Source organism: Mesorhizobium sp. M0621 (assembly GCF_040320745.1).
Lineage (GTDB): Bacteria > Pseudomonadota > Alphaproteobacteria > Rhizobiales > Rhizobiaceae > Mesorhizobium.
This window is the reverse complement of the sequence record NZ_JAMYQF010000017.1, coordinates 1-54,533: the sequence shown is the minus strand read 5'-3', so window position 1 is coordinate 54,533 and position 54,533 is coordinate 1. Positions and strand designations below refer to the sequence as shown.

Sequence of the window (54,533 nt, the reverse complement as noted above, 5' to 3'; positions counted from 1 at the left end):
GCCGCGGCGACTTTCCGCGCCGGGATGGAGCGTTTTGCCGCGACGAAGCCCATCCATGGCGAGTGCGGCGGCTTCATGGTGCTTGGCGAAGCGCTGGAGGACGCCTCCGGCGAAACGCATGCGATGCTCGGCCTGCTCGGCCATTCCACCAGCTTCGCCAAGCGCAAGATGAACCTCGGCTACCGGGAGGCCCGGTTGCGTGCTGATTGTCCGCTGGGCTTAGCTGGCGCGCTGATCCGCGGCCACGAATTCCACTATGCGCAGATGACGGCAACAGGCAACGACGAGCCGCTGGCCGACCTAGCCGACGGCCAAGGCAATCCGATCGGCGCCTCAGGCTATCGGCGCGGCCATGTCAGCGGCACCTTCTTCCACGCCATTGCGAGGGGCTAGAGCATGAAGCTGAAGAACATCAGTCTGTCGCCCCGGCAAGTCGTCGACGACATCGCACTTTGCCTGGTCTTTTTCACCAGGCTGCCGCTGCCTGCCTTCGATTTTCGCGGCCGCAGCCTTGCCGCGGCGATCTGGGCCGCACCGGTCGCCGGCCTCGTCGTCGGCCTGATCGGCGCCATCGTCTTTGCCACGGCGGAACGGTTTGGCCTTGCCATGGGGCCGGCAGCCGCCCTTGCCCTGGTGGCTACCCTGCTCACCACCGGTTGCCTGCATGAAGATGGGCTGTCCGACGTCGCCGACGGCTTTGGCGGCGGCAAGTCGCGCGGCAAGAAACTCGAGATCATGCGCGACAGCCGCATCGGCGCCTATGGTGCCGCGGCGCTGGCTCTGTCGCTGCTGATCCGCTGGAGCACACTTTCGGAATTCGTCGATCCCACACAGGCCCTCTTCGCACTCGTGGCTGCACATGCGGCCTCACGCGGTATGCTCGGCGCCTTCATGCATCTCTTGCCCCCGGCGCGGATCGACGGCCTCTCGGCCGACGCAGGCACGGTTTCGCAGGAAACCGCCATGGCCGGCACCGTGGTCGGTGCGATCCCGCTGCTCCTGCTCGGGCTGGGAGGCGCCATTTTTGCGCTCATCCTGCTTGGCCTTTTGTTTGCCGCGTTCCGCGCCCTTTGCCTCAACCAGATCGGTGGCCAGACCGGCGACACGATCGGCGCCTTGCAGCAGGCGAGCGAAATCGCGGTGCTTCTCGTCGCTTCCGTAGCCCTTTCCTGATTCCCTTTGACCTGATTCTCTTTCGGAGACTTTGCCCCCATGCCATTCAAATCGCTCGATGAATTGCGCGCCGCCTGCCTCGACCTCCCGGCCGGCAGCGATGCCGCTGCCAATGCGGTCGCCCGTCGCCAGGACACGCTGACCAAGCCGCAAGGCAGCCTTGGCCGGCTGGAGACGATCGCCGCCTGGCTGGCGCGCTGGCAGGGCCGCGACATGCCAAAACTCGACCGCGTAAAAGTCTTCGTCTTCGCCGGCAACCATGGCGTCACCGCGCAAGGCGTGTCGGCCTATCCTTCTGAGGTCACCGTGCAGATGGTGGCGAATTTCGCCGGCGGCGGTGCCGCCATCAATCAGCTCGCCCGTATGGCTGGCGCCGAACTCGACGTCATTCCGCTCGATCTCGATCATCCGACCGGCGACTTCACACAAGTACCGGCGATGGACGACAAGGCATTTCTCGCGGCCGTCTCGGTCGGCTATGATGCCGTGACGAAAGACCTCGACCTGATCTGCTTCGGCGAGATGGGCATCGGCAACACCACGCCGGCCGCCGCCATTACGGCGGCGCTGTTCGGCGGTGGTGCTGAAAAATGGACCGGGCGCGGTACCGGCGTCGACGACGCCGGCTTGAAGCGCAAGGTGGTCGCCATCGAAGCCGGCCTGAAGCGCCATGCCTCCGCCCTTGCCGATCCGCTTGCTATCGCTGCCGCGCTCGGTGGCCGCGAACTCGCCGCCATCTTCGGCGCCACGCTGGCCGCCCGCCATCTGGGCATACCCGTGCTGCTCGACGGCTTCGTCTGCACCGCCGCCGTAGCTCCGCTGGCCAAGCTGCATCCTACCGGGCTCGCCCACACAATTGCCGCGCACGTTTCGGCAGAATCCGGCCACCGCGGCCTGCTCGAAGCCCTCGGCCTGCCGCCGTTGCTCGATCTCGGCATGCGGCTCGGTGAAGGTTCCGGCGCCTGCCTCGCCGTCAACATCGTCCGTTCGGCGCTGGAATGCCATGCCCGCATGGCGAGTTTTGCCGAGGCTGGTGTGTCGGAGAAGTAATCGTCAGTTTCCCTGCTCAAGACATACAAGCCATGGGAAAAGTAGCTCGCCGGTGTCTTCCAAAGGCCGGGTTTCTAAAATATATCTTGCAGATGAAGAAACTTCATCCTGCCGCAGCTGCAGTGTTTATCGCCGGGGCGGTCGCCGCTGTACTCCATCACAGCAGCTATTCAAGTCATGGCCCGATCGATACCGGCATTTTCGTTGTCTTCCTGGTCTTCTTCTGGTGGCTCATCAGCGATTTCTCAGGCGGGGAAAGTGGAGTTGATGTCAACGAAACTGCGAGCGCGAAAGAAAGTATTGCATTTCGATTCGGCAGGTTTCTGAGCCGCATTTCTCGACGCGGTTAGATCGCTCGAGGCCCACCATTGCTGGTTAAACATCGAGGCCAGACCATTGGCCCGAGACACGGTCAAACGCGTCTCGCTTTCAGGGTCTTCCACCAACTCTTCTAGGAATTTGGTGGGTGCGCACAGGATTGAACTGTGGACCCGCTGATTAAGAGTCAGCTGCTCTACCAACTGAGCTACGCACCCACTCGGCCGGCAAAAACCGGCGTTGGCGGGCATATAGCCGCCACCATCCGTCCTGTCCAGCCCTGCCGGAGTCATTTCCCGACAAATCGCTTTCAGCTCATCGCGATCAGACGAAAAGCCTGCCTTCCGCCACCTTGACGGCATTGCCGCCAATGCGCGCCGAGGCCAGTTTTCCGCCTTCCACGGTCAGTTCGAGGCGGATGCGCGATGGCCGGCCCATCTCCAGCCCCTGCTCGATCCACAGCTGCGAAACGCCGTCGGTCGGCGCGTCGAAATGCATGATGGCGCCGGCAAAGGCCGCCGCCGCCGAGCCGGTTGCCGGATCCTCATAGGACGGTGTGCCGGGCACGATCATGCGCACATGGAAGGCGCTCTCATGGTTCACCGTCTCGCGGCAATAGACATAGGGACTGGCGAAGGCCCAGTCGCTCTTGCGCGGCGCCAGTTCCGACCAGGCCTGGTTGTCCAGCCGGATTCGCCCCGCCGCCTCGAGATTGGCAACCGGAATGGTGACGTAGGGCACCCCAGCCGACCAGAACGCGACGCGGTGATTCTCGAAGCCGATCTCGTGCGGCGCCAGGCCAAGGGCAGCTCCAATCGCCTCCGGATCGGCCTCGAGCTTCAGCGGCTCCGGCAGCTTTGCCAGGTCGAACTCGGCAAAGGTCGCGCCATCGTGCTTGCTGACGGCGCAACGCACCGGGCCGATGTTTTCCTCCAGCACGAAGATGCCGGCGCCGCCCTCTTCCGCCAGTTCGGCCAGCGCGATCGCCGAACCGACTGTTGGGTGGCCAGCGAACGGCATTTCATAGTCGGGCGTGAAGATACGGATACGGTTTTTATGCTTGGGATTGTCCGGCGGCAGCACGAAAACCGATTCCGACAGGTTGAATTCGCGCGCGATGGCTTGCATCGCGGCCGTGTCCAACCCCTTGCTGTCCAGCACGACGGCCAAAGGATTGCCGGCCAGACGCTCGGTCGTAAACACATCGTAAAGCAAGTAATTCCGGGTTTTCATTCCTGCCTCAATCCCAACATGGGCGAAATTTAATTTGATATTTGAACCAGTAAGCCTGATCTGTGCACAGATAGGGACATTACGCATTATAGGGGTCCAGCGTGGACCAGATTGTCAATCTGCCAAAGACGGAATCGGATTCCGCCATCGAGACGGCGCTCGGGCTCGACAAGACGGGTCTGCGCAAGTCGCGCCGGCGCGGCTGGCTCTATGCGCTGCTGGCGCTGATCGTGCTCGCCGCCGGGCTTGGCGCCTATCAGTGGTATGCCGGCTCGCCGGCCAAGATTGATTACACCACAGTGCCTGCCGCCAAGGCCGACCTCACCGTCGCGGTGTCGGCGACCGGCACGCTGCAGCCGCTCACCCAGGTCGACATCTCCAGCCAGCTCTCCGGCATAATCCGTTCGGTGTCTGTCGAGGAGAACCAGCAGGTCAAGAAGGGCGACGTTCTGGCAGCCCTCGACACCGCCAAGCTGCAGGTCCAGATCGAACGCGCGGAGGCATCCGCAAAGGCAGCGGCCGCCAATGTCGAGGACGCCACGGTGACGCTCGCCGAAAACGAAAAGGCGCTTGTCCGCGCGGCGGCTTTGACCAAGCGCGGCATGGCGACCGACCAGTCGCTCGAAGCTACGACCGCGACCCGCGACCGTTCCAAGGCGGCACTCGACAGCGCCACCGCCAATCTCGCCATCGCCAATGCCGATCTGAAATCGCAGCAGACCGACCTTGCCAACAGCACCATCTATGCGCCGATCGACGGCATCGTGCTGACGCGCTCGGTCGATCCCGGCCAGACGGTCGCCTCTTCCCTGCAGGCGCCGGTACTGTTCATCATCGCCGCCGATCTCAGAAACATGGAACTGGTGGCGGCAGTCGACGAGGCCGACATCGGCGCGGTCAAGACAGGCCAGCATGCCCGCTTCACCGTCGATGCCTTCCCCGAGCGGCCGTTCGATGCCGAGATCCGCGACATCTCCTATGCCTCGGTCACCACCGACGGCGTCGTCACCTACAATGCGCGGCTTGAGGTCGACAATAACGAGCTGTTGCTGCGGCCCGGCATGACCGCCACCGTTTCGGTCGTCACAAAGCAGGCCAAGGGCGTGCTCACCGTGCCGGCCACAGCCTTCCGCTATCGGCCCACGGCGCCTGCCGCACGCGCGTGGAGCCTGAGCGACCTGTTCACCGGCCGCATGGGCCGCCCCGGCGGCAACCGCCAGCGCCAGGCCGCTACAGTGCCCACCGATGGCTCGCGCACGCTGTACGTGCTGGAGAACGGCCGTCCGCACCCGGTCAACGTCAAGATCGGTTCCACCGATGGCGAGCTGACCGAGATCATTTCGGGCCTGGATGAAGGCGCAGAGGTCATCACCGCGTCACAGCAGCGGAGCTGATACCGTGGCTGCGGGCGCGACCCTCATCACCTTCGACAAGGTCTGGAAAAGCTATGGCCAGGGCGAGGCCAAGGTGCATGCGCTGGCCGGCGTCGACCTTGCAATCCGCCGCGGTGAATTCGTCGCCATCATGGGGCCGTCCGGCTCCGGCAAGTCGACGGCGATGAACATCATCGGCTGCCTCGACACGCCGACGGCCGGAACCTATTCCTTCATGGGCATCGACGCCGGGCGGCTCGACCGCAACCGCCGCGCCATGCTGCGCAACCTCTATGTCGGCTTCGTCTTCCAGGGCTACAATCTGCTGGCCCGCACCACGGCGACCGAAAATGTCGAACTGCCGCTGATTTATCGTGGCGTCGCCGCCCGCGAACGCCGCGACCTTGCCATGCAGGCGTTGGCAGAGGTCGGCCTTGTCGGCCGCGAGCACCACACGCCGGCCGAACTGTCCGGCGGCCAGCAGCAGCGCGTGGCGATCGCGCGCGCCATCGTCACCCGCCCGACGCTACTCGTCGCCGACGAGCCGACCGGCAATCTCGACACCGCCCGCACGCACGAGATCATGGAGTTGCTGACCCGGCTGAACACCGAGCTTGGCCTGACCATCGCCATGGTGACGCATGAGGCAGACGTCGCCGGCTATGCCGAACGCACAATTCGCTTCCTCGACGGGCATGTCGCCTCCGACACCATGAAGATCGAGGTGGCACAACCATGATCTGGGAAACCGTCCGCCTCTCGCTCCGCTCGATCCGACGCAACGTGCTGCGCTCGTTCCTGACCTTGCTCGGCATCGTCATCGGCGTTGCCGCAGTCATTGCCATGCTCACCATCGGCTCCGGTACCACGCAAAAGGTCAAAGCCGACATCTCCAAGCTCGGCAGCAACCTTTTGGTGGTCCGCGCCGGCCGTCCGGCCGGCCCAGGCGCTCCGGGCGGGCTCGATCAGGCAGTGCGTCCGCTGGCTGAAAAAGACCTGGCGGCGCTCGTTGCGCACCTGACCGGCGCGCGCGCCATTTCGCCGGCCTCGCAGAAGCAGGTGCGCGTCATCTTCGGCACCGAGAGCCTGACTTCGGGTGTCACCGGCACCGACAGCGCCTATCTCGATGCGCGCGACTGGAAACTGGTGTCCGGCCGTCCGTTCAGCGATTCCGAAACCCGCTCGGGCACCGGCGTATGCCTGATCGGCGAGACGGTGCGCCAGCAATTCTTCGGCGCCGGCGATCCCGAAGGCGAGATCATCCGCGTCAACCGCACCTCCTGCAAGATCATCGGCCTGCTTGAACCCAAGGGCTATACCGGCTTCGGCCAGGACCAGGACAATGTCGTGCTGATGCCGCTGCATGCCTATCAGCGCCGCATCGCCGGCAACCGCGACATCGACAACATCTATATCGCCGCCGACGACCGCACACCGACCAGCGAATTGCAGCCGCGCGTCGAGGACATCTTGCGCGATGCGCGCCGCATCACGCCCGACCGCGAGAGCGATTTCGCCATCCGCGACATGACGCAGATCGCCGATGCCATGGCCAGCGCCACCACCACCATGACCGGCATGCTGGGTGCGGTCGCCGGCGTCAGCCTGCTGGTCGGCGGCATCGGCATCATGAACATCATGCTGGTCTCGGTCACCGAGCGCACCCGCGAGATCGGCATCAGGCTGGCCATCGGCGCGCATGAAAAGCACATCCTCATCCAGTTCCTTGTCGAGGCGACGGTGCTGTCGCTGCTCGGCGGCATCATCGGCATCTTGATCGGCCTGGCGCTGGCCGGCCTCGCCTCGGTGACGCTAACCATCCCCTTCGCGCCGAGCCCGGCGGTCATCCTGCTCGCTGTCGGCTTCTCGGCGCTGATCGGCATGGTGTTCGGCTTCTTCCCTGCCCTGCGCGGCGCCAGGCTCGATCCGATCGACGCGCTACGGCACGAATAGGGCAATCAAGTCGGAAACGCGTCCAGCGCTCCGATCCGGTTTTGCACAAGTCTTCGACGTTTCCACCTTGCCCCGCCACTGTCGCCGCACCGTTGGCGATGCTAGGGCAATTTACCTTGGGTGGAGGAATAGCCAATGAGCAAGAAGGCGCGACTGGGCCTGGCGATGGTCATCATCGAGGCAGCCCTTGCAGGCATCTGGTGGTATCTCGCCCGCTACGGCATGGCCAATCCCGACCGCGTCACATCGGATTTCCAGACAGTCGTCGGCCAGACGATGGGAATGGCGATGGGCGGCTTGCTGGGCATCGGCTTCATCCTGTTCCTCGTCGCCGCCCGCAACGATCGCAAGACAGCGCCGGACAAGACGCGCCGTTAGTCCTTGCCGGCAAAATGCCACTCGATCAGCGGCTTCATGTGCGGCGACAGCCCCTGCGGCAGGTCGGCGGCATGGCGGATGATCACCGGTCCCTCGATCTCCGGCTCGGTCTCGGTGGCGACGAAGGCTGAGATGCGCCGGGCGATCTCGTCGGCGGGCGCCGTCGCGTGGTAGCGGCGGAAGATCACCGTACCGCTGTTGGTCGACAGGGCGTGCCAGCGCTTGCCGCGTTCCGCACCTGACAGGTCGAGGCCGGTCTCCTCGCGCACCTCGCGGATCATGTTGAAATCGACATCGACCAGCCCGTCGCGAAAATCGAGCGGCTCGAACGAGCCGGCGGCGAAATAGACGCGCCCGGCATTGGCCGTGTGCGGTCCCATGCGGATCGCCACCAGCGCATTGTCGCCGGCGACCAGCATGGCATGCGCATAGGCGTGCTCGGCGCCCGAATTCTCGCGCCGTTTTCGCCACAGCATGAAAGTCGAGTAGTTGACCGCATGGCAGCGGCCGGCGAGACGGTTTTCGCGGTAGGCAAGTTGCGACAGCAACACCACCATGCCGTCGAACAGCGCCGGATTGGCAGCGATTTCGCGCTGCCAGTTCTCGGCGATGGCCTCTGCGTTGTTCAAGGCGAACGGATGCGGGTCAGGATCGAGCCGCACGTCGATAGCGTCGACCGGCAGGATGACATTGCGCGGCAGATCGAAACTCATATCGCTCAGGCCATGTCCAAGGTGATGGCCACCGGACAATGGTCCGATGCCTTCGGCCGGTCCCAGCCGGCGCGCGGAAAGCGTTCGACCTCCTGGCCTGGTGGGAAAACCGTGCGCCAGGGCTGGCCGTTGCGGATGATGTCGGGAACCGCCGTCGCGTTGCTGGCGGCGAGCCCCTTCGACAGCAGGATGTAGTCGAGCTGGCACAGATGCCGCTCTTCCGGTCCGCGTGTGTGATAAAAACTCCAGCGGTTCATCTCCGGCCGCCGCTCGACGACGTTTTCGCAGAAGCCGCCTTCCGTCAGCACATTGATGCAGGACTGGGCCTCGTCGACCACCTCGAAGCGGTAGCCGTCGATCGCGTCACCGGCCACCTTCACGCGCTGCCGGTAGTCGTTCATGTCGCCGCAGATCACCCAGCGTTTGTCCGCGGCATGGTCCTTGCCGAAGCGCTCCTCGATGATGCGCCGCACGGCCTGCGCCTCCGCGATGCGCACCGGCATCGTCGCCTCGCGCCCGTCGAGCCCGTTGCGGGGCGAGCCCATCGATTTGAAATGCACGAGGTAAAGCGTCAGCGGCACGCCGCCCACGGTGAGGTCTATTTCCAGGCAGTCGCGCCGGAAGATGCGCTCATTGGCCTGGTTGCCGAGTGCCGCCAGCTCCGGCGTGTGCAGCCCGAACTGTTCATAGGTCACGTAGGCGTGGCTGGTCATGCGCACGAATTCGATCGGCTGGCCTTGCGCGGTTTCGTTGCGCATCATCACGGCAACGTCGATGCCGCGCGAATCATTGCCTGATGTGGTGAATTTCTGTCGGTAGCCCTGCCCCACCATCTTGAACAGATAGCCGTATTCGAAGGCCTTCAGCGCCTCGATATTGTCGACCTCCTGCATGCAGATGATATCGGCGCGTGTGGCAGCGATCGCCAGCGCCGTCAGCTGGCGCGTGTCATCGGACTGCGCGATGGCGCGGGCCTGCTCCAGCATCTTGTATTCCGCCTCGCTCTGGATGTCGAACAGCGCCAGCGTTCGATCCTCGTTGAGCTGGTTGCGGTAGCCGGAAAAATCGAACCTGTTCATCAGGTTCTCGACATTGAAGGTGGCAAGGCGCAGCGACATGCCATGACCTTTGCCCGCAAGTGCTGCAGAAAACAAGGTCGCAGGACCACCAGCGGAGATCGGTTGGTCCTCAGGCATTCGCGCCATGGTTGACGGAACCTTTCCGTTCATCCGCCGTTCAGATGCAAACATCCATTATTGCCCCATTCCTCGGGTGGGCGTGGGGCCTGTACCTCTTGGAGAGTGCAATGAATTCGCTCTTTTCTTCCACGGTAAAATCCGGGCTTATAGCCCTCGGTATCCTCTCCGGCGTCACGGCACCGTCCGCCGCCGGACCGATCATGCAGCCGAACCTGTCGATTCCCACCAGCACGGCGGCGCCGGCAGTCACCCCGGTCCGCGAGGAATGGGCGGGCGGCAATGACCGGCGGTTCAGCGGCGACAATTGGAGATGGCGCCGCCATGACGGGCGTCGCAACTGGAACCGCGATAACTGGGGCGGCGGCCACTGGAACCGCGGCAACTGGAATGGTGGAGACAACTGGCGTTGGCGCCATGGTCGCCATCACTATCGCGGCGGCCGTTACTACGATGATGGAGCGGCCGCACTCCTGGGCCTTGGGCTGGGGCTTGGCATCGGCAGCATGTACAACAACTACAACTACTATGACAGGCCGGCGCCGCGCCGCTATTACCGCGCAGGACGGCTTTCGAGCGCCCATGTCCAGTGGTGCTACAACCGCTACCGGTCATATCGCGCCTGGGACAACACGTTCCAGCCTTATAACGGCCCGCGTCAGCAGTGCTACTCGCCCTATTGATGAGCTGGCCTGAGTTGATTGATAAATAATGAAACGGCGCCATGTGGCGCCGTTTTTGATGGTGTTCGAGGCCTTCGAACGTATGGATTTCGCTTAGTTCTTGGCCTTGTCGACCAGCTTGTTCTTCGAAATCCCCTCGCGCGCCCGCAGGGCGAAGCCCGAGGACGCGCAAAGAAAAAGAGCCTGGATTTCGCTCAGTTCTTGGCCTTGTCGACCAGCTTGTTCTTCGAAATCCACGGCATCATCGCGCGCAGCTTGGCGCCGACTTCCTCGATCTGGTGGCTGTCATTGTTGCGGCGGATGCCCTTGAAACGGGACATGCCGGCGCGGTATTCCTGCATCCACTCCGAGGTGAATTTTCCCGTCTGGATGTCCTTCAGCACGCGCTTCATCTCGGCCTTGGTCTCGGCGGTGATGATGCGAGGGCCCGAGACGTACTCGCCCCATTCGGCGGTGTTCGAGATCGAGTAGTTCATGTTGGCGATGCCGCCTTCATAGATCAGGTCGACGATCAGCTTGACCTCGTGCAGGCACTCGAAATAGGCCATCTCGGGCGCATAGCCGGCTTCCACCAGCGTCTCGAAGCCGGCGCGGATCAGTTCGACCAGGCCGCCGCACAGCACGACCTGCTCGCCGAACAGATCGGTCTCGCATTCCTCGCGGAAATTGGTCTCGATGATGCCCGAACGGCCGCCGCCGACGCCGCAGGCGTAGGACAAAGCCAGATCGAGCGCATTGCCTGAAGCGTCCTGGTTGACGGCGACCAGGCACGGCACGCCGCCGCCCTTCTGGTACTCGCCGCGCACTGTGTGGCCGGGGCCCTTCGGCGCGATCATCACCACGTCGACCGTCGACTTCGGCTCGATCAGGCCGAAATGCACGTTGAGCCCATGCGCGAAGGCGATTGCGGCACCATCGCGGATGTTCGGCGCGATCTCGTTCTTGTAGATGTCGGCCTGCAGTTCGTCCGGCGTCGCCATCATCATCAGGTCGGCCCATTTGGCGGCGTCCGCCACGCTCATCACCTTGAGCCCATCGGCCTCGACCTTCTTGGCGGTCGCCGAGCCGGCCTTCAGGCCGATGGCAATCTCCTTGGCGCCGGAATCCTTGAGGTTGAGCGCATGCGCCCTGCCCTGGCTGCCATAGCCGATGATGGCGACCTTCTTGCCCTTGATCAGATTGAGATCGGCATCACGATCGTAATAGACACGCATTTTTTCTTCCTTCCCGTTTTGAAGATCAGGGGCCTTGTAGCCCGGTTTTTGCTCCGAAAAGAGCGAGAAACTGCTGCGTCGCCCGCACGGCATCGCCGCCGATCGCCGCCTCAGTCAATTCCAGCCGGTCGCCGAGCAGCAGACGTATCTGCACATCGCGGGCGACCAGCCCGAAAAAAGTGCGGAACGCCGTCTCGGCATCCGCAAAGTCGAGCAGCCCGGCCTGCCGGCCGGCCTCAAGCATCGGCTTCAGCCGTTTGGCCAGTGCGAAGCGGCCATTCTCCAGCACCACGGCGCCGAGATCGTCCTTGCCCGATCCTGCATGGCCGACCGCAACCCGGTTGAGCGCGATCGAGGTGTCGCTTGAAATCACCTTCAGCCAGTCCGAGGCGAAGCGTTCGAGGCTTGCCGTCAGCGAGGCAAGGTCGAGCCCCTTGCCGTCGACCTGCGCCACCCGCACTTTCGAGGCTTGCCATTGCACTGTCGCCGTCAGCAGCCCATCACGATCGCCGAACCATTTGTAGAGCGTTTCCTTGGAGCAGCTCGCACGGCGCGCCACGGCGGTCATGGTCAGCTGATCGCCCTCCTCGACCAGCAGCCGCAACGCTGCGTCGAGCACGGCCTTCTGCCGCTCTGTCAGCGCTTCGCTGGTATCGATCTCGGACACGCTGTGCAACACGCTCTTCTCTCGGCAGGCAAGGCCGGCCGGTTATCCCCGACAAGCCGTACCGTACGTTACGGTTCGCCTGATCTATGGCGTATTGTTTTGAGCCTTGCAAGCCCTATTTCTTTCTGGACGGCATCAGCGCCGGACGACTTGCGCGGGAAAGAAGATGCTGATCGGATTGCTCGCCTTGATGATTGCTGCCGCATTCTCTGGCGCCGCGATCTATGTCAGCGTCGCCGAGCAACCGGCGCGGCTTCGTCTCGATGACAAGGCGCTGCTGCAGGAATGGCAGCCTTCCTACAAACGCGGCGCCGCCATGCAGGCGTCCATTGCTGTCGTCGCCTGCGTTCTCGGTCTGATTGCCTAGTGGCAGGCCGGCGGTCTCGCCTTTCTGGTTGGCGCGGTGTTGATCATCCTGCCCTGGCCGTGGACGCTGATCGCCATGATGTCGACCAACAGGGTGCTGGAGGCGATGGACGCAGGCGCCGCCAATCCGCAAGCCAGGTCCCTGATCGTCAAATGGGGCAATCTGCATCTGGTTCGCACCGCACTTGGCGTGCTGGCGACGCTGGCGTTTCTCTGGGGCAGCCATCTGGCCTGACCTCGCCAGGCCGGCTCGGTGCCATGGCGTCAGTCCACGACGGGCGGATGACGTAACTGTCCGAGCAGTGCCGAGACCATGATCAACTCATCTCCCGAGAGTTTGGCGCCGACCAGTTCGGCGATCGACCGTCCGTAGACAGCCCACATCTGGCGCCGCGTCTCGCGGCCCTTGGGAGTGATGCGGATGGTCTGGCCGCGGCCGTCATCGGCCACCGGCAGCTTCTCCACAAGCCCATCGGCCTCGAGCCGCGCCAGCAGCCGGGAGATATTGTATTGCGCAAACAGTGTGCGCTCGATCAGCTGAAACGGCCGCAGCCCGCCCTCGCCCGCCTCGGCGAGCTCATGCAGCACGTCGTACCAGGCAAGCGGCGGCAGGCCAGCGGCCTTCAACGCCTCTTCAGCGCTTTCCATCAGCTGGCGCGAAACGCGCATCAGGCGGGCCCAGGCCTTGATGGCTTCGGGCGAAGGCGCGGCTTTCTCGGTCATGGCCCAGCATAGGCAATAGATGCAATTGCATCAAGCTTGACGATCAATGCATATGCATCTACATAGATGCAATTGCATTAACTATGGAAAACCATTCCTATGAAACACGAAACCTGCAAACTCGCCGACATTGGAGCGAGTGAGATGCCCGACAAGCTCATTCTCGTTAGCCACCATCTCTGCCCCTATGTTCAGCGCGCCGCGATTTCACTGACCGAAAAGGGCGTGCCGTTCGAGCGCATCGATATCGACCTCGCCAACAAGCCGGACTGGTTCAAGGCAATCTCGCCGCTCGGCAAGGTGCCGCTGCTGCGCGTGCAGCGAAATGGCGAGGAAACGGTGATCTTCGAGTCGGCTGTCATCCTCGAATTCCTCGAAGAGACGCAGGCCAACCCCCTCCACCCAGCCGACCCCTATGCCCGCGCCCGACACCGTGCCTGGATCGAGTTCGGCTCGGCAACCCTCAACGCCATCGGCCGGTTCTATTCAGCCTCGAGCGAGGCCGGTTTCCTGGCCGAATCCAGCGCGCTGTCCGCCATGTTCGATCGTCTCGAAGCCGAGTTGGCGGACGAGCCTGGCGGACCCTGGTTCGCCGCCGAGCACTTTTCGCTGGTCGACGCCGTTTACGGTCCGGTCTTCCGCTATCTGGACGCCTTCGACAAGATCGGCGATTTCGGTATCCTGGAGGGCAAGCCGCTCGTCCGGGCCTGGCGCAAGGCATTGAGTGAACGGGCGTCGATCAAGCACGCCGTGGCACCGGACTACCCGCAAGGCCTGCATGCCTTCCTGCAAGCGAAGGGATCATACCTCTCGAGCCTCATCCGCAGAAGCGATCCGACCACTTCGCCTCTGCAAGCCCGATCCGCCTGAACGGATCGATTACGGTTCCGGCCACCATCGAGGCGAGGAACTGCGGCGCCGGTGGGATCTTTGCCACCGTCGCCACCAGCCTGTCGCGGATGAAGGGCAGTGCTATCGAATCCGACTGATAGAACGGTGTGAAAGCCAGCGACAGCGCCTGGAAGACGCGGACATGCCAGCGCCGCGCCTTCGCATAGGCTTCTAGTGCCGCTTCGACACTCGCCATTCGTGCCAACGCATGGCTGAGCGCCGCGGCGTCAAGCAGCGCCATATTCGCCCCTTGCCCCAGTTGCGGGCTGGTCGAATGCGCCGCGTCGCCGATGATGGCCAACCGCCGGCCAGCGGGCAGCTTCATCGTGTGGTGGCCGTAGCGCGCCAGTGAGAGCTGGTCGAAATCCCCGATCTGGCTTGTGTACGCCTCGCATTCGGGCCACAGCGCGACCAGTCGTTCCTTCCAGGCGTCGAGACCCACTGCCCGCACCCGCTCGACATCGGCAGGTTTGAGGCTCCAGAAGAATGCCGCCATCCTTTCAGCGCCCGGCTCCGGCCGGCCGATCGGCAGCACGCCGATCATCACGCTCGCTTTGTCGTAGCGTTGCAGCAGCGCGTGCTCGTCGAAATCTTCACCACGCCAGGTGAGCGAGGCCCAGAACGCGCCATAAATGAGTGGGCGCGGCTCGCTTGGGGTGCCGACGCTCCGTCGCAGTTTCGAGCGCGAGCCGCTGGCGTCGACGACCAGATCGAAAGGCCCCGTTCTTCGTCCGTTGCCACAGGTCAGCGTTGCCCGTTCGCCTGTCTCCAGAGCCTCGATCTCGACGCCGGTTTCGATGGCGATCTTCTCGCGCTGAGCGGCGCGATAAAGCACGCCGAATAGGGCCGCCCGGTGCACCGCCAGCCCGAAGCGGCCACCGCGTTGCGCATCATAGCGGACATCGAGCACGGTGCGCCCGGTGCTGGCATCGGCGCCGTGCAGGCGATCGATGCGGCTGCCCAGTGCAAGGATATCGTCGAGCAGTCCAAGATCGGCCAAAACCGTCAGCCCGGTCGGCTGCAGGATCAGCCCGGAGCCGACCGGCTTCGGCTCCTCGAAGCGCTCGAAGACGGTGACCCGATGCCCGGCACGCTTGAGGTACAGCGCCATGGCCAGCCCCGCCGGGCCGGCGCCGGCAATTGCGATATCGTAGGAAATGTCGATGCCCCAAGCCTGATTGGCGAGGACAATCCTTCAGCCGCCGGGCGAAATCAAGCCGCGGCGCCGTCCAGAGGCTTACGCCTGGGCGGTATCAAAATCGGCGCGCGCTGTCCGCACCGCATCGTGGTTGAGTTCGGCCCACAGAATCAATTGATGAAAGGCGCCGAACATCGAGCGCCCGAGATCGGTCAGGCTGTATTCAACACTCGGTGGTTTGGTCGGGAACACCTCACGATGGACATAGCCATCGCGCTGCAAATCGTGCAGCGTCTGGGTCAGCATGCGCTGCGAAATATCGGGCACCAGGCGCCTCAACTCGCCGAATCGATAAGGTCTTTCAGCCAGCGCCATCATCAGCAGCGATCTCCATTTGCCGCTGACGCCCTGGATGACATCGCGAACCGGACAATTGGCGAAATTGCCGTCCCCGCTCATCGCCTTATAGATCTCCATCTTCGATTTCAGATTGATGACCTTGCCGTCCATGGCTGGTTCCCTGCCTGTGCCTACCTCCCGAAAAACTGCCTCCTTTACGGCGGTGGGTCAATTCCTATTTTAGTGCTGGTCTCTTTTCGAGACTACCACTCGAACCGCCCTTGCGGCGCAACGTCAGGATCCCCCATGACCGAAACCCTTCTCGTCACCGGCGCCTCCGGCCAGCTTGGCCGCGGTGTCATCCACTATCTCTTGGACACGCACAAAGTTCCGCCGGCAAGGATCATCGCCACCACACGCAATCCAGAAAACGTGGCCGATTTGGCGGCGCGCGGCGTTGTCGTCAGGGCCGCCGATTTCAACGACGCGGCCTCGCTGGAAACCGCATTCAAGGGCACCGACAAGGTGCTGATCATTTCGACCGGCGATCTCGATCTCAAAAGCGGCAAGCGCCTGAAGCAGCACGAAAATGCAGTCGCAGCGGCCAAGAACGCTGGCATTTCGCATCTGCTCTACACCTCGATGCCCAATCCGGAGCCGGTGTCGCCGGTCCTGTTTGCCGGCGACCACTACAGCACCGAGCAGGCGATCAAGGCGAGCGGCATCCCCTACACGATCTTCCGCAACGGCTGGTACCAGGAGAACCTGTTCATGGCACTGCCGCACGCGATCGCCTCGGGACACTGGTATACGTCCGCCGGCGAAGGCCGCATTGCGCACGGCGCACGCGATGACATGGCCGCGGCGATCGCCGCCGGTCTCGCTGGCGCCTCAAACGAAAGCAAGACCTACACGTTGACCGGCCCCCATGCCTACACCACGGCCGAGATCGCCGCCCTGGTAAGCGAGGTCACCGGCAAGCCGCTCAATGTCGTGCAGGTTCCGGATGAAGCTTTGACAGAAGGGGTGAAGGCATCAGGCGTTCCCGAGGATTTCGCTGACGTCGTCGTGTCCTTCGACGTCAACACGCGCTCCGGCCGCATCGCCATGGTGACCGACGCGATCGAGACGCTTTCCGGCCGAAAGCCGAAAACGCTGAAGCAGTTCCTCGAGGCGAACAAGACAGCGCTGGCAGGCTGAAGCGGCGTTTTCGCCGGTGTGGCGGGCTGTGCCGCAAGGCACAGCCTGTTCGCCAGCCGTCTGCCCTAGATTGCCACCTGCGTTCCGATCTCCACAACACGTCCTGTGGGGATCTGGAAATACTCGGTCGCGTCGGCCGCCGTGCGCGCCAAGCCGATGAACAACCGGTCCTGCCACACCGGCATGCCGGAATTGGGCGAGGCTTTGAGCGAACGCCGCGACAGGAAGAACGAGGTCGTCATGATGTCGAACTTCCAGCCTTGCTTGCGGCAGATCGCCAGCGCGCGCGGGATGTTGGGCTGCTCCATATAGCCGAAGGTCAGCGTCACCCGCATGAACAGCTCGTTGACCGTCTCCATCTTGACCCGGTCGCTGTCCGGCACCACCGGCTGCGGCGCGGTCACCACCGAAAGGATAACATTCTGCTCATGCAGCACCTTGTAGTGCTTCAGGCTGTGCATCAGCGCGGTCGGCGCGCTGAGCGGATCGCTGGTCAGGAACACTGCGGTGCCGGACACCAGTTGCGGCTTTTTCTTCAAGAGATTGCCGGCGAGGAAATCGAGCGGGATTTCGTTGCGGCGGGTCTTGTCGAACAGATAGCGGCTGCCGCGCACCCAGGTCCACATGGCCAGCACGATGGTGAAGGCCACGGCCAGCGATGCCCAGCCGCCCTCGAACACCTTGACGATGTTGGAAGCAAAGAAGCCGACATCGATAAAGGCAAACAGCGCCGTCAGCGAGACTGCCAGCCACAGCTGCCATTTCCAGATCCGCGTCATGACGACATAGAGCAGCACCGTGGTCACCAGCATATTGCCGGTCACCGAGATGCCGTAGGCCGATGCCAGTCTGCTGGACTCGCCGAAGCCGACGACCAGCATCATCACCACCAGCGCCAGCAGGAGATTGACGCGCGGCATGTAGATCTGGCCGGACTGTTTCTCCGACGTATGCAGGATTTCCAGGCGCGGCAGCATGTTGAGCTGCACCGCCTGCCTCGTCAGCGAAAAGGCGCCCGAGATCACCGCTTGGCTCGCGATGACCGTCGCGGCCGTTGCCAGCACGACCATCGGGATCAGCGTCCAGCCTTCGTTCATCTCGAAGAACGGATGGCCGACGACGCCGTTCTTGGCCAGCACGAAAGCACCCTGCCCGGCATAATTGAGCAGCAGGCAGGGAAACACGATCGCAAGCCAGGCGAGCACGATCGGCTTGCGGCCGAAATGGCCAAGATCGGCATAGAGTGCTTCCGCGCCGGTGACGGCGAGGAAGATGGCGCCGATGGTCACGAAAGCGACGTCGGGCGAATTGATCAGGAAGGCGACGATATAGTGCGGGCTCACCGCCCACAGGATTTCCGGGTCGGCGATAATATGGTTGAGACCGGACAGGCCAATGGCCAGGAACCATACCGCGGTCACCGGGCCGAACACCAATCCCACCCCGCCCGTTCCAAAGCGCTGCACCGCGAACACCATGGCAAGAATGACCAGTGTCAGCGGCACGACATAGGGCTGGAAGGTAGGCGTGACGACATTCATGCCCTCAACCGCCGACAGCACCGAAATCGCCGGTGTGATGACGGCGTCACCGAAGAAAAGCGATGCTCCGACGATGCCGATGCCGAGTATCAGCGCCGAGCGCTTGGGGAAACTGCCGCGCGCCAGCGCCATCAGCGACAGCACGCCGCCCTCGCCGCGGTTGTCGGCGCGCAGCACGAACATGATGTATTTGATGGTGACGATGATCGTCAGCGACCAGATGATCAGCGACAGCACCCCGAGAATATCGCCGCGCTGGGCGACATTGCCGCCCGACGACGCCACCAGCGCCTCGCGAAAGGCGTAGATCGGGCTGGTGCCGATATCCCCATAGACGACACCGAGAGCGCCCAGCATCAGAACCTTGGTGCTGTGCTGTTCGACTTCCGAATGGCTCGATTGTTCGACGGGTTCTGCCTCACTACCATTATTGGTAAGGGCCATGGACGACACTCCGATAAGCGCGCGGTGCTCTACGCTTGCTGCGATGCAATATCAAGTGCCGTCGCGTGATGGCTGCCATGCCTGCCGCGCGAGGCTGCCATCGCTACCACCCGCAGGCCTTGAGAAACCGCCCCACCGTCCCGGCCATGCCATACTCCAACGCGTCGGCTGTCAACCCATGTCCGATTGACACTTCGGCCAATGCCGGAATGCGCTTGGCAAGTGCCGGCAGGTTGCTGACCACCAGATCGTGACCGGCATTGACCTGAAGCCCGGCAGCAAGCGCGGCGTCGGCGGTTTTTCCCAATCTTTCCAGCTCCTTGGCGGCCCTGGCGGGATCGGAATGATAGCCTCCATAGGGACCCGTATAAAGCTCGATACGGTCGGCGCCGGTATCGCGTGCGGCCGGCACGCAATCGGGGTCCGGATCGGAAAACAGTGACACCCGGAAGCCACCCTTCTTCAGACGCTTGACGATCGGAGTGAGAAACGCGGCCTGGGCAGTGAAGTTCCAGCCATGATCCGATGTCGCCTGAGCCGGATCGTCCGGCACCAGGGTCACTTGCTCCGGCTGGTGCTTTTCCACAAGCATCAGGAAATCCTCCGTCGGATAGCCTTCGATGTTGAATTCCGCGCGCGGGAACTCGTCGTCGATCAGCGACCGGATCTCGGGCAGGTCGGAGTGCCTTGTGTGCCGCTCGTCGGGACGTGGGTGCACAGTCAGCCCATGCGCCCCGGCCGCGAGCGCAATGCGGCCGAGCCCGGTGACGCTGGGCCACGGCAAGTCGCGCCGGTTGCGCAGCATGGCGATGGCATTGAGATTGACGGAGAGCTTTGCGGGCATGTGGGCGGCCTCGGAAATCATTAGACGCGCCACCTATAATCCCTTTGGCGGGAACAGTAATGCCTTCGGTGGGAACAGACTGGGGGTTTCGGGTGTTCCAAGAGCCTGATGAACGATCTCCGGAAAGGACGCGCCATGAATTTTCTCGATGCCGTGCCGGCGATCCGCCGTATCGAGACCACCCGTGACGATCTTTTCGCCATCGATGTGGTCGGGCACGTCGCAGCGGCCGACGGCGAAAACCTTTTCGGGCTGATGGAGGCAGCCTATGCGTTGCACCCGCGCATCGACGTGCTGGTGCGCCTTGTCGACCATGATGGCGTCGACTGGGCCCATATCGCCGACGAAACCCTGAAACAGGGCGCCGTCCATGCATTGGAACATGTCGGTCGTTGCGCGGCGATTGGCGAACCGGACTGGACAGCGGACGCACAACACTTTCTGCCGCCCTCGCCGCCCATCGAACTTAGGCATTTCGAGGCCGACGAGGAAGCGGCGGCTTGGCAATGGCTGGGTGCCCGGCCTGTCGGGGAGCGACAGCGTCCCGCCGCCTCTACCTGACGATCGTCAGCCGCTCCGCCGCCCGCGTGATGGCGGTGTAGAGCCAGCGCTGGCGGGTTTCCTTGAAGGCCCAGCTTTCATCGAACAGCACGATCTCGTTCCACTGCGAACCCTGTGCCTTGTGCACGGTCAGCGCGTAGCCATAGTCGAAATCGTCGAATCGCTTCTTCTGCTGCCACGGGATATCGGCGTCGGGATCCTCGAAAGCCGCCTTGAGCAACTTGATCTTGGCGACGCCGCGATCCGGATCGTCCTCTTCCGGTGAAACCAGCAGATTGATGCCGGGCTTCACCGTCTCGCGCGACGAAGTCATCACCTTCCACAGCGAGCCGTTGAGCAGGCCCTTGGCCGGGTCGTTGCGCAGGCAGACCAGCTTGTCGCCGGCTTGCGGATAGTCGGCATTGAAGCCTTTGAGTTCGCGCAGCCGCTGATTGTAGCGGCGCCGCGTGCGGTTGGTGCCGACCAGCACCTGGTCGGCCTTCAGCACCAGCTCCTGGGTAACGTCTTCCTTGCCGATCACCTGCGCCGTGCCGTAGTCGCCACGCATGAATTCCCGGCCCTCACGCACGTCGAGCGCCAGCCGCAGTATCGGGTTGTCGCGCGCCTGCCGGTGGATTTCAGTGAGCAGGAAGTCCGGCTCGTGGTCGGTGAAGAAGCCGCCGCCCGAGATCGGCGGCAACTGGCCGGGGTCGCCGAGCACCAGGATCGGCGTGCCGAAACTCATCAGGTCGCGGCCAAGCTGTTCGTCGACCATCGAACATTCGTCGATGACGACCAGTTTGGCCCGCGAAATCGGGCTCTGCCGGTTGAGCGAGAAGGTCGGCGACATCGAGGTCTTGCCGGTGACCTCGTCGGCCACTGATTCCTCGCCTTTCGGCCTGTAGATCAGCGAATGGATGGTGCGTGCATTGACCGCGCCCTTGGAGCGCAGCACCTGTGCTGCCTTGCCGGTGAAGGCGGCGAACTGCACCTGACCGTCGACATGTTCAGCAAAATAGCGTGCCAGCGTCGTCTTGCCGGTGCCGGCATAGCCGAACAGCCGGAACAGCTGCGGCTTGCCGGTCTTGAGCCAGCGGGCCACCGCCTGCAGCGCCTCGTCCTGTTGGGGAGAGAATTCCATCAGCGCGAGAGACCGGATTCGCAAGGGAAAGACAAGATAGCCGCCACCATCATAGATGCGCCGGGACGTCTCAGTGCCGCCGACGGTTCAGGCTATCAGGCGCAAACAAGAACGTAAAGAGAACAGAGAGGCCAGACCACCACAACCTCTCCGATCGGCTCAGGAATCGGCAGGGACGCGCCGTTCATTAAATGGCACGGGACGGGTCGGTAAATTAGTGCGTTCTGGACTCTAAGCTCTAGGAGTCACATTCACCCTCGGGATAATGGCGCAAGGCGAAAAGATTGGACCAGCAGATGCCAACAGAGCGACCACACCGCGATATATTCTCCTACATTGGCCGGCTACGTTGGCTGCCAACCTACGATCTCAATCAGCTTTCGGAAAAAGCCTTTCGAGAATGTCCCTTCGGTTCAAATATGATGGAGGCAGCTTACATCCATTCGGAGATGCTCAACGAATACCGCGCGATTATCGAAATCTCTGCGGCATTCAATGCTATCCAGCACGAAAACTCACTTTATGAGGCGGTCAACAGGTCGCAATCTGAAATCGATGACGCGCTTCTATCCAATGAGAGCGATAACTGCCCAAGCTACAGTCGACTGCTAACCTTGTTGATTCAATGTGGCGTCCTTGCTCGCCGAGAGCCGGCAACTGATTGATCTTCTCCAGAACCCGCCTACTCGGTCGGCCCGGGATCGTTCTCCAGCAGGATCGGCTTGCCGTGCGGCGTGGCATGTGCGGCGCGCTCCCAGGCCTCAGCCATCGCGTCGACATCCGACTTGGCGGTCAGTCCTCTCGAGACAAGCAGGCTTTCGAGTGCCGCCAGCCAATGTTCGTAATAGTCATGGCCGTCGGCCGCAGCGCCCGGTTTCTTCACTTGCGCCGACAGCGCCTGCGCCCATTCGCTCCACGAAAACAGGCCCTTGTCGTGCAGCGCTACCGTCATGGCGAAGGCTTCGGCCTGCCATGGCTCGGCGAAAACAGGCGCATCGACGCCCGGCGGCAGATTGGCCACGAGGCCACTCACCTCACGCCGGCTCAAGATAGCTCTCCCAGGCATCGATCGACACAACAAGCGTCGGGTCGGCCCCCTCGCCCCAGATTTCCGATCCTTCGAAAACCACGGTGTAGACCCATTGCGGGTTTTCGCCGTGCCCGTGCGCGTTGCTGTCGGGGAACACGAATCCATCGCGCACGGCCTCGATCGTCCCGTGCTTGCCGCGTGCGTAGCGCGGCAGCCGCGTGTGGCCGGTCGGGTTGAAGTTCTTGGTCCGCACGGGGTCGCCGGCCTTGAACCGCGCCGGCTGTGCCACCGGCCGATCGCAAGGCCCGCCCTTGGCCAGCACGGCGGGCACGTTTTCGGCCTTCAACACCCTTTTCGGTGTCGCTGCCGGATCGACCGCTCGGCCCTCAGCCAAGTCGCGCTCACTGACGAAGCCATGGCGCTTGAGCAGGGTTTCCAGCGCCTTGATCCAGATCTCGTAGTAGCTGGAGGAATAATAATCAGCGGGATGCAGCGATTCCCGCGCATGCCGGCTCTCGTCGATGTTCCAGGCACCCATGCCGCCGGCAGTCAGCGTCACACCGAGCGCCCGCCTTTCCCAGGCTGCATGAAAATACGGCTCGTCCTTTTCGGGCGCGACGGGGCCAAACCCCATCTGCCCACCGAGATCCTGCGGCCCGTTCATGCCGGCCGCCTCGCCAAGCCGGTGCCGATCATCGCGTCGCGGCTCACCAGATCGGCCAGCTGTTCCTCACTCCAGCCCTCGGTGCCCTCAGGCCGCATCGGCACGACGAGATAGCGCAGCTCTGCAGTCGAATCCCAGACGCGGATCTTCTTGTCCGCCGGAAGCGTCAGCCCGAACTCTTCCAGCACTCCGCGCGGATCGATGACGGCGCGCGAGCGATAGGGCGGCGCCTTGTACCAGACCGGCGGCAGGCCAAGCACCGACCACGGATAGCAGGAGCACAGCGTGCAGACGACGAGGTTGTGCGTGCCCTCGGTGTTGAAGACGGCCTGCATGTGCTCGCCCTGACGGCCGGTATAGCTGAGCGATTCGATCGCCGCCGTCGCGTCGCGCTTGAGCCATGCGGCGAATGCCGGCTCGGCCCAGGCCTTTGCCACCACCCTAGCGCCGTTGCGCGGCCCGATTTTTGTTTCATAGGTGTCGACGATGACGTCGATCGCCGCGGGATCAATCAGCCCCTTCTGGGTGAGGATGGTCTCTAGCGCCCGCACGCGGGCGGCAAACGGATCGAGTTCGTTGTCGTGGTCATGATCGTGTGACATGACATAACGTTAGAATCACCCGCATCGCGCTGCAAGCGCCAGGCCTTGGGCCAGAGGCCGGCTATTCGGCCGCTGCCTTTTGCGGTTCGATAACCCGGTCTTCGTCGGGATCGAACAGAGAGGGTTGTTCGCCGGCGTCCACCGCCCGCAAGCTCGGCTGGCCCCTCTTCGAGAACAAGCCAAGCAGCCAGCCCGAGAAATTCTCCATGTAGACATAAATAACCGGCGTCACGAACAGGGTCAGCGCCTGCGAGGCGAGCAGGCCGCCGACAACGGCGACGCCCAGCGGCTGGCGCAGCTCGGCGCTGGCGCCGGTGCCGAGCGCGATCGGGAACGTGCCCATCAGCGCCGCCAGTGTCGTCATCATGATCGGCCGGAAGCGCATCAGGCAGGCCTTGTGGATGGACTCGGTCGCCGACATGCCTTCTCGTCGCAACTCGAGCGCGACATCGACCATCATGATGCCGTTCTTCTTGACGATGCCGATCAGCATCAGGATGCCGATCACCGCGATGACAGACAGATCCATGCCGGCGAAGCGCAAGGCAACGACGGCACCCAGCACAGCCGACGGCAGGCCGGTGAGGATGGTCAGCGGATGGATGAAGCTCTCATACAGGATGCCGAGCACGATATAGATGGTCAGGATCGCGCCGCCGATCAGCATGCCCTGGTTGGCGAGTGAATCCTGGAAGGTCTTGGCCGTGCCGGCAAAGGTGGTCGAGATCGCCGTCGGCATGCCGATCTGCTCTTTGAGCGCCTCGATGCGCGTCACGCTGTCGCCCAGCGCCACGCCTTGCGGCAGGTTGTAGGAGATGGTCACCGCCGGAAGCTGGCCGAGTTGGTTGACCGTCAAGGCGCCGGCTGTGCGGTCGACCCGGGCGAAGGCGCCGAGCGGAACCAGACTGCCGCTCGCCGTCCTCATCTGGATGGCGAGCATCCGCTCGGGCGACCATTCGATCTTGGGATCGAGTTCGGTGATGACTTCGTAGCTGTCGGCCGAACCGAAGATCGTCGAAACCTGATCGGTGCCGAATCCGCCATAGAGGGCGGAGCGCAGCGTGTCGGTGTCGATGCCGAGCTGCGCGGCTTTATCGCGATCCACCACCAGTGTCGCCTGCAGCGCATTGTTCTGCAGATCGCTGGTGACATCGGTGAAGTTCGTATGGTCGGCCGCCATCGCGTCATTCAGTTTCTGCGCCCAGATATCGGTCAGGCCGGTATCGAGCCCCTGAACCACCAGTTGGTAGGCGCTGGCCGACGACCGCGAACCCAGCCTCAGGTTCTGCACCGGCTGCATGTAGGTCTCGATGCCCGCCACGCCGGCCAGTTGCTTGCGCAGATCCGAAAGCACCTTCTCGATATCGGGGCGCTGATCCTTACCCTTGAGCTGGACGAAGAGCTGCCCCTGGTTGAGTGCATTGTTGCCGCTGCCCGCCGACCACGCCACATGGTCGACATAGGGCGAATGCGAGAAGACACTGGCCACCTGCCCTTGCAGCTTGGACATGGCGTCAAACGAGATGTCCTGGCGCGCGATGGTCGTCACCGATATCTGGCCAATATCCTCCTGCGGGAAGAAGCCCTTTGGCGAGACCTGGATCAGCCACACCGAGGCTGCCGCGGTTCCGATGAAGACGAGGAACACCAGGAAGGTGTGCGTCAGGCAGAAACTCAAGACACGATCGTAGCCGCTCGTAACAAAATCGCGCTTGTGGCCAGGGCCATGCGCGTCGCGGTCGGCCTTGGTCACCGACAGCAGCCGCGAGCACAGCATCGGCGTCAGCGTCAGCGACACGAACATCGAGGCCAGGATGGCGACCGTCACCACGACGGCGAACTCGTTGAAGATGCGGCCGATAACGCCGCCCATCAGCAGCACCGGGATGAACACCGCCACCAGCGAGATCGAGATCGAGATGATGGTGAAGCCGATTTCGCGCGCGCCCTTCAGCGACGCATCGAAGGCCGACAATCCATCCTCCTCCATATGGCGGAAGATGTTTTCCAGCATCACGATGGCGTCGTCGACGACGAGGCCGACGGCGAGCGTCAGGCCCATCAGCGAGATGTTGTCGATGGAAAAGTCGAACAGGAACATCGCGCCGAGCGTGGCAATCAGCGAAATCGGCACCGCCACGGCCGGGATGATGGTCGCCGTCACCCGGCGCAGGAACACGAAGATCACCATCACCACCAGCGCGATGGTCAACAGCAGCGTGAACTGCACGTCATCGACGGCCTGGCGGATCGAGGACGAACGGTCGTTGAGCAGCTTGATCGAGGCAGCGGCCGGCATCTGGTCCTGGAAGGACGGCAGCATCGCCTTGACCTTGTCGACGACGTCGACCGTGTTGGCGTCGGGCTGGCGCTGCACCGCCATGATGATCGCGCGGGTACCATCGTACCAGCTGGCCGTCGCCGTGGTCTGCACCGAATCGACAACGCGGGTCACCTCGCCCAGCCGTACCGGGTGACCGTTCTTGGTGGCGATAATGAGGTTGGAGAAGCCGGCCGCGTCGGTCAGCTGCGTGTTGGCGGTGATCGTGAGCTGCTGCTTGTCGTTCTGGAGCACGCCGAGCGGCGTGTTGCTGTTGGCGGACGCGATCGCCGCCTGCAGCTGATCGATCGAGATGCCGCGCGCGGCAAGCGCGGTTGGGTCGATCTGGATGCGCACTGCGTATTTCTGCTGGCCGAAGATCGAGACCTGAGCCACCCCGTCGATGGTCGACAGCGACGGCGAGATGACGTTTTCCGCGAAAGCATCGAGATCGGTCAGCGGAACCGTGTCGCTGACCAGCGACATCAAAAGAATGGGCGCGTCGGCAGGGTTGACCTTGCGATAGCTCGGCGGCGCCGTCATCTGCGGTGGTAGCGATTTTTGCGTTCGCGCGATCGCTGCCTGCACGTCCGCGGCCGCGGCATCGATGTCGCGGTTGAGCACGAACTGGATGGCGATCGACGTCTGGCCGAGCGAGTTGGTGGTTGAGATCGAATCGATGCCGGCGATGGTGGCGAACTGCTTGATCAGCGGCGTCGCCACCGAGGTCGCCATGGTTTCCGGTGAGGCGCCCGGCAGCGAGGCCGACACATTGACCACCGGAAATTCGGCGCTCGGCAGGGCTGCCACCGGCAGGAACTTGTAAGCAAACAGCCCGCCCAGCACGAGGGCGAACGACATCAGAAGGGTGGCGACCGGCCTGCGTATGCAGAATTCGGAGATCATTGGGCCGCCTCGCCGGCATTGGTCGCCTCGGCCACCTTGGGCGCGGCAGCACCCGCAGTGGCCTTGCCTTCATGCACGGCGGCGCCGTCCTTCAGCCTTGTCTGGCCTTCGGTGACAACTTTCTCACCGCTTTTCAGCCCCTGGCTGATCGCGCTGTTCTCGCCTTCGGTCAGCGCCACCTGCACCGGCCGCATCTCGACGGTGTTGTCCGGCTTGACCACATAGACGAACGGCCCCTTCTGGCTTGGCTGAACCGCGACGGTCGGAACCGATGTCATCTGCGGCATGATGCCAGCGTCCAGTACGACGTTCACATACTGGCCAGGCCATAGCGAAAGGTCGGCATTCGGAATGCTTGCCCGCGTGGCAATCGTGCCCGACGCGGTGTCGACGCTGGAATCGACGAAATCGAGCGTGCCCTTGCCAATCGGTGTCGGGTCGCCGTCCTTGGTCAGGGTGACCGCGCCTTGCTGCGGATTTGCGAGTGCCTTGTGCAGCAGCGCCAGGTCGCTTTCCGGCAGATTGAAATTAACCTGCAGCGGGTCCATCTGGGTGATGGTCACCAGCGGTGTGGCCGTACTGCTGTTGCCATTGCTGGTGGTGACGAGGTCGCCGACGGCGACGCTGACCGCACCCAGCCTGCCGGCAATCGGCGCCGTGATCGTGGCGAAGCCAAGCTGGACATTGTCGGCGTCGATTGTCGCCTTGTCGGCATCGACGGTCGCCGCGGCAGCCTTCGCCGCAGCGACGGCCTGGTCATAGGTCTGCTGCGTGCCGGCCTGCTTGGCGACCAGATCCTTGGCGCGCTGGAGATCGGACTGCGAGCTGGCGAGCATTGCCTGGTCCTTGGCGAGCGCTGCCTGATCCTTGGCCAGTTGCGCCTTCAGCGCCCGGTCATCGAGCGAAAACAGAATGTCGCCAACCCTGACCATCTGCCCGTCCTTGACGTCGATCGAGACGATCTGGCTGGACACGCGCGCGTTGATGTTGACGACGGCTGGAGAGGAGACGAAGCCGATCGCATAGCGCCGGATCGGGAAATCGGCGGTCGAGGCGACGGCCGAGAGGATCGAGGCCGAGCGGGCGCCACCGCCGCCACCTGCCGACTTGTCCCCCGCCGCCGGCTTGTCGGTTGCCGGTTTGTCCGCCGCCGCGACCTGCTTTGCGCCGATAAGTTGCTGAACTCTGCTCAGCGTGTCCGGAGACAGATAGAGCCAGGCCGCGCCGACACAGGCGACCGCAAGCAATGAAAGAATGACTTTTCCACGCATCGACAAAAGGCCTCTCTGTCCGACACGCCATAGCCAGGTGGTCGTATTCTAGCGCAACTCACGGCCCGTTGCCGCGATTTTCGCCGAATAGATAGGACACGCCTTTGTCGGAAAAGGGCCAAAACACGGTATTACGAAGATTTAATGTGCACTGCACAATGGATGTGCAACACGGGTCGATGCGACAATTCAACATGGTGAGAGGCGATCACGCGCGGCGGATTAGCCAGCGAGGCGCGCCTCGGTATAATTGTTCTTTGGTGCAGCCTCGGCCGTCAACCTGAGCCCGAGCGCCTTCATGACGCCGAGCAGGGTTGAAAGCTTAGGATCGCCCTTGTCGCTCAGCGCCTTATAAAGCGCCTCACGTGTGACGCCGGCGTCCTTGGCAATGGATGTCATGCCCCGAGCCCTGGCCACCTTGCCACAGCGCGCTCGTCCTGTTCACGCCCTATCAGCGCTTCGAAGTCGCCTACCTCAGCATCGGCCAAAGCGTCGCCGCCAACAGCACCCCCATGGCGATGTTGAACCATTTCAGCCGCAGCGGTTCCGACAGGAAACCGCGTAGCGCGGTGCCGAAACCCGCCCATACCGAGACGCTCGGCAAATTGACGATAGTGAAGGCTATCGAGATCAACACCACCGACAGGAACGGATGCTCCGGATTGGTGTAGACGGCCATGGCGGTGATCGCCATCACCCACGCCTTGGGATTGACCCACTGGAATGCCGCCGCATCGATGAAGCGCATCGGCTGCGCCTTCGTCTCGCCTTTGCCGGTCAACGTGCGCGACATGGCGATCTTCCAGGCGAGATAGAGCAGATAGGCGCCGCCGGCGATCTTCAATCCGGTGTGCAGCGCCGGGAAAGCCGTCAGCACCGCACCCAGGCCAAGACCCACGGCGACCAGCAGCACCAGGAAACCGATGCTGATGCCAAGCATGTGCGGAACCGATCTGACGAGGCCGAAATTCACTCCCGATGCCAGAAGCATGAGATTGTTCGGCCCCGGCGTGATCGAGGTCACGAAGGCGTAGACAAGCAGGGCAAGGAACGCGTCAAGCGACATGATATCCTCCCAGATATGTCAGCATTATTGTCACTTCGTGATGGTTGCGCAAAGGCCAGCGGCCGGCTCATGGCCGAACCAGGCCTTCAACCACTGCTGAAACTGTCGATCGGTGCGGCGGACTTACATCGCCTGTGGGCCGCGGTTCAACGCCGCCACGCCGGTGCGGCAGATTTCGACTAGGCCGAGCGGCTTCATGATGGCGATGAACTGGTCGATCTTGGAGCCCTTGCCGGTGATCTCGAAGATGAAATGCTCGGTGTTGGCGTCGATGACGCTGGCGCGGAAGGCGTCGGCCAGCCGCAGTGCCTCGACGCGGGCCTCACCGGTGCCGGCAACCTTGACCAGTGCCAGCTCGCGCTCCAGCGGCCGCTCCTGGCCGGATTCGTGCGAGCGCACGGTCAGGTCGACGACGCGGTGCACCGGCACGATCCGCTCCAGCTGATGCTTGATCTGCTCCAGCACATGCGGCGTGCCGCGCGTCACGATGGTGATGCGCGACAGGTGCTTCTCATGCTCGGTTTCGGAAACGGTTAGGCTCTCGATGTTGTAGCCGCGCCCGGAAAACAGGCCGATGACCCGGGCAAGCACGCCCGGCTCGTTGTCGACCAGCACGGAAAGTGTGTGGTTCTCCGGCTTTTCCGTTTCCTTGGCGATGAAATAGGCGGAACCGGTGGGTTGTAGCTGTGCGTTCATGACGTGATTCTCGATTTCAAGCTCTTGAGCTAATTCTTTGTTTGGGCACGGCTTTCTTGCGACAGCCCTGCTTCGGCTCTGCTGGCTACACCAGTTCCCTGCCCTTGGCGTCGATGGCGTTGGCCACCGCCTCGTCGGTCGCCTCGTCGGGCAGCAGCATCTCGTTGTGTGCCTTGCCCGACGGGATCATCGGGAAGCAGTTGGCGAGCGTCGCCACGCGGCAATCGAACAGCACCGGCTTCTTCACCGCAATCATCTCCTTGATGGCGTCGTCCAGCTCGTCCGGCTTCTCGCAGCGAATGCCGTGACCGCCATAGGCCTCGGCCAGCTTGACGAAGTCCGGCATCGCCTCGGTGTAGGAATGCGACAGCCGGTTGCCATGCAGCAGCTGCTGCCACTGCCGCACCATGCCCATATACTGGTTGTTCAGGATGAAGATCTTGATCGGCGCATCGTGCTGCACCGCCGCGCTCATCTCCTGCATCGTCATCTGCACCGAGGCATCGCCGGCGATGTCGATGACCAGTGCGTCGGGATGCGCGATCTGCACGCCGAGTGCCGCCGGCAGGCCATAGCCCATCGTGCCCAGTCCGCCCGACGTCATCCAGCGGTTCGGCTTCTCGAAATGATAGTGCTGCGCCGCCCACATCTGATGCTGGCCGACCTCGGTGGTGATGTAGGTGTCCATGCCCTTGGTCAGTTCGTAGAGCCGCTCGATGGCGTATTGCGGCATGATCACGTCGTTGTTCATCCTGTAGGCGAGCGAGTCGCGCGCGCGCCATTTGGCGATCTGCTCCCACCAGGGATAGAGCGCCTTCTTGTCGGCCTTGGCGCTCGCCCGCCACAGCCGCACCATATCCTCCAGCACCCTGCCGACATCGCCGATGATCGGCACCTCTGTGTGGACGTTCTTGTTGATCGACGACGGATCGATGTCGATGTGGATCTTCTTCGAGTTCGGCGAAAACGCGGTCAGCCTGCCGGTGATGCGGTCGTCGAACCGCGCGCCGATGCAGATCATCACGTCGCAATCATGCATGGCCATATTGGCTTCATAGGTGCCGTGCATGCCCAGCATGCCCATCCAGTTCTTGCCGGATGCCGGATAGGCACCGAGGCCCATCAACGTCGAGGTGATCGGAAAACCGGTGAGATCGACCAGTTCGCGCAGCAGGTGGCTTGCTTCGGGGCCGGAATTGATGACGCCGCCGCCGCTATAGATGATCGGCTTCTTGGCGCCGGCCATCAGCTCGACCGCCGCCTTGATCTTTTCCAGGTCGCCCTGGACCTTGGGCTGGTAGCTGGTGCGCGGCGCGATCTGCGGCGGGACGTAGAACCCCTTGGCGAACTGCACGTCCTTCGGGATGTCGACGACGACCGGGCCGGGACGGCCGGTGGTCGCGACATGGAAAGCCTCGTGGATGGTCGCGGCGAGCTCGTTGACGTCCTTCACCAGCCAGTTGTGCTTGGTGCAGGGGCGCGTGATGCCGACCGTATCGCATTCCTGAAAAGCGTCCGAGCCGATCAGCGAGGTCGGCACCTGCCCGGTCAGGCAGACCAGCGGGATCGAATCCATCAGCGCGTCCTGCAGCGGCGTCACCGCATTGGTGGCGCCGGGTCCCGACGTCACCAGCATCACGCCGGCCTTGCCGGTCGAGCGCGCATAGCCTTCAGCCGCATGGCCGGCACCCTGCTCGTGGCGCACCAGGATGTGCTCGACATCGTCCTGCTGAAAGATCTCGTCATAGATCGGAAGGACAGCGCCGCCCGGATAGCCGAAGACATGCTTGACGCCATTGTCCTTCAGCGCCTGCACCACCATTTCGGCGCCAGTCATTTCGCGCCGCTCACTCTGTCCGTTGCTCATCGGTCTGGTCCCGTACTGTCGCCATTTGGGCGTTGCTGGTCGTTTAGTCGTGTTTCAGGCAATAAAAAAGGCCCCCGAGGGAGCCTGTGTCTTGCGCATGGGGGGATCTCGCCCGGCGGTTACACCGCCTTGCCCATGCGCTTTCCTACGAGAATGAGTGCCGTTTTCATGGTGGCGGACACTAAGGGCGGGAAAGGCAGCCTGTCAACGGTAAAAATCGCGCCGGCAATGAAGGCGTTCCATGGGTCGGCGCCACGACGGACGGTGGGTATTGTATTTGCTGCCACCGTTTCTGAGGCATGAGCTTTGTTCAACCGCCGCCGTAACGAATTTTGGAAATCGCGGCTTCGGATAAGCCCTTGAAACCGCTGGAAACTATGGTGGGGCGTGACGAGGGCCGCCATCTCTGCCGATACTTGATCGTCCGGCTTTGGCAAGTCCGGCGGAAACATCATGACGATCTGGATTTTCACGGGAGGAAACCTGATGCTCGACAAGGCCCCTAGCAAGAAACTGTCCGACCTGCTCGATCAATTCGGCGCCGCCCTGGCCGCCAATGACATCGAAAAAGCGGTCGATTGCTTTCAGGAGGATTGCTACTGGCGCGATCTCGTCACCTTCACCTGGAACATCAAGACCATGGAAGGCCGCGACCAGGTCAGCGACATGCTGAAAAGCCAGTTGTCGGAGACCAGGCCGTCACACTTTGCCATCGCCAAGGGCGAGGACGCGACCGAGAGCGGCGGGCTGATCGAGGGCTGGATCAGCTTCGAGACCGAGGCGGCACGCGGCTTCGGTCACATCAGGCTGAAGGACGGCAAGATCTGGACGCTGCTGACCACCATGGTCGAATTGAAAGGCCACGAGGAACCGGCGGGTTTCGCGCGGCCGATGGGCGCCAAACATGGCTCGGGCAAGAACCGTCCGACATGGAAGGAAGAGCGCGAAAGGGAGGCCGCCGAACTCGGCTTCAAGACGCAGCCCTATACGGTCATCATCGGCGGCGGCCAGGGCGGCATCGCGCTCGGCGCGCGGCTGCGGCAACTCGGTGTGCCGACGATCATCATCGAGAAGAACGAGCGGGCCGGCGACAGCTGGCGCAAGCGCTACAAGTCGCTCTGCCTGCACGACCCGGTCTGGTACGACCATCTGCCCTATATCGATTTCCCGAAGAACTGGCCAGTCTTCTCGCCCAAGGACAAGATCGGCGACTGGCTGGAAATGTACACCAAGGTGATGGAGCTGAATTACTGGTCCTCGACCGAGGCCAAAAGCGCTTCCTATGATGACAAGAAAAGGGAATGGACCGTCGTCGTCCACCGCGACGGCAAGGACATCACGCTGAGGCCGAAGCAACTGGTGCTGGCGACCGGACAGTCCGGCAAGGCCAATCTGCCGAAATTCAAGGGCATGGAGACCTTCAAGGGGGATCAGCATCACTCCTCGAAGCATCCCGGGCCCGACGCCTATGTCGGCAAGAAAGCCGTCGTCATCGGCTCGAACAATTCCGCCCATGACATCGCCGCGGCACTTTGGGAAGCCGGCGCCGACGTCACCATGGTGCAGCGCTCGAGTACCCATATCTCCAGGTCCGACACGTTGATGGAAATCGGACTGGGTTCGCTCTATTCGGAGCAGGCGCTGCAGAACGGCATCACCACGGCCAAGGCCGACCTGATCTTCGCTTCGCTGCCCTACAAGATCCTGCACGAATTCCAGATCCCTGCCTATGCCGAGATGAAGAAACGCGACGCGGCATTCTACAAGGGATTGGAGAAGGCGGGCTTCATGCTCGACTGGGGCGACGACGAATCAGGCCTGTTCATGAAGTACCTCAGGCGCGGCTCCGGCTATTATATCGATGTTGGCGCCTCGCAGCTGATCATCGATGGTTCGATCAAACTGAAGAGCGGCGTCGACGTCGAAGAGATCAAGCAGCACTCGGTTCTGCTCAGCGACGGGTCGGAATTGCCTGCGGACCTCATCGTCTACGCCACCGGCTACGGCTCTATGAACGGCTGGGCCGCCGATCTGATATCCCGCGAAACCGCCGACAAGGTTGGCAAATGCTGGGGCCTCGGCTCGGACACCACCAAGGACCCCGGCCCTTGGGAAGGCGAGTTGCGCAACATGTGGAAGCCGACGCAACAGGAGGCGCTATGGTTCCATGGCGGCAATCTGCACCAGTCACGCCACTATTCGCAGTTCCTGTCGCTGCAGTTGAAGGCGCGGCACGAAGGCATCGCTACGCCGGTCTACGGGCTGCAGCAGGTCCACCACAAGGGATAGGCGACCGCCATTCCGGCTGAGCAACATGAAGGAGGCATGGCTTGCACCCTGCCTCCTTGCCAGGATGAACTACGCCGGCCTGTCCGCCGCGAACTGCGTCACCACGCGCTGCAGCAGCGGCACGTAATCGCGAAACGTCCGTGTCTTCATGTTGGCGATCTTGCCGCTCTCGTCCCAGATGCGGACCCGGACCGCTTCCTCATGAAAGGGGTTCTTGCGGAACTCGGTGACCTCATCGGCGTTCATCGGCCCTCCTTGCAGCGACAGCGTATGCGCCGAGGCCCGCGAAAGCTTGCCGAAATAGGTCGGGTCGGTGGCGCAGAGGTAGCGCTTGGCTGAGACATGCAGCCTGACGCATTCGACGATGACAGGCGGAAAGAACGGCGCCAGCACCTCGCCACCGGCCTCGTCATGATGCTTGTCCTCGACATCCTCCGGCGAATAGGTGCCGAACTCGCTGGTGTAGTGGCCGATGTCGTGCAGCAGCGCCGCCGCCACCAGCTCGTCCGGCGCGCCGTCCTGCTCCGCGAACCAGGCACCCTGCAGCATGTGCTCGGACATGGTGACGGGTTCGCCGAGATAGGATTCGGCACCCCGACGTTCAAAGATGTCGGCGATGAATTCGACGATGGTGTCCGCGTTCAGGTCCTGGCCGCTCATTCCGCCGCCTCCTTGAACCCATGCTCGATCGCCGCGAGCGTCGACAGCAGACCGTCCTTGTCGGCGTAGCAACCCTGCAGCCAGCGCTTGCCGGTGCCGGAAAATGCCTTGCGCGCATGCATGACGCGCGTGTTGTCGACGATGAAAGCCTGCCCCGCTTCGAGCTTGAACGTCACTTCGAAGGACGTATCCTCGATCAGTTCGGCAAACCGGCGATAGGCGGCGTAGTAAGCCTCCATGTCGGCGAACGGCACATCGATCGTCGGCGCCAGCGAGCGGTTGTTGAAGCGGATACAGATCAGCTCCCCATCTGACCCGAGTTCGATCATCGGCCGCTTCGCTTGCAGCCGCACCCCGGACGAACCGGCATATTCGAAGCGCGCCGGGCATGAACTCAGCAGCCGGAAGCCTTCCGGGTTCTCAGCCTGCAGCGCGGCCGCGACGGCAAAACCGTCGACGACGCTGGACTCGCCACCGTCCACCGTATTTTCGATGCAGGACAGGATCTGCAGTGTCGGCACCGGGTCGCGATAGGGATTGTCGGTGTGCGCCTGCAGGCCAAGATTGGTGTAGGCGAGATTGTTCGGATTGACCTCGGCGCGCACTTCGAACCAGCGTCCGTAATTGGTTTCCCTGATATAGCCGAACAGATCGGACACCTTGCAAAGCGCCCCGGATTCAGCTGGCAGATCGTCCATCACCGCGAAGCCATAGGCTTTCACCGCCGACAGCCATTGCCGCAAGACGTCGCGGTCGCGGCTGGCGGCTGGGTAGCCGGCGCGCGGGACCGAATTCTGCATGGTGGCCTTGGTCCATCGCACGATGCCCTCGCCTGTCCAGCCGGCCTGGCGGGCCGTGTCGCGATCATAGGCATTGGCGCGCACCCATGCCGCCGGGAAACTCACCGTTTTTTGCTCCGGCATGAAGCTGACCTCCAGGGTGTCGCCCTTGATCGACGCGGCGCCGATCCTGGTGTCGGCGGGAATATCGAGAATGGTGATGAGCCGTTGGCCATTGCCAGCGCTGCGCGTCCTGTCGTCCAGCGCATTGTCGCGCAGCCACATTGCGTGGAAGCGGGTGCGTGTCCCATCCTGCCAGCCAAGGTCGATTGTTCTGCCTTCATCGCCAATCAGCGCGTGGGTGAGCATGGAGATCCGTCCCTGTCCGCTACGCCCCACGGCTAAGTCCGCAGGTCTCGATTGCATGTTGATCGCGCGATAGGCATAACTCAAATTATCATTTTTTGGCCAATGACCGTAATCTGCTAATGGCTCAGGCAAACCCACCTTTGCCGCCGCTCGACTGGCTGCGCAGCTTCGAGGCCGCGGCGCGGCTGTCCAATTTCACGGCGGCGGCAACGGAGCTTGGCCTTACCCAGGCCGCCGTCAGCCAGCACATCCGGCTTCTCGAGGAATGGCTGAAGACGCGTTTGTTCTCACGGCTGGCGCGCGGCGTCGCGCTGTCGCCGGAGGGCGCGGCCTACCTGCCCCACATCCAGTCGGCCTTCGCCACCATCGGCAACAGCACTGCGGAACTGTTCGAGCCGCGCGCGGTCCAGACCGTCTCGATCCGCGCGCCGATCTCCTTTGCCTTGCTGCTGCTCGCCCCGGCGCTGCCCGATCTGGCGAAGGCGCTACCGCGCATCCAGCTCGACCTTGTGACGATCCATCGCCCTGCTGACTACGACCTGCCAGGCTCGGTGCTCGACATCCGCTTTGGCAACGGATCCTTTCCCGGCCGCGAAGCCGACAGGCTGACCGCAGAGCGGCTCGTGCCGGTGGCGGCGCCAGTGCTCGCCGGCAACGCCGACTGGACCTCCCTGCCGCTGCTTCTGGTTGCCGGCGCCCGCGAGATGTGGGCGGAATGGTTCGCGGCCGCCGGGCTGGCTGGCCACCCCAGGCGATCTCACCGCTTTGACAGTTTCGTCGCCGCCATGGAAGCGGCGAGCGCGGGCGCCGGTGTGCTGCTGGGCTCGCGGCCGCTGGTGGATGCGGCGCTCGACGGCAAGACGCTGGTCAGGCTCTCCGACTTCGAACTCTCCAGCACATCGGGCCATTTTCTGACCAAGGCGTCGACCGCGCGCCTGACCGGTGCCGAACAGGATTTCCGCCTGTGGCTGCTGACACGCCTCTCCGCGCCGGCATGACTGGTTACGAGATTGGCCCGATTCGCTTCCAGTAGATCAGCGTACCGGTCAGCCCGCCATGCGGTTTCAAGGCGTAGTTGGGTATCTCGCCAGCCAGCTTGAAGCCCAACCGCTCATAGAGGCCGGAAGCGCCCTCCTCCGTCGCCGTATCCAGAACCAGCAGCGTACGGCCCTTCTCGACCGCAAGTCTCTCGGCGGCCCGCATCAGGCGCGTTCCGACACCCCTGCCCCGGTAGTCGACGCGTGTCATCAGCTTGGCGATCTCGGCCCGGTGCGGCTGGTTGGGCGGACAGTCGAGCAGCAAGGTTACGGTGCCGACCAGGACCTTGCCGTCCCAGGCGCCAAGCACCGCTCTTTCCCCTCTTGCAGCCGCAGCCAGCGATTTCTCCCAGAATGCCCTTGCAGCTTCCGGCGCCAGCGGATGCATGAAGCTCACCGATCCGCCGGCCGCCACCGTTGCGACCAGCAATTCGGCCAGCATGTCCTGCGTTTCGACAGACGGGTTCAGGGTTCCGATCTCGATCGAGTTCATGCTCATGATGTCCTGTGACTTTGCGATAGATGCGAGCGCATTCCTCAGTCCAGATGACGCACGCGGCGTCGCTTTCGCGCCGCCTTGATGGCGCTGATGCGTTCGGCGTCTTCGTGCCCGAGATGCCGGCCGCGCTCAAGAATCTCGAGCGTGTACTCCTCATAGGTCAGGCCCAGCCGCTCGGCCTTGTCGATGCGCAGAAGCATGACCTCGTGGCTCGGCGCCTTCCACGCCTTGGCATGGGCGGCCTGCCACGCAAGGAAGATGTAGGGATCGCCCTTGCCCCATGGCGGCCCCTTGTATTCATCGAGAGGCGGCCCCCCATTGTGGGAGCGCTTTGGTCTTCTCGCCATGATGTCAGCCCCTGACCAGCGCGACGAGATAGTCGGCACCGGGCTCCAGGGCATGGAAGATGCAGTCCGACGGCGCCCCGAGCGCCAGACAATCGCCTGGCTCGAGCCGGTGCACCACTTCGCCTTCGACGAATTCGAGCTGCCCGGAAATCAGCCATATCTGCTGCTTGATGAAGGCGTAGGAGGCGGCCGGGAAGTTGACCTTGGCGCCCGCCGGTAGCTGCACCTTGACGAGCTCGAGCGGCATGTCGCCAGCCGGCGAAAGGTGCCGTCTGACATAGCCGGTATCGGGATCGCGCCACACCGGTTGGTCGGCCTCGCGCAGCAGCCCGCCGCCTTGCAATTCCGCGCGCGCGATCAAGGTCGACAGCGTCATGCCAAAGGCCGATGCGATGCGCACCAGCAGGGCTGCCGTCGGGCTGGTCTTGCCGCGCTCGATCGTGCTCAGCATCGCCTTCGAGACGCCGGAACGCTCCGCAAGTTCGGCTAGGGACCAGTCCCGCATGATCCTTTCGGCGTGTATCCTCCGGCCGATCGTCGAGGAAATATCGTTCGCTATATCATCCATACGTCTATTATAGCGAAACATAGACGCCGGAAAAGAGCCGCCTCGCGACAATTTTCACGGGGCCCTTAATCCTCTCTACACCATCCGACCTCATCGGGCCTTAACCCCATTCCTGTAGGATCGATGCTCCAGGGGAAATGGGGATTGGCCTGTCCATGTATGTCGAACGCGAAGCCTCCGTTGGAGAACCGACATCGCAGGAGCGCCGCGACGCCGAGCAGAACGACAGGCGCATTCTGGGCAATGTCGTGCAATGCGACGGCGCGCGCGCCACCATCAGCGCCTATGCGGACGATGTCGACGGCGCGGTGACGGGCCTGTGGACGGTCGGCAAGATGATTTCCATCAATCTCGGATCCACGCGAACCGTCGGCCTGGTCTACGGGATCGGCAAGTCGGATCGCTCCTGGAGCAAGGAGGGCCAGAACGCCATCGAGGTCAGCATCGAGCTGATCGGCGAAGTGCGCGACGGAGCAGAGCCCGGCGCCAGGCCGGTCTTCGATCGCGGCATCACCACATATCCGCATATCGGCGCCGTTGCGCACCGCATCCGCACCCGCGACCTGCAGGCGGTCTATGATCTCGCCGGGCGTCATTCAATCACCATCGGTACGCTCGCGCAGGACGAGGCGATTGCCGCCAACATCGCCATCGACGATACGCTGGCGCGTCACTTCGCCATTGTCGGCACCACCGGTGTCGGTAAATCCACCGCCGTCTCGCTGCTGCTGCGCAAGTCGATCGCGGCACGGCCCGACCTGCGCATCCTGATCCTCGACCCGCATAACGAGTTCGCGGCGTCGCTGCCCGAATACTGCGTCAGGGTCGATTCCAAAACCCTGGATCTTCCGTTCTGGATGTTCACGCTGGAGGAGTTCGCCGAGGTGCTGTTCCGGGGCCGCGAAACCGAGCCGGAAGAAATCGATGCCTTGCGCGACCTCATTCCGGCCGCCAAGAACCTTTACCGCAATCCGAATTCCGGCGCCTATATCCGGCGCGGCAGCGATGCGCTAACCGCCGATACGCCAGTGCCTTACCGCATCGCCGACCTCCTCAAGCAGATCGACGAGCGCATGGGCATGCTCGAAAGCAAGACCGATCGTCCGACGCTCAGATCGCTGAAGACACGCATCGAATCGGCGGCGGCCGACCCGCGCTACCGCTTCATGTTCAACTCGCGGCTGATCGAGGACACCATTCATGAGACGATCGGCAACATCTTCCGCGTGCCGCATCATGGCCGCCCGGTAACCTGCTTCGAGATGGCCGGCATGCCGTCCGAAGTGGTCAATTCCGTCTGTTCGGTGCTGGCGCGCCTGGCCTTCGACCTCGCTCTGTGGAGCGAGGGCAAGCTGCAGCTTCTGTTTTTGTGCGAAGAAGCGCACCGCTATATGCCGGCCGATCCGCGTCTCGGCTTCGCGCCGACCAGGCACGCGCTGTCGCGCATTGCCAAGGAAGGCCGCAAATATGGCTGCTATCTCGGCGTCGTCACCCAGCGCCCTGGCGAACTCGACCCGACCATCCTGTCGCAATGCTCGACCTTCTTCGCCATGCGGCTTGCCAATGAGCAGGACCAGGCGATCATCCGCTCGGCGATTGCCGACTCTTCCGCCTCGACGCTTGCGTTCCTGTCGTCCATGGGCCAGCGCGAAGCCATCGCCTTCGGCGAAGGCGTGGCGACGACCATGCGGCTCAAGTTCGAAAAGCTGCCGAGCCACCTGCTCCCCGGCACGGCCAAGCGCGAAGAGGCCGCCGCGTCGAAAACCGGCGACGATGTCGACCTCGTGGCGATCGTCGAACGCCTGCGCAACGTACCGAAACCAACGCAGCAGTCGATGGCCTTCGCCGAAGTCGTCGATTCAGGCCGCCAGGCCGGCGATCCCGACTACCGCAAGCCGCCGGCCACCCGCGTGCAATCGGACGACGATTTCGACATGCGCTACGGCCTCAAGCCCGCGACCTTCGGCCTGCGCCCGCAGAACGATTGAGTTTGCGGGCTTACGTCATTCTGCCAACCAATTGAGAAGCCGCATCAAGCTTCCAAGAAGCTCTGCTTCGTTGGCCACTTGGGTAAATCCCGAAAGAGAATTCATCAGGCTGGGTTGCATGACGTGGCTTTCGAGAAGCCGGAGCGGAACGGACATTTAGTCCGTGAGCACCGGAAGTCGAGAAAGCCGCGTCAGGCGACCGGCCTCATGAATTCTTCTTCGGGATTTTAGGCGCAGACGCGGTTGCGACCTTGCCTCTTTGCCTCGTAGAGCTGGCGGTCGGCGCGGCGATAGAACTCCTCCGCCGTTTCCTTGCGGTCCCAGACGGCAAGCCCGACGCTGGTGGTGATCTTGAGGCGGACATTGCCTGACAGCACCGACATGTTGGCGATCGCCTTGCGGATACGCTCGGCAAACTTGCCCAGAAGGTCGGCATCCATGTTGGGCGTGACCACCGCGAACTCCTCGCCACCCAATCGCGCCACCACGTCGTGGTAGCGTGTCATATCCTTGAGGCAGCTCGCGACGGCCTTGAGCACCTCGTCGCCGACATCATGGCCGTGGGTGTCGTTGACCTGCTTGAAATGGTCGAGATCGAGGATCATCAGCCCGACGGGCTTTTCGATGCGCCGGAACTCCTCGAGATACTCCTTCAGCGCGTCATCGAAATAGCGCCGGTTCTGCATGCCGGTCAGGCCGTCGGTCAGCGCCGCATGCTCGAGCGTTTCCGAACGCGCGCTGAGCGAGACCGTCATGGCGCGTAGCTTGCCTTCTTCCGTCGCCTGTTTTCGGATCAGCGGATAGATGAAGAAAATGCCGAAGAACAGCGCGGTGGCCAAAAGCACGCCGGTCGCGAACAAAAGCTTGTTGAGATAGATGACCTTGTCCAGACCCGAAGCCGTATGTAGCTCGGTGGCGAAGGATTGCAGAAGCCCATAGGCATGCAGCGTCACCAGGCCGGCGGCCAGGATCACGAAGATAAAGACGAAAAAAGCTGATTCCGCCTTGTGGAAACGCATCTGCTCCCCGTTGGAAAAGTGCCCACTGACCTTATGGCATGGGCGGGCTTACGGAGGGTTAATTTGGACAACCGCAACGAGAACCTTTCCTTGCAAGTAAACTTTTCAGGTTGCAATGGAAATAAGCAATCAGATCGTGGTTTCCACATCATCACCGGGGTGCACTCTTTGCCATTCCGGCCCCAGCTGGTGCCTGAACCAGGTCGTCTGCCGCTTGGAATATTGCCTGGTCGCGATCTTGGCGCGTTCGATCGCCTCGGGAAACCCAATCTCTCCGGCCATCGCGGCCTGCAGTTCACGAACGCCGATCGCCTTCATCGCCGGCAATTCGGGATCGAGGCCAAGCGCCGATAGAAGCTTGACCTCGTCCAGCGCGCCCTTGTCCATCATCTGGTCGAAGCGTTTTTCGATGCGGCCGACCAGCGCCGCCCGGTCCGGCTCGATCACGAAGAAATGCGCGGTCTGCCTGTCGATGAGCGGATGGCCGCGTTCTGCCTGCCATTCCCGGATCGAACGGCCCGACGCGTCGAGCACCTCCAATGCCCGCACGATGCGCTGGCTGTCGGTTGGCTTGAGCATCATGGCGGCCGCCGAATCCTCACGCAGCAGCAGGCTGTGCAGCTTGACGGCACCCTGCTCCTTCAATTCGTAGCGCCAGCGGTCCCGGACCCGCTGCGGAATGTCGGGCATTTCCGAAATGCCCTCGGCCAGCGCGCGGAAGTAAAGCCCGGTGCCGCCGACAAAAATTACGGGCCGTTCGAAGAGCGCACCGTCGTCGATCAGCTTCATCACGTCGCGCAGCCAGGCGCCGGTGGAATAGGCTGTGGACGGGTGGACGTGGCCGTAGAGAAAATGCGGCGCGCGGGCGAGATCGGCCGCCTCCGGCCGGGCGGTCAGCACGTCGAGCACCGAATAGCCCTGCATGGAATCGGTGTTGACGATCACGCCACCCCTGCGCTCGGCCAGATCGAGCGCCAGCGCCGACTTGCCGCTGGCGGTCGGCCCGGCTATCAGGATCGCGTTCTTCACGCGGCCCTCGCCCGCCTGTTCGCCGGAATGTTCCATGCCGCTCATCGCCACGCTTGTTTCCCGTCCCGCCGACCGCGCTTTGTCGCTGTCGCTTGCGAATATGGCGTCACGGTTGGTCGGCGCAAGCGCTGTTGTCTGGCTGGCCGAAGGGATAGCCTGCGATCTTGTCCTGCCGGAGGCAGCCGACGACGCCGAAACGAGTGCCGCCTTGCACGCAGCGCTTGCCGACGATCCGGTCGACGTAATCGTCCAGCAGGCCGAGACCCGCCGCAAAAAGATCCTCATGGCCGACATGGACTCAACCATGATCGAGCAGGAATGCATCGACGAGCTGGCCGACGAGATCGGCGTCAAGGATCGTGTCGCCACCATCACCGCGCGATCGATGAACGGCGAGATCGCTTTCGAACCGGCTCTGCGCGAGCGGGTGGCACTGCTGAAAGCCCTCGACGCCGCCGTGGTCGACCGCATCGTCGCCAATCGTCTGACGCTGGCCTCAGGCGGCCGCGCGCTGGTTCAGACAATGCGGGCCAATGGCGCCTGGACGGCACTCGTGTCCGGCGGCTTCGAGGTCTTCACGACGCGAATCGCGGCCATGCTTGGCTTCCACGAGAACCGCGCCAACCGCCTGCTCGAACAGGATGGCCGCTTCACCGGGCTGGTCGGTGAGCCGATCCTCGGCCGCGCCGCCAAGGCCGAAGCGCTGATCGAAATTTCAGCGCGCCTTGGTCTGACGCCCTTTGACGTCATCGCCGTCGGCGACGGCGCCAATGATCTCGACATGATCCGCCTGGCCGGCACCGGTGTTGCGCTTCATGCCAAGCCGACGGTGGCGGCACAGGCAAAGGTTCGCATCGACCATAGCGACCTGACCGCATTGCTCTATTTGCAAGGCTACAGGCAGGAAGAGTTTGTACAATGAAACCAATGCGTACCGAGCGCCTGATCCTGCGCAACTGGGAGGATCGCGACCGCGAACTGTTCCACCGGATCAACTCCGATGAACAGGTGATGGAATTCTTTCCGTTCCGCCGCGACCGCGCTGCCGCAGACGGCAAAATGGACGAGTTCCGGACCTGGATCGCCAGGGATGGCTACGGTTTCACCGCCGCCGAGATTGTCGCCACCGGAGAATGCATCGGCTTCATCGGCCTCTTCGACACAGATCATTTGCCGTTCCTTCCGGCTGCCACCGTCGAGATCGGCTGGCGACTGGCCCCTGAATTCTGGGGCACGGGCTATGTCACCGAAGCGGCGGAGGCATGGCTTGCCTATGGTTTCGAAACGCTTGGCCTCGGCGAGATTATTTCCTTCGCCGTCGCCGACAACAGGCGCTCGATCGCCGTCATGGAACGCCTCGGCATGACCGCCGACCCGTCCGCCGATTTCGACCACCCCGGCATTCCCGACAGCCATCCCGCGCTCAAGCGACATGTGTTCTATCGGCTGACTGCCAAGAATTGGCGAAAGAAACGTCGCTGATCAATGTCGATCAGGCGGAAGCTCATCGCCAGGTTGCGGAGTTCCGGCAGCAACCCGCTCAAGCAGCTTTCCAAAATCGTCAGCGGATGCATCGCCTGTCCGACGACGCAGGAACTCGGCCGCTGTTTCCATTGCCCCAACTTTCTGCGCCACGGCCGAAGCGATCCACTGATTGAGCGACACGCCATCGGCCTTTGCCAAGCGCGTGGCCGCCTCCTTGACCGAAAGCGGGAGTTTCAACGGATAAGTCGCTTTGCTCATGTTCGAAATCCTTCCAGGAACTCAGCCGGGCTTACGACTTGGACATCGAAACGGCCTGCCCCAGCCACAAAATCCCGGCGATTGTGGGTCACCAACGCATCCGCCCGACCGTTGATCGCCGCTTCCAGCACCATCTCATCCTTCGGGTCGCTCAATTGCGGACGCCAGAGAAAGTGCAGTTCGACCGGCTCGGCCAAGGCCGCAAAGCCGGCCAACAGTCCATCTAAATCCGTAGCGGACAACCCGTGAATCGCCATTTGCTCGGGTCGGGACAGAACGGTTTCGTATTCAAGAAACAGCGCTGTCGTCACCAATGGGCAAACCCGCTGGTCCGCAACCAATTGCAAGATAGCGAACGATGCACCATTCCTGCTTCGCAAACCTGCCGTCAGAACGTTTGTGTCCAGTACGATCCGCTTCACAAGGCAAAATAGTACATCCCATAGGATGTTACAATATGCCTGCGGGCTGCTGACTTCAGTCCATCCGGATCGTCACGAACCTGAGCTCGCCGGTCTTCGATGCCAGCATCAAGAGCGCATTCTTGCGTCCCTGTTCCTTCAAGGCGCCGATCCGGTCCATAACATCCTTGGGCGTGGCGACCGATTCCTGTGCGATCTCGGTAATCACTTCGCCCGGCTGGATACCGCGTTCGGCGGCAGCAGAGTCCTTGGTGACGTCGGTGATGACGACGCCGGAAACATCGCCCGCAATGCTGAACTTCTTGCGCGTCTCGTCGTTCAGTTCGCCGACCGTCATGCCCAGCACCGAAGCCGTTGAAACGGCCGGGGCCTTGTCACCCTTGTCCTGGTCGGTATTGCCGCCCTCCTCGCCGCTGGTGAGCTTCTCGCCATCCTCGAGCCGGCCGAGCGTCACTTTCACGGTCTGCTCGACGCCCTTGCGCACGATGAGCACATCGACCGCCTTGCCGACCGGGCTTTCGGCGACGACGCGCGGCAGATCGCGCATTTCATGGATGTCCTTGCCGTCGAATTTCAGGATGACGTCGCCGGCCTGAACTGTGCCATTGTCGACCGGACCGCCCTTGATGACGCCGGCGACCAGCGCGCCCTTGGCAGTCGCCATGCCGAGGCTCTCGGCGATGTCGTCTGTCACCGGCTGGATGCGCACGCCGAGCCAACCGCGCCGCGTCTCGCCGAACTGGCGCAACTGGTCGACCACGCCCGAGGCGAGCTGCGAAGGAATGGAGAAGCCGATGCCGATCGAGCCGCCGGACGGCGAAATGATGGCGGTGTTGATGCCTATGACCTCGCCGGCGCTGTTGAACAGCGGACCGCCGGAATTGCCGCGATTGATCGCGGCATCGGTCTGGATGAAATCGTCATAGGGGCCGGAATTGATATCGCGGTTGCGAGCCGAGACGATACCGACCGTCACCGTGCCGCCGAGGCCGAACGGATTGCCGATCGCCATCACCCAGTCGCCGACACGCAGCTTGGTGGAATCGCCAAACTTCACCGCCGTCAGCTTGTGTCCTTTCGGATCGACCTTCAGCACCGCGACATCTGTCTTGGTGTCGGTGCCGACCAGCGTTGCCTTCAAGGTAATGCCGTCGGAGAAATTGACTTCGATGTCGTCGGCGTCGGCGATCACGTGGTTGTTGGTGACGACGATGCCTTGCTCGGCATCGACGACGAACCCGGAACCCAGCGACTGCACCTTCTGCCCGCTATTGTCCTTGTCGCCGCCGCGGTTCTTGAAGAAATCGTCGAAGAAGTCCTGGAAGGGCGACCCCTCTGGCAGCTGCGGCATCGGCACTGCACCCGGACCTTCGGTACCCTTCACCGTCTGCGAGGTCGAGATGTTGACCACCGCGCCGAGCAGGCCTTGCGCCAGATCGGCGACCGAAGCAGGTCCGTCAGCAGCAAATGTCGGTGTCACGAAGGACGGGACAGCGACGGCACTGACAAGAAGTGCCGCAGCGCCCGCGACGAACGTCCGCCGTGCCGCGCGCAAAATTATGTTGGATGTCATCGAGAAGCCTCCCGGTATTCCTGAAAAGAAAAGCGCTTCAACGAAAACGCCGCGTCGCGCCATGTTGGCAAAAAATACGGCACGTTTGCGGCTATGACTATCGGCAGAGGATAAATCATCCGTTATCCCGGATCGAAACTCGTATCCCGGCTCGAAGCTCGTATCCCGGATCGAGGCTCGTGTCCCAGGATCGAAGCTCACCGGCCTCATATGCCTCGCACCAGCCAGACGATGCCGACGCCGATGGCGATCGCCGCCAGCCCGGCAATCCGCAACGCGTTCTCGGGCAGCGACAGCACTTCGGTGGCAAGCTTCCTGGCAAGGCCGGGAAAGCCGCCATAGACCAGACCTTCTATGACAAGGACGAGGCCCATGGCGGCGAGAAAATCCTGCACCGGCCGCTACTGGCCGGTGCTGGGCTGTGCCGCCGGTGCGGCAGGTGCCGTCGCCGGAGCGGTTGGCGCCGGCGAAGCCGGTTTCGCCGGCGCCTCGCTGCCGTCGGGATTGCGGAAGAAGCGGAAGAACTCCGAGTTTGGCGACAGCACCATCGTCGTTCCGGTGTTGTCCAGCGCCGTGCCATAGGCATTCATCGACCGGTAGAAGTCGAAGAAGGCCGGATCGCGCTGATACGCTTCCGCGAAGGTGGCACTGCGCTGGGCTTCGCCCTCGCCGCGCAGGATTTCCGACTCTTTCTGTGCTTCGGCAACGATCTCGACCACTTCGCGATCGGCTCGGGCCGTGATGCGCTGTGCCGCTTCATTGCCTCGCGCCCTTAACCGTGCAGCCTCTGCCAGACGTTCCGCCTTCATGCGGTCGTAGGTCTGTTGCGAAACCTCGGCGGTGAGATCGGTGCGGCGAATGCGGACATCCTCGATCTGCAGGCCGAGCGAAGTGGCGTCGGGCCTGAGCTGATCGCGGACTTCGCGCATCATCACGGCGCGCTGTTCGGAGAGTGCGGCCTCGAAATCGCGCAGACCGTAGACGCGGCGCAAGGCAGCGTCGAGACGCGTCCTGAGCCGCGCTTCGGCCAGTTCGATCTGACCGGACACGGCGGAGCGGAACACCCGTGGATCCGAGATGCGATAAGCAATGAAGGCGTCGACCTCATAGAACTTGCCGCCCGACACCTGGACACGGATGTTGTCGAGATCGAAGCGCAGCACCCGGTTCTCGATCAGCTGCACCGTATCGGCGTCGAAGAACGAGAACGGCGCCTTGAAGTAGATGCCGGGCTCGCTTTTGACGTCGACGATCTCGCCGAACCTGAGCACCAGCGCTTGCTGGCGCGCATTGACCACGAAGACCGACGAATAGAGCAGGAACAGGATGACCGCTGCTGCGACGACGATGATGGGAAGGCGGTTGGCCATCACTGGTTACCTCCCGTAACGCCACCAGGGGCGGCCGGTGCCGGCGTTTTCGGCTGCAATGCCGGCAGCGGCAGATAGGGAAGGACCCCTTGCCCATTGCCCTGCTCGACGATGACCTTGTTGGAATCCTTCAGAACCCTCTCCATGGTTTCCAGGTAGAGGCGCTTGCGTGTCACATCGGGCGCCTTGGCATATTCGTCATAGACCGAGATGAAGCGCTGTGCCTCACCTGCGGCTTCCTGCACGACCCGGTTCTTGTAGGCGGCCGCGTCTTCGCGGACCTGTGCGGCCTCGCCGCGCGCCTGGCCGAGCTTCTGGTTGGAGTACTGGTTGGCCTGCTCGACGAACTTGTCTTCGTCTTGCTCGGCGCGCTGCACCTCGTCGAACGCATCGGCCACTTCGCGTGGCGGTGCCGCATCCTCGATCGAGACCGCGTTGACGTTGAGGCCGGCCTTGTAGCCGTCCAGCGTCGTCTGGATGATTTCACGCACCGAGGCGGCAATACCCTGGCGGTCGTCGCGGAAAATGTCCTGCGCCGGCCGGCGGCCGACAGCTTCACGCATGGCGCTTTCGGCAACCTGCCGCAGCATACCGTCGGGATCGGACACGTCGAACAGATACGAACTCGGGTCGGAGACCTGATAGGCCACCGAGAACTGGACGTTGACGATGTTCTGGTCGCCGGTAAGCATCAGCCCGGACGTGTTGCCACTCGTCGCGCCGCCGCCGCCAATGTCGACGAGCTGCTCGGAAATCTTGGCCGTTTCGACAGTTTCAAGCGGCCACCAATGGAAATGCAGGCCGGGCTGCGACAACTCGGCCTTCGGCTTGCCGAAGCGCAGTTCGACCGCGACCTCGTCGGGCTGCACGGTGTAAACCGCCTTGAACGCCCACAGCACCACAAGTGCCGCCGCGATCAGCGCGAAAATGGCCGGGCTTGCGCCACCGCCACCCGGCAGAGCGCGCCGCAGCCGGTCCTGGCCGCGGCGGATGATGTCCTCGAGATCGGGAGGCGAGCCCTGTGGGCCGCTCGGTCCCTTGGGTCCCTGCCCCCAGGGTCCCTGATTGTTGCCGCCGCCGCCCCATGGGCCGCCGCCACCGCCGCTTTTGTCGTTCCAGGGCATGAATGTCCTTTCGCTTGGAATTCCCTCAAGCGCCGGTATTACGGCGCAAAATCCAGTGTTGTTCTTCTATAGGGACGCCACGAGGCGCTTTCAACGCGATGCGTTGCCGAGTTGTCCGATTTGGTCCGTTCGCGACCCTTTGTCTTTCTTCAATGCCCTTTTTGTCGTTCAATGTCTCGCGGGGCGGCGCTCGTAAACCGAATAGCGCGTCGCGTGGCTGTCCCTTTCCCCGGCCGGAACCTCCTGTGAGTTGACGACGCGCCAGGAATCCGGATCGATCGGCGGGAAATGCGCATCGCCGTCGACCGTTGCCAGTATATGGGTGACATGCAGCCGGTCGGCCAGCGGCAGCGCCTGGGCATAGATTTCGCCGCCGCCGATGATGCAGACTTCGTCCACACCGACCATGCCGCGCCCGCGCACAGTTGCCAGCTGGATCGCGGCCTCGAGCGAATGCGCGACCTCGACGCCCTCTGCGCGCCAGGCCTTATCGCGGGTGACCACGATGTTCAACCTGCCCGGCAGCGGCCGGCCGATGCCTTCATAGGTCTTGCGACCCATGATGATGGGTTTGCCCATCGTGTCGGCCTTGAAGCGCTTGAGATCGGTGGACAGCCGCCAGGGCAACCCTCCGTCCCGCCCGATGACTCCGTTTTCTGCAATGGCAACGTAGATTGCGACGTGCATCAGTTGGCATTTCCCCCATTTCTGTCAGACGACACCAGCAGCAGGATGTCGATGTCGTGCTCGGGATAAAAATCCTGCGCCGTCATCTCGAATGTCGTCGGCCCGACCTTTTTGACATTGTCGCCGCAGAACGAAACCAGGGTCTTCGGATTGCCCTTGTCGACCGTCAGCTTGAACTTGCCGATCGTACCCGCCGCCCAGTTGCCGCCTGTGGTCAGGATATAGGCGATCCGGCTTTCATAATATTTAGAATAGCCGTCGGGATCGTCCTTGGCTGCCTTGCGCACTGCATTCTCGAATGTGTCGTCCATGCAATAGCGGGTCTTGTAGGTCGCGTACTGCCCCTGGAACTTGCCGTCGTAGAAGAAGCTGACCGAAGACGTGCCGCCGACGCTCGGCTTGTAGCGGTGGGAAACGCGAACGTCTTTGTTGGCCGGAAACGTCGAGCGCCACCAATAGGTCGAACGCAATTGCCAGAATGGCGTGTAGACCTTCTTCGCCTCCGTACCGTCGCTGCCGGTGTCCTCGATGATGATGCCGCGGTTTACCCAGTCGTCGGTAACCGCTTGAGGCAGCTTGGCCAGCGCCGCCTTCGCCGCGTCGCCGAAAGGATAGAACGGCACGTTCTGCGCCTTCAGATCGGCGCCGATGTCGATGCCGAGCGCGAACACCCTCTGCTCGAGCTGCGGCTTTGCCGGTGCGCCATCGACCGTCACCTCAAAGCCGAGGAAATTGTCGCTCTGGTCGTTGGGAAGCGCCGGCCTCTCTTCGGGATCGCCTTCGATATCGGGCATCGGGAAGGCGACGATGGCGTCGACATCCCGATCGGTGTTGTTGTGGAAGACGTAATCGACCGTGACCTTTTCCGGCGAGATGAAAAGGTCCTCGCTTTGCATCGCCACGGCATCGCTGCGCGACAGGATCAGGCCGCCGGTGCCAAGTTCGGCAATCGAATCATTGGCGAAGGCGGGCGCAGCCAGCAGGGCCAGCGCGGCGGTCAGAACATATCGCAACATGAAAGCCTCCTCGGCGGGAATGCTCACAGACCCTAGCCGTTTCACCATAGCGTTTCAAAGCCCTTCCGTATCCGCGGGTAAGCCCAAGCGGTCTGGACTAACAGGTTCCGATCGGGCAGGAGTTCGCTCCATGCGCAAGCTTCTCGTCATCGGCATCGGCGCCGGCAATCCCGACCATATGACCATTCAGGCGATAGACGGCCTGAACCGGGCGGACGTCCTGTTTATTCCCGACAAGGGCGCAAGGAAGAATGACCTTGCCGAGCTGCGCCGCCAGATCTGCGACCGCTTCGTCACCAACCCGAAGTCACGCCGCGTCGAATTCGACGTGCCGGTGCGCGACCTGCCAGTAGAAGATGGGCCAATGGAAGATGGGCCAGTAGAAGATGGGCCGGCCCCCTCCTATCGCTCGACCGTCGATGATTGGCATGAAGCCATCGCCGCCATCTACGAGAGCCTGATCCGCGACGAGATTGCCGGGGATGGCTGCGGCGCCTTCCTGATCTGGGGCGATCCCTCGCTCTATGACAGCGCCTTGCGCATCCTCGAGCGCGTGCGCCTGAGAGGCAATGTCGCGTTCGAGCTGGAGGTCATACCCGGCATCACCGCTGTCCAGGCGCTTGCCGCCAGCCACAAGATGGCGCTGAACAGGATCGGCGATTCGGTGCTGATCACCACCGGTCGGCGCCTGACGGAGGAAGGCCTGGCCGACAATGCCGGCAGCACCGTCGTCCTGCTCGACGGCAAATGTGCCTTCAACACGCTGGACGACAAAGATGTCGTCATCCATTGGGGCGCCTATCTCGGCACGCCGGACGAGATCGTCATCTCGGGCCGTCTCGGTGATATCGGCGCCGAGATTGAGAGAACCCGTGAAGAAGCCCGCCGGAAAAAGGGCTGGATCATGGACACCTACCTGCTGCGCAAGCCAGGTGAACAGGACTAGGACCTACTGCCTACTGCCTTCCCCTCACCCCGCATCAATTTCCGCCTGTAACGCCTCCATATGCGTCGCGGCCGCTGCAGCCGCCGCACGCTCGATGGCGCGGAAGCGGCTGACCACGGCGAGACCCGCGGCCGTCAGTTGCGCGCCGCCGCCCTTGCGGCCACCAGTCTGTGCCGCCACCAGCGGCTTGCCGAACACCCGGTTCATGTCCTCGACCAGGTCCCAGGCGTGCTTGTAGGACATTTCCATGCCGCGCGCGGCGGCCGAGATCGAGCCGAAGGCGGCGATCTGCTCCAGGAGGTCGATCTTGCCCGGTCCGATGCGCCCGTCGGGATCGAGATTTATCCGCAAGCTCAGCGACGGCATTTTTGCTCCTCCGCGGTCACGCCCGATCCCATACTAAAGACTTTCCGGCGAAACCGCTATTCCAAAAAGACATAGCGATGATCATCCATCCGCCTCAGCGGGCAGCCCGACGCCGGTGTTGGCCCTGTCGAAGCTCACGGTCTTGACCACCGCAAAAACCTTGCCGCCGAGATGAAGCTTCAGCGTCCGCCGCGACTGTTCGGTGATGCGGGCAAGCACGGTTGCGCCGTTGCAGTCGATACCGACCTCGACCGCCGGGCCCTCACCGGGGCTTATCGCGGTAATGGTTCCCGCCAGGATGTTGAGCGCGCTGAGGCCTGCCGGATGTTCGGTGGCAATCATCACATCTCGGGCACGGATGCGGATGCGCACCCTCGCGCCTGTCTTCATCGCCAGCCGCGGCACCCGGATCTCACCGGCGGCCGAGCCGAGCACGGTCATGTCGAAAGTCTCGTCGTGACGCAGCACCTCGGTGTCCAGCACGGCGCCGCCCTCGCCGCGCTCCTCCGCCGGCAGCAGGTCGAGCCTTTGCATCACCGCCTCGGTCGGTCCGCTGGTGATGACATGGCCTTGCGCCAGCATCACCACGTCGCTGGCCAGCCGCGCCACTTCGGCGACGGAATGGCTGACATAGACGATCGGGATTTTCGTCTCGTCGCGCAGCCGTTCGACATAGGGCAGGATTTCGGCCTTGCGCGCCTCGTCGAGCGAGGCCAACGGTTCGTCCATGAGCAGCAATCCAGGGCTGGCAAGCAGCGCCCGCCCGATCGCCACGCGCTGCTTTTCGCCGCCCGACAGCTTCGCCGGTCGCCTGTCCATGAGCGGGCCGATGCCGAGCAGGTCGACAACGGCATCCATATCCGCATAGCGCTCCGCTGGCGGCGTGAACCAACGGCCGTAACGCAGATTGCCGGCAACACTCATATGCGGAAACAGCCGCGCATCCTGGAACACCATCCCGATGCGGCGCTTGTGCTTCGGCACGAAAATGCCAGCACTCGTATCGACCAGCACGCGGCCGTCGACTTCGATGCGTCCCTTGTCGGGCCGGATCAGCCCGGCGATCATGTTGATCAGCGTCGTCTTGCCTGACCCCGACGGTCCGAACAGCGCCGTCAGCCGCCCGGCGCTTTCGAAGCGGGCGTCAATGGCGAAACCGCCCAGCCGATGGCTGATGTCGACGAGAACGCTCATTCGATGTCCATCCGCCGGCCGACACGCCGCGCCAACACTTCCGAAGCCACCAGTGCTGCCATGGAAATGACGATGGAAATCAGCGTCAGACGGAGCGCGCCTTCATCGCCACCCGGCACCTGAGTGAAAGTGTAGATCGCCGACGGCAATGTCTGCGTCTCGTTGGGAATGTTGGAGACGAAGGTGATGGTCGCGCCGAACTCGCCCATCGCCTTGGCGAAGGCCAGGATGGCGCCGGCGATCAGCCCAGGCAAGATCAGCGGCAAAGTAATGGTTGCGAAGACCCACAGAGGATTGGCGCCGAGCGTTCCCGCCGCCGCCTCCATCTTGCGGTCCACCGCCTCGATCGACAGCCGGATCGCCCGCACCATCAGGGGAAAACCCATGACGCCGCAGGCCAGTGCCGCACCCGTCCAGCGGAAGGAGAAAACAATGCCGAAATGCTCGGCCAGGAAGGCGCCGGCCGGGCCACGCCGGCCGAAGGTGAGCAGCAGCAGATAACCGGTCACCACGGGCGGCAGGATCAGCGGCAGATGCACCAGCCCATTGAGAAGGGTCTTGCCCCAGAACTGTCCTCGGGCAAGCAGCAGCGCGATCAGTATGCCTGGCGGCAGGCTGGCGAGCATCGCCACCGTTGCCACCTTGATCGACAGCCGGACCGCATTCCATTCGTCGGGAGTGAGGTCCAGCAGCCAGTTCATAGTGCGAGATGAAGCCCCTTGGAACTCAGTTGCTCGGCGCGAGCACGGTAAAACCCTGATCCTTGAACAGTGCGCCGGCCTTTGCCGACTGCAGGCATTTCAGGAAAGCCGGCGTATCCTTGTCCTTCGAATCGGCGGTCTGGGCAACCGGATAGATGATCGGCGGATGCGAATCCTCCGGGAAGGTGCCGATCACCTTGACGCCCTTTTCGGCATGCGCGTCGGTGGCGTAAACGATGCCAAGGGCGGCCTCACCTGTTGAAACCAGCTTGAGCGCCGCACGGACATTCTCGGCCTGCGCCACCTTGCCCTCGACCGAGGACCAGACGCCGAGCGATTCAAGCGCGGCCTTGCCGTATTTACCGGCCGGCACCGCCTTGACGTCGCCCATGGCGAGCCTGCCGTCGCCGATCAGCTTGGCGAGGTCAAAACCTTTCTCGATCTTGGTTTCAACCGCCGAGTCCTTCGGCGCCACCAGCACGATCTCGTTGCCGAGCAGTTTCACTTCGGTGTCCGGCTTGGTGAGCTTCTTGTCGGAGAGATATTTCATCCAGTCGAGGTCGGCCGAGATGAAGACGTCAGCCGGTGCCCCGCCCTCGATCTGCTTGGCCAGCGCCGAGCTTGCGGCATAGGAGACGGTCGCTGCCTCGCCGACATCGGCCTCGCAGGCCTTGTTCACCGCATCGAGCGCATCCTTGAGGCTGGCGGCGGCAAACACCAAGACCTTGTCTTCCGCGTGTGCCGCCGGCACTGCCGCCATCAACGCCGCCGCCAAACCGCCAATGGCGATCGCCCTCGATCCAAAACCTTTGCGCGTCATGGAAACTCTCCCTGGTTCGAACCCGATCGGCTAGAAGCCTGCCAACCGATATATCCGCATGGATATAACAAGGGAAGGCCTAGAGCCACCACTTCGCACGTCCGGATCGACATCGGCGGCGCCGTCGTCGCCGCCTCGATCACCAAGAGGCCGTCGCCGATCCCAAGCTGGAAAAAGGCAAGCGGGCCTATGCAGTGGTCAAAGCCTCGGATGTGATGGTCGGCATCGACTGACTGATCGCGCTCAGGGGCGCCGTGCATACCGGCTATTGGGGCCTAAGGTGTGTTGAGATTCAGGTCAGGCCGAGCCGAAAATGGTGGTTTCCGAGAACCGGAGCGGAGCGTACTTTTAAGTACGTGTTGGGGTGGACGGCCCCCGACGGCATCGTGATGTGCCAGAATGAGGTCGTTGAAGATCTCAAACAAGGGAGACCGTCCGTGGAAAATC

At 62.9% G+C, this 54,533-nt stretch carries 58 protein-coding genes, 1 tRNA gene and 3 pseudogenes (1 of these 62 running past the window's edge); 21 read left to right on the top strand and 41 right to left on the bottom strand.

All coding sequences use genetic code 11. The features are described 5' to 3' along the window. The 4 genes in view from NKI38_RS14435 to NKI38_RS14420 are tightly spaced (at most 39 nt apart) and all read left to right on the top strand, a layout consistent with a single transcriptional unit that may run on beyond the window. On the top strand, nucleotides 1-393 hold the 3' end of the coding sequence (locus tag NKI38_RS14435) for a cobyrinic acid a,c-diamide synthase CobB (protein WP_352658611.1). 921 nt of this gene lie to the left of the window's left edge; the window shows 393 of its 1,314 coding nt (coding positions 922-1,314); its start codon lies beyond the left edge, outside the window; the stop codon is at nucleotides 391-393. 3 nt (nucleotides 394-396) lie between these two features. Continuing rightward, the gene (gene cobS / locus NKI38_RS14430; RefSeq protein WP_352658609.1) at nucleotides 397-1,173 is read left to right on the top strand and encodes an adenosylcobinamide-GDP ribazoletransferase; all 777 of its coding nucleotides are present in this window, start codon (nucleotides 397-399) and stop codon (nucleotides 1,171-1,173) included. A gap of 39 nt (nucleotides 1,174-1,212) precedes the next feature. After that, a complete protein-coding gene (gene cobT, locus NKI38_RS14425) occupies nucleotides 1,213-2,223 on the top strand; it encodes a nicotinate-nucleotide--dimethylbenzimidazole phosphoribosyltransferase (RefSeq protein ID WP_352658607.1) in 1,011 nt (336 codons plus the stop codon). 32 nt (nucleotides 2,224-2,255) lie between these two features. Next, a complete protein-coding gene (locus NKI38_RS14420; RefSeq protein WP_352658605.1) occupies nucleotides 2,256-2,573 on the top strand; it encodes a hypothetical protein in 318 nt (105 codons plus the stop codon). Nucleotides 2,574-2,683: 110 nt separating this feature from the next. Here the strand turns inward: NKI38_RS14420 and NKI38_RS14415 are convergent. Together NKI38_RS14415 and NKI38_RS14410 are read right to left on the bottom strand one after the other, a co-directional pair. Beyond that, nucleotides 2,684-2,759, bottom strand: a tRNA-Lys gene (locus tag NKI38_RS14415). A gap of 106 nt (nucleotides 2,760-2,865) precedes the next feature. Next, a complete protein-coding gene (locus NKI38_RS14410; protein WP_352658603.1) occupies nucleotides 2,866-3,774 on the bottom strand; it encodes a PhzF family phenazine biosynthesis protein in 909 nt (302 codons plus the stop codon). Between the two features lie 101 nt (nucleotides 3,775-3,875). Between NKI38_RS14410 and NKI38_RS14405 the strand changes: the two genes are divergently transcribed. From NKI38_RS14405 to NKI38_RS14390, 4 genes are all read left to right on the top strand, one after another. Beyond that, complete coding sequence (locus tag NKI38_RS14405) at nucleotides 3,876-5,168, top strand: efflux RND transporter periplasmic adaptor subunit (RefSeq protein ID WP_352658601.1); 1,293 nt, start codon at nucleotides 3,876-3,878, stop codon at nucleotides 5,166-5,168. 4 nt (nucleotides 5,169-5,172) lie between these two features. After that, nucleotides 5,173-5,886 carry an ABC transporter ATP-binding protein gene (locus NKI38_RS14400; RefSeq protein WP_352658599.1) on the top strand — a complete coding sequence of 238 codons (714 nt, stop codon included), beginning with the start codon at nucleotides 5,173-5,175 and terminating at the stop codon, nucleotides 5,884-5,886. Beyond that, entirely contained in the window at nucleotides 5,883-7,100 is a 1,218-nt protein-coding gene (locus NKI38_RS14395; protein ID WP_352658597.1) for an ABC transporter permease, read from the top strand. Before NKI38_RS14400 ends, NKI38_RS14395 begins: the two co-directional genes overlap by 4 nt. A 135-nt stretch (nucleotides 7,101-7,235) precedes the next feature. Then, a complete protein-coding gene (locus tag NKI38_RS14390; RefSeq protein ID WP_352658595.1) occupies nucleotides 7,236-7,478 on the top strand; it encodes a hypothetical protein in 243 nt (80 codons plus the stop codon). On the opposite strand, the gene NKI38_RS14385 is transcribed toward NKI38_RS14390, so the two are convergent. Next, nucleotides 7,475-8,191 carry a hypothetical protein gene (locus NKI38_RS14385; RefSeq protein WP_352658593.1) on the bottom strand — a complete coding sequence of 239 codons (717 nt, stop codon included), beginning with the start codon at nucleotides 8,189-8,191 and terminating at the stop codon, nucleotides 7,475-7,477. The two genes, NKI38_RS14390 and NKI38_RS14385, sit on opposite strands and share 4 nt — an antisense overlap. A gap of 5 nt (nucleotides 8,192-8,196) precedes the next feature. After that, nucleotides 8,197-9,309, bottom strand: a complete 1,113-nt coding sequence (locus tag NKI38_RS14380) for an endonuclease/exonuclease/phosphatase family protein (RefSeq protein WP_352658591.1) — start codon at nucleotides 9,307-9,309, stop codon at nucleotides 8,197-8,199. A gap of 188 nt (nucleotides 9,310-9,497) precedes the next feature. On the opposite strand from NKI38_RS14380, the gene NKI38_RS14375 reads away from it, so the two are divergent. After that, nucleotides 9,498-10,070 (top strand): BA14K family protein, encoded by a 573-nt coding sequence (locus tag NKI38_RS14375; protein ID WP_352658589.1) that lies wholly within the window; start codon nucleotides 9,498-9,500, stop codon nucleotides 10,068-10,070. Nucleotides 10,071-10,264: 194 nt separating this feature from the next. Here NKI38_RS14375 and ilvC read toward each other — a convergent pair whose 3' ends face one another. Both ilvC and NKI38_RS14365 read right to left on the bottom strand, forming a co-directional pair. Next, complete coding sequence (gene ilvC, locus NKI38_RS14370) at nucleotides 10,265-11,284, bottom strand: ketol-acid reductoisomerase (RefSeq protein WP_013531065.1); 1,020 nt, start codon at nucleotides 11,282-11,284, stop codon at nucleotides 10,265-10,267. Between the two features lie 25 nt (nucleotides 11,285-11,309). Continuing rightward, on the bottom strand, nucleotides 11,310-11,963 hold the full coding sequence (locus tag NKI38_RS14365) for a TetR/AcrR family transcriptional regulator (RefSeq protein ID WP_352658587.1): 654 nt from the start codon (nucleotides 11,961-11,963) through the stop codon (nucleotides 11,310-11,312). Between the two features lie 154 nt (nucleotides 11,964-12,117). Here NKI38_RS14365 and NKI38_RS14360 point away from each other — a divergent pair. Next, nucleotides 12,118-12,552, top strand: a pseudogene (locus tag NKI38_RS14360) (anthrone oxygenase family protein). 29 nt (nucleotides 12,553-12,581) lie between these two features. On the opposite strand, the gene NKI38_RS14355 reads toward NKI38_RS14360, so the two are convergent. Next, a complete protein-coding gene (locus tag NKI38_RS14355) occupies nucleotides 12,582-13,040 on the bottom strand; it encodes a MarR family winged helix-turn-helix transcriptional regulator (RefSeq protein ID WP_352658585.1) in 459 nt (152 codons plus the stop codon). Nucleotides 13,041-13,184: 144 nt separating this feature from the next. Between NKI38_RS14355 and NKI38_RS14350 the strand changes: the two genes are divergently transcribed. Continuing rightward, nucleotides 13,185-13,910 (top strand): glutathione S-transferase family protein, encoded by a 726-nt coding sequence (locus NKI38_RS14350; RefSeq protein WP_352658700.1) that lies wholly within the window; start codon nucleotides 13,185-13,187, stop codon nucleotides 13,908-13,910. Here the strand turns inward: NKI38_RS14350 and NKI38_RS14345 are convergent. Together NKI38_RS14345 and NKI38_RS14340 are read right to left on the bottom strand one after the other, a co-directional pair. After that, complete coding sequence (locus tag NKI38_RS14345; protein ID WP_352658583.1) at nucleotides 13,858-15,042, bottom strand: FAD-dependent oxidoreductase; 1,185 nt, start codon at nucleotides 15,040-15,042, stop codon at nucleotides 13,858-13,860. The two genes, NKI38_RS14350 and NKI38_RS14345, sit on opposite strands and share 53 nt — an antisense overlap. A gap of 126 nt (nucleotides 15,043-15,168) precedes the next feature. After that, on the bottom strand, nucleotides 15,169-15,579 hold the full coding sequence (locus NKI38_RS14340; protein ID WP_352658581.1) for a winged helix-turn-helix transcriptional regulator: 411 nt from the start codon (nucleotides 15,577-15,579) through the stop codon (nucleotides 15,169-15,171). A gap of 135 nt (nucleotides 15,580-15,714) precedes the next feature. Here NKI38_RS14340 and NKI38_RS14335 point away from each other — a divergent pair, with 135 nt between their 5' ends. Beyond that, complete coding sequence (locus tag NKI38_RS14335; RefSeq protein ID WP_352658579.1) at nucleotides 15,715-16,608, top strand: SDR family oxidoreductase; 894 nt, start codon at nucleotides 15,715-15,717, stop codon at nucleotides 16,606-16,608. A 65-nt stretch (nucleotides 16,609-16,673) separates the two neighbouring features. Here NKI38_RS14335 and NKI38_RS14330 read toward each other — a convergent pair whose 3' ends face one another. Beyond that, entirely contained in the window at nucleotides 16,674-18,593 is a 1,920-nt protein-coding gene (locus tag NKI38_RS14330; RefSeq protein WP_352658577.1) for a potassium transporter Kup, read from the bottom strand. A 103-nt stretch (nucleotides 18,594-18,696) separates the two neighbouring features. Beyond that, nucleotides 18,697-19,437 (bottom strand): pyridoxine 5'-phosphate synthase, encoded by a 741-nt coding sequence (locus NKI38_RS14325; protein ID WP_352658575.1) that lies wholly within the window; start codon nucleotides 19,435-19,437, stop codon nucleotides 18,697-18,699. 135 nt (nucleotides 19,438-19,572) lie between these two features. On the opposite strand from NKI38_RS14325, the gene NKI38_RS14320 reads away from it, so the two are divergent. After that, nucleotides 19,573-19,998, top strand: coding sequence for a SpoIIAA family protein (locus NKI38_RS14320; protein WP_352658573.1), 426 nt, complete (start codon nucleotides 19,573-19,575; stop codon nucleotides 19,996-19,998). Here NKI38_RS14320 and NKI38_RS14315 read toward each other — a convergent pair. Continuing rightward, nucleotides 19,991-21,118, bottom strand: coding sequence for an ATP-dependent DNA helicase (locus NKI38_RS14315; RefSeq protein ID WP_091580570.1), 1,128 nt, complete (start codon nucleotides 21,116-21,118; stop codon nucleotides 19,991-19,993). The genes NKI38_RS14320 and NKI38_RS14315 overlap by 8 nt on opposite strands. Before the next feature lie 284 nt (nucleotides 21,119-21,402). Here NKI38_RS14315 and NKI38_RS14310 point away from each other — a divergent pair, with 284 nt between their 5' ends. Next, nucleotides 21,403-21,783, top strand: a complete 381-nt coding sequence (locus tag NKI38_RS14310; RefSeq protein ID WP_352658571.1) for a hypothetical protein — start codon at nucleotides 21,403-21,405, stop codon at nucleotides 21,781-21,783. Between the two features lie 17 nt (nucleotides 21,784-21,800). Here NKI38_RS14310 and NKI38_RS14305 read toward each other — a convergent pair whose 3' ends face one another. The 10 genes and pseudogenes from NKI38_RS14305 to NKI38_RS14260 all read right to left on the bottom strand — a co-directional run bounded on the left by NKI38_RS14305 (nucleotide 21,801) and on the right by NKI38_RS14260 (nucleotide 32,013). After that, nucleotides 21,801-22,184, bottom strand: a complete 384-nt coding sequence (locus NKI38_RS14305) for a nitrile hydratase accessory protein (RefSeq protein WP_502899312.1) — start codon at nucleotides 22,182-22,184, stop codon at nucleotides 21,801-21,803. Then, nucleotides 22,153-22,812, bottom strand: coding sequence for a nitrile hydratase subunit beta (nthB, locus tag NKI38_RS14300; protein WP_352658568.1), 660 nt, complete (start codon nucleotides 22,810-22,812; stop codon nucleotides 22,153-22,155). The genes NKI38_RS14305 and nthB overlap by 32 nt, the downstream gene beginning before the upstream one ends. Further along, a complete protein-coding gene (gene nthA / locus NKI38_RS14295) occupies nucleotides 22,809-23,414 on the bottom strand; it encodes a nitrile hydratase subunit alpha (protein ID WP_352658566.1) in 606 nt (201 codons plus the stop codon). The genes nthB and nthA overlap by 4 nt, the downstream gene beginning before the upstream one ends. A gap of 61 nt (nucleotides 23,415-23,475) precedes the next feature. Beyond that, the gene (locus NKI38_RS14290; protein WP_352658564.1) at nucleotides 23,476-26,640 is read right to left on the bottom strand and encodes an efflux RND transporter permease subunit; all 3,165 of its coding nucleotides are present in this window, start codon (nucleotides 26,638-26,640) and stop codon (nucleotides 23,476-23,478) included. Further along, on the bottom strand, nucleotides 26,637-27,911 hold the full coding sequence (locus NKI38_RS14285) for an efflux RND transporter periplasmic adaptor subunit (RefSeq protein ID WP_352658562.1): 1,275 nt from the start codon (nucleotides 27,909-27,911) through the stop codon (nucleotides 26,637-26,639). Before NKI38_RS14285 ends, NKI38_RS14290 begins: the two co-directional genes overlap by 4 nt. A 222-nt stretch (nucleotides 27,912-28,133) precedes the next feature. Further along, nucleotides 28,134-28,334: pseudogene (locus NKI38_RS14280) on the bottom strand (addiction module antidote protein); the annotation flags it as partial. A gap of 46 nt (nucleotides 28,335-28,380) precedes the next feature. Next, nucleotides 28,381-28,977 carry a LysE family translocator gene (locus NKI38_RS14275; RefSeq protein ID WP_352658560.1) on the bottom strand — a complete coding sequence of 199 codons (597 nt, stop codon included), beginning with the start codon at nucleotides 28,975-28,977 and terminating at the stop codon, nucleotides 28,381-28,383. 123 nt (nucleotides 28,978-29,100) lie between these two features. Further along, nucleotides 29,101-29,673 (bottom strand): acetolactate synthase small subunit, encoded by a 573-nt coding sequence (gene ilvN, locus NKI38_RS14270; RefSeq protein ID WP_023757090.1) that lies wholly within the window; start codon nucleotides 29,671-29,673, stop codon nucleotides 29,101-29,103. Between the two features lie 85 nt (nucleotides 29,674-29,758). After that, nucleotides 29,759-31,540 (bottom strand): acetolactate synthase 3 large subunit, encoded by a 1,782-nt coding sequence (locus tag NKI38_RS14265; protein WP_352658559.1) that lies wholly within the window; start codon nucleotides 31,538-31,540, stop codon nucleotides 29,759-29,761. Nucleotides 31,541-31,659: 119 nt separating this feature from the next. Further along, nucleotides 31,660-32,013: a hypothetical protein gene (locus NKI38_RS14260; protein WP_352658557.1), complete on the bottom strand. Its 354-nt coding sequence runs from the start codon at nucleotides 32,011-32,013 to the stop codon at nucleotides 31,660-31,662. Nucleotides 32,014-32,026: 13 nt separating this feature from the next. On the opposite strand from NKI38_RS14260, the gene NKI38_RS14255 reads away from it, so the two are divergent. Beyond that, on the top strand, nucleotides 32,027-33,829 hold the full coding sequence (locus NKI38_RS14255; protein ID WP_352658699.1) for an NAD(P)-binding domain-containing protein: 1,803 nt from the start codon (nucleotides 32,027-32,029) through the stop codon (nucleotides 33,827-33,829). 69 nt (nucleotides 33,830-33,898) lie between these two features. Here NKI38_RS14255 and tmpB read toward each other — a convergent pair whose 3' ends face one another. Next, nucleotides 33,899-34,489: a (R)-1-hydroxy-2-trimethylaminoethylphosphonate oxygenase gene (gene tmpB, locus NKI38_RS14250; protein ID WP_352658555.1), complete on the bottom strand. Its 591-nt coding sequence runs from the start codon at nucleotides 34,487-34,489 to the stop codon at nucleotides 33,899-33,901. After that, a complete protein-coding gene (gene tmpA, locus NKI38_RS14245) occupies nucleotides 34,486-35,637 on the bottom strand; it encodes a 2-trimethylaminoethylphosphonate dioxygenase (protein ID WP_352658554.1) in 1,152 nt (383 codons plus the stop codon). Before tmpA ends, tmpB begins: the two co-directional genes overlap by 4 nt. Nucleotides 35,638-35,756: 119 nt before the next feature. Between tmpA and NKI38_RS14240 the strand changes: the two genes are divergently transcribed. Next, nucleotides 35,757-36,635, top strand: a complete 879-nt coding sequence (locus tag NKI38_RS14240; protein ID WP_352658552.1) for a LysR family transcriptional regulator — start codon at nucleotides 35,757-35,759, stop codon at nucleotides 36,633-36,635. Between the two features lie 4 nt (nucleotides 36,636-36,639). Here NKI38_RS14240 and NKI38_RS14235 read toward each other — a convergent pair whose 3' ends face one another. From NKI38_RS14235 to NKI38_RS14225, 3 genes are read right to left on the bottom strand one after another with little or no spacing between them, the layout of a single operon-like run. Further along, a complete protein-coding gene (locus NKI38_RS14235) occupies nucleotides 36,640-37,167 on the bottom strand; it encodes a GNAT family N-acetyltransferase (protein ID WP_352658698.1) in 528 nt (175 codons plus the stop codon). Nucleotides 37,168-37,211: 44 nt separating this feature from the next. Then, the gene (locus NKI38_RS14230) at nucleotides 37,212-37,520 is read right to left on the bottom strand and encodes a hypothetical protein (protein ID WP_352658550.1); all 309 of its coding nucleotides are present in this window, start codon (nucleotides 37,518-37,520) and stop codon (nucleotides 37,212-37,214) included. Between the two features lie 4 nt (nucleotides 37,521-37,524). Further along, nucleotides 37,525-38,088, bottom strand: coding sequence for a helix-turn-helix domain-containing protein (locus NKI38_RS14225; RefSeq protein ID WP_352658548.1), 564 nt, complete (start codon nucleotides 38,086-38,088; stop codon nucleotides 37,525-37,527). A gap of 155 nt (nucleotides 38,089-38,243) precedes the next feature. On the opposite strand from NKI38_RS14225, the gene NKI38_RS14220 reads away from it, so the two are divergent. Then, on the top strand, nucleotides 38,244-40,076 hold the full coding sequence (locus tag NKI38_RS14220; protein ID WP_352658546.1) for an ATP-binding protein: 1,833 nt from the start codon (nucleotides 38,244-38,246) through the stop codon (nucleotides 40,074-40,076). Between the two features lie 227 nt (nucleotides 40,077-40,303). Here the strand turns inward: NKI38_RS14220 and NKI38_RS14215 are convergent, their stop codons facing one another. Together NKI38_RS14215 and miaA are read right to left on the bottom strand one after the other, a co-directional pair. Then, entirely contained in the window at nucleotides 40,304-41,095 is a 792-nt protein-coding gene (locus NKI38_RS14215) for a GGDEF domain-containing protein (RefSeq protein ID WP_292176943.1), read from the bottom strand. A 129-nt stretch (nucleotides 41,096-41,224) separates the two neighbouring features. Next, nucleotides 41,225-42,169 carry a tRNA (adenosine(37)-N6)-dimethylallyltransferase MiaA gene (gene miaA / locus NKI38_RS14210; RefSeq protein WP_352658544.1) on the bottom strand — a complete coding sequence of 315 codons (945 nt, stop codon included), beginning with the start codon at nucleotides 42,167-42,169 and terminating at the stop codon, nucleotides 41,225-41,227. Between miaA and serB the strand changes: the two genes are divergently transcribed. Together serB and NKI38_RS14200 are read left to right on the top strand one after the other, a co-directional pair. After that, a complete protein-coding gene (gene serB / locus NKI38_RS14205; protein ID WP_352658542.1) occupies nucleotides 42,159-43,046 on the top strand; it encodes a phosphoserine phosphatase SerB in 888 nt (295 codons plus the stop codon). The genes miaA and serB overlap by 11 nt on opposite strands. Then, entirely contained in the window at nucleotides 43,043-43,606 is a 564-nt protein-coding gene (locus tag NKI38_RS14200) for a GNAT family N-acetyltransferase (RefSeq protein ID WP_352658540.1), read from the top strand. The genes serB and NKI38_RS14200 overlap by 4 nt, the downstream gene beginning before the upstream one ends. Here the strand turns inward: NKI38_RS14200 and NKI38_RS14195 are convergent, their stop codons facing one another. The 8 genes from NKI38_RS14195 to NKI38_RS14160 all read right to left on the bottom strand — a co-directional run bounded on the left by NKI38_RS14195 (nucleotide 43,607) and on the right by NKI38_RS14160 (nucleotide 50,059). Beyond that, nucleotides 43,607-43,807 carry a pilus assembly protein HicB gene (locus tag NKI38_RS14195; RefSeq protein ID WP_352658538.1) on the bottom strand — a complete coding sequence of 67 codons (201 nt, stop codon included), beginning with the start codon at nucleotides 43,805-43,807 and terminating at the stop codon, nucleotides 43,607-43,609. It abuts the gene before it with no gap. 56 nt (nucleotides 43,808-43,863) lie between these two features. Then, nucleotides 43,864-44,289, bottom strand: a complete 426-nt coding sequence (locus NKI38_RS14190; RefSeq protein ID WP_352658537.1) for a putative toxin-antitoxin system toxin component, PIN family — start codon at nucleotides 44,287-44,289, stop codon at nucleotides 43,864-43,866. Between the two features lie 55 nt (nucleotides 44,290-44,344). Next, nucleotides 44,345-45,862 carry a DegQ family serine endoprotease gene (locus NKI38_RS14185; RefSeq protein WP_352658535.1) on the bottom strand — a complete coding sequence of 506 codons (1,518 nt, stop codon included), beginning with the start codon at nucleotides 45,860-45,862 and terminating at the stop codon, nucleotides 44,345-44,347. A gap of 206 nt (nucleotides 45,863-46,068) precedes the next feature. Further along, nucleotides 46,069-46,257 (bottom strand): DUF2065 domain-containing protein, encoded by a 189-nt coding sequence (locus tag NKI38_RS14180; RefSeq protein ID WP_352658533.1) that lies wholly within the window; start codon nucleotides 46,255-46,257, stop codon nucleotides 46,069-46,071. Nucleotides 46,258-46,263: 6 nt separating this feature from the next. Next, nucleotides 46,264-47,232, bottom strand: coding sequence for a protease modulator HflC (hflC, locus tag NKI38_RS14175; protein WP_352658531.1), 969 nt, complete (start codon nucleotides 47,230-47,232; stop codon nucleotides 46,264-46,266). Then, nucleotides 47,232-48,356, bottom strand: a complete 1,125-nt coding sequence (gene hflK, locus NKI38_RS14170; protein WP_352658529.1) for an FtsH protease activity modulator HflK — start codon at nucleotides 48,354-48,356, stop codon at nucleotides 47,232-47,234. The genes hflC and hflK overlap by 1 nt, the downstream gene beginning before the upstream one ends. A 168-nt stretch (nucleotides 48,357-48,524) precedes the next feature. Continuing rightward, nucleotides 48,525-49,043, bottom strand: a complete 519-nt coding sequence (locus NKI38_RS14165; protein ID WP_352658527.1) for a dihydrofolate reductase — start codon at nucleotides 49,041-49,043, stop codon at nucleotides 48,525-48,527. Continuing rightward, on the bottom strand, nucleotides 49,043-50,059 hold the full coding sequence (locus NKI38_RS14160) for a DUF4424 domain-containing protein (protein ID WP_352658525.1): 1,017 nt from the start codon (nucleotides 50,057-50,059) through the stop codon (nucleotides 49,043-49,045). The genes NKI38_RS14165 and NKI38_RS14160 overlap by 1 nt, the downstream gene beginning before the upstream one ends. A 130-nt stretch (nucleotides 50,060-50,189) precedes the next feature. On the opposite strand from NKI38_RS14160, the gene cobF reads away from it, so the two are divergent. Then, entirely contained in the window at nucleotides 50,190-51,005 is an 816-nt protein-coding gene (cobF, locus tag NKI38_RS14155; RefSeq protein WP_352658523.1) for a precorrin-6A synthase (deacetylating), read from the top strand. 24 nt (nucleotides 51,006-51,029) lie between these two features. Here the strand turns inward: cobF and NKI38_RS14150 are convergent, their stop codons facing one another. From NKI38_RS14150 to modA, 4 genes are all read right to left on the bottom strand, one after another. Next, nucleotides 51,030-51,371, bottom strand: coding sequence for a winged helix-turn-helix domain-containing protein (locus NKI38_RS14150; RefSeq protein ID WP_352633672.1), 342 nt, complete (start codon nucleotides 51,369-51,371; stop codon nucleotides 51,030-51,032). A gap of 81 nt (nucleotides 51,372-51,452) precedes the next feature. Further along, nucleotides 51,453-52,565: a molybdenum ABC transporter ATP-binding protein gene (modC, locus tag NKI38_RS14145; protein WP_352658521.1), complete on the bottom strand. Its 1,113-nt coding sequence runs from the start codon at nucleotides 52,563-52,565 to the stop codon at nucleotides 51,453-51,455. Further along, the gene (gene modB, locus NKI38_RS14140) at nucleotides 52,562-53,266 is read right to left on the bottom strand and encodes a molybdate ABC transporter permease subunit (RefSeq protein WP_292190770.1); all 705 of its coding nucleotides are present in this window, start codon (nucleotides 53,264-53,266) and stop codon (nucleotides 52,562-52,564) included. The genes modC and modB overlap by 4 nt, the downstream gene beginning before the upstream one ends. 25 nt (nucleotides 53,267-53,291) lie before the next feature. After that, nucleotides 53,292-54,086: a molybdate ABC transporter substrate-binding protein gene (gene modA / locus NKI38_RS14135; protein WP_352658519.1), complete on the bottom strand. Its 795-nt coding sequence runs from the start codon at nucleotides 54,084-54,086 to the stop codon at nucleotides 53,292-53,294. A gap of 84 nt (nucleotides 54,087-54,170) precedes the next feature. Between modA and NKI38_RS14130 the strand changes: the two are divergent. After that, nucleotides 54,171-54,319, top strand: a pseudogene (locus NKI38_RS14130) (TOBE domain-containing protein); the annotation flags it as partial. Between the last annotated feature and the right edge of the window lie 214 nt (nucleotides 54,320-54,533).

Coding starts and splice junctions, on each gene's coding strand:
- cobS (WP_352658609.1), top strand. CDS start 397: ATGAAGCTGAAGAACATCAGTCTGTCGCCCCGGCAAGTCGTCGACGAC.
- cobT (WP_352658607.1), top strand. CDS start 1,213: ATGCCATTCAAATCGCTCGATGAATTGCGCGCCGCCTGCCTCGACCTC.
- NKI38_RS14420 (WP_352658605.1), top strand. CDS start 2,256: ATGGGAAAAGTAGCTCGCCGGTGTCTTCCAAAGGCCGGGTTTCTAAAA.
- NKI38_RS14410 (WP_352658603.1), bottom strand. CDS start 3,774: ATGAAAACCCGGAATTACTTGCTTTACGATGTGTTTACGACCGAGCGT.
- NKI38_RS14395 (WP_352658597.1), top strand. CDS start 5,883: ATGATCTGGGAAACCGTCCGCCTCTCGCTCCGCTCGATCCGACGCAAC.
- NKI38_RS14390 (WP_352658595.1), top strand. CDS start 7,236: ATGAGCAAGAAGGCGCGACTGGGCCTGGCGATGGTCATCATCGAGGCA.
- NKI38_RS14385 (WP_352658593.1), bottom strand. CDS start 8,191: ATGAGTTTCGATCTGCCGCGCAATGTCATCCTGCCGGTCGACGCTATC.
- NKI38_RS14380 (WP_352658591.1), bottom strand. CDS start 9,309: ATGTCGCTGCGCCTTGCCACCTTCAATGTCGAGAACCTGATGAACAGG.
- NKI38_RS14375 (WP_352658589.1), top strand. CDS start 9,498: ATGAATTCGCTCTTTTCTTCCACGGTAAAATCCGGGCTTATAGCCCTC.
- ilvC (WP_013531065.1), bottom strand. CDS start 11,284: ATGCGTGTCTATTACGATCGTGATGCCGATCTCAATCTGATCAAGGGC.
- NKI38_RS14355 (WP_352658585.1), bottom strand. CDS start 13,040: ATGACCGAGAAAGCCGCGCCTTCGCCCGAAGCCATCAAGGCCTGGGCC.
- NKI38_RS14350 (WP_352658700.1), top strand. CDS start 13,185: ATGCCCGACAAGCTCATTCTCGTTAGCCACCATCTCTGCCCCTATGTT.
- NKI38_RS14345 (WP_352658583.1), bottom strand. CDS start 15,042: ATGGCGCTGTACCTCAAGCGTGCCGGGCATCGGGTCACCGTCTTCGAG.
- NKI38_RS14340 (WP_352658581.1), bottom strand. CDS start 15,579: ATGGACGGCAAGGTCATCAATCTGAAATCGAAGATGGAGATCTATAAG.
- NKI38_RS14335 (WP_352658579.1), top strand. CDS start 15,715: ATGACCGAAACCCTTCTCGTCACCGGCGCCTCCGGCCAGCTTGGCCGC.
- NKI38_RS14330 (WP_352658577.1), bottom strand. CDS start 18,593: ATGGCCCTTACCAATAATGGTAGTGAGGCAGAACCCGTCGAACAATCG.
- NKI38_RS14325 (WP_352658575.1), bottom strand. CDS start 19,437: ATGCCCGCAAAGCTCTCCGTCAATCTCAATGCCATCGCCATGCTGCGC.
- NKI38_RS14320 (WP_352658573.1), top strand. CDS start 19,573: ATGAATTTTCTCGATGCCGTGCCGGCGATCCGCCGTATCGAGACCACC.
- NKI38_RS14315 (WP_091580570.1), bottom strand. CDS start 21,118: ATGGAATTCTCTCCCCAACAGGACGAGGCGCTGCAGGCGGTGGCCCGC.
- NKI38_RS14305 (WP_502899312.1), bottom strand. CDS start 22,184: ATGCCTGGGAGAGCTATCTTGAGCCGGCGTGAGGTGAGTGGCCTCGTG.
- nthB (WP_352658568.1), bottom strand. CDS start 22,812: ATGAACGGGCCGCAGGATCTCGGTGGGCAGATGGGGTTTGGCCCCGTC.
- nthA (WP_352658566.1), bottom strand. CDS start 23,414: ATGTCACACGATCATGACCACGACAACGAACTCGATCCGTTTGCCGCC.
- NKI38_RS14290 (WP_352658564.1), bottom strand. CDS start 26,640: ATGATCTCCGAATTCTGCATACGCAGGCCGGTCGCCACCCTTCTGATG.
- NKI38_RS14285 (WP_352658562.1), bottom strand. CDS start 27,911: ATGCGTGGAAAAGTCATTCTTTCATTGCTTGCGGTCGCCTGTGTCGGC.
- NKI38_RS14275 (WP_352658560.1), bottom strand. CDS start 28,977: ATGTCGCTTGACGCGTTCCTTGCCCTGCTTGTCTACGCCTTCGTGACC.
- ilvN (WP_023757090.1), bottom strand. CDS start 29,673: ATGAACGCACAGCTACAACCCACCGGTTCCGCCTATTTCATCGCCAAG.
- NKI38_RS14265 (WP_352658559.1), bottom strand. CDS start 31,540: ATGAGCAACGGACAGAGTGAGCGGCGCGAAATGACTGGCGCCGAAATG.
- NKI38_RS14255 (WP_352658699.1), top strand. CDS start 32,027: ATGCTCGACAAGGCCCCTAGCAAGAAACTGTCCGACCTGCTCGATCAA.
- tmpB (WP_352658555.1), bottom strand. CDS start 34,489: ATGAGCGGCCAGGACCTGAACGCGGACACCATCGTCGAATTCATCGCC.
- tmpA (WP_352658554.1), bottom strand. CDS start 35,637: ATGCTCACCCACGCGCTGATTGGCGATGAAGGCAGAACAATCGACCTT.
- NKI38_RS14240 (WP_352658552.1), top strand. CDS start 35,757: ATGGCTCAGGCAAACCCACCTTTGCCGCCGCTCGACTGGCTGCGCAGC.
- NKI38_RS14235 (WP_352658698.1), bottom strand. CDS start 37,167: ATGAACTCGATCGAGATCGGAACCCTGAACCCGTCTGTCGAAACGCAG.
- NKI38_RS14230 (WP_352658550.1), bottom strand. CDS start 37,520: ATGGCGAGAAGACCAAAGCGCTCCCACAATGGGGGGCCGCCTCTCGAT.
- NKI38_RS14225 (WP_352658548.1), bottom strand. CDS start 38,088: ATGGATGATATAGCGAACGATATTTCCTCGACGATCGGCCGGAGGATA.
- NKI38_RS14220 (WP_352658546.1), top strand. CDS start 38,244: ATGTATGTCGAACGCGAAGCCTCCGTTGGAGAACCGACATCGCAGGAG.
- NKI38_RS14215 (WP_292176943.1), bottom strand. CDS start 41,095: ATGCGTTTCCACAAGGCGGAATCAGCTTTTTTCGTCTTTATCTTCGTG.
- serB (WP_352658542.1), top strand. CDS start 42,159: ATGCCGCTCATCGCCACGCTTGTTTCCCGTCCCGCCGACCGCGCTTTG.
- miaA (WP_352658544.1), bottom strand. CDS start 42,169: ATGAGCGGCATGGAACATTCCGGCGAACAGGCGGGCGAGGGCCGCGTG.
- NKI38_RS14200 (WP_352658540.1), top strand. CDS start 43,043: ATGAAACCAATGCGTACCGAGCGCCTGATCCTGCGCAACTGGGAGGAT.
- NKI38_RS14185 (WP_352658535.1), bottom strand. CDS start 45,862: ATGACATCCAACATAATTTTGCGCGCGGCACGGCGGACGTTCGTCGCG.
- hflC (WP_352658531.1), bottom strand. CDS start 47,232: ATGGCCAACCGCCTTCCCATCATCGTCGTCGCAGCAGCGGTCATCCTG.
- hflK (WP_352658529.1), bottom strand. CDS start 48,356: ATGCCCTGGAACGACAAAAGCGGCGGTGGCGGCGGCCCATGGGGCGGC.
- NKI38_RS14165 (WP_352658527.1), bottom strand. CDS start 49,043: ATGCACGTCGCAATCTACGTTGCCATTGCAGAAAACGGAGTCATCGGG.
- NKI38_RS14160 (WP_352658525.1), bottom strand. CDS start 50,059: ATGTTGCGATATGTTCTGACCGCCGCGCTGGCCCTGCTGGCTGCGCCC.
- cobF (WP_352658523.1), top strand. CDS start 50,190: ATGCGCAAGCTTCTCGTCATCGGCATCGGCGCCGGCAATCCCGACCAT.
- NKI38_RS14150 (WP_352633672.1), bottom strand. CDS start 51,371: ATGCCGTCGCTGAGCTTGCGGATAAATCTCGATCCCGACGGGCGCATC.
- modC (WP_352658521.1), bottom strand. CDS start 52,565: ATGAGCGTTCTCGTCGACATCAGCCATCGGCTGGGCGGTTTCGCCATT.
- modB (WP_292190770.1), bottom strand. CDS start 53,266: ATGAACTGGCTGCTGGACCTCACTCCCGACGAATGGAATGCGGTCCGG.
- modA (WP_352658519.1), bottom strand. CDS start 54,086: ATGACGCGCAAAGGTTTTGGATCGAGGGCGATCGCCATTGGCGGTTTG.